Annotated in this window: 57 protein-coding genes (1 of these 57 running past the window's edge); 34 read left to right on the top strand and 23 right to left on the bottom strand. The window is 46.9% G+C overall.

The annotated features are described in order from the left end of the window. Nucleotides 1–1,243, top strand: the 3' portion of a protein-coding gene (locus tag ACN4EG_RS12135) for a bifunctional 3'-5' exonuclease/DNA polymerase (RefSeq protein ID WP_431629755.1). It extends 536 nt beyond the left edge of the window; the window shows 1,243 of its 1,779 coding nt (coding positions 537–1,779); the start codon falls outside the window, past its left edge; its stop codon occupies nt 1,241–1,243. Nucleotides 1,244–1,247: 4 nt separating this feature from the next. On the opposite strand, the gene ACN4EG_RS12130 is transcribed toward ACN4EG_RS12135, so the two are convergent. After that, complete coding sequence (locus ACN4EG_RS12130; RefSeq protein ID WP_431629754.1) at nt 1,248–1,865, bottom strand: type I restriction endonuclease subunit R; 618 nt, start codon at nt 1,863–1,865, stop codon at nt 1,248–1,250. 219 nt (nt 1,866–2,084) lie between these two features. Between ACN4EG_RS12130 and ACN4EG_RS12125 the strand changes: the two genes are divergently transcribed. Together ACN4EG_RS12125 and ACN4EG_RS12120 are read left to right on the top strand one after the other, a co-directional pair. After that, a complete protein-coding gene (locus ACN4EG_RS12125; protein WP_431629753.1) occupies nt 2,085–2,396 on the top strand; it encodes a hypothetical protein in 312 nt (103 codons plus the stop codon). A gap of 147 nt (nt 2,397–2,543) precedes the next feature. After that, nucleotides 2,544–3,155: a Uma2 family endonuclease gene (locus ACN4EG_RS12120; RefSeq protein WP_431629752.1), complete on the top strand. Its 612-nt coding sequence runs from the start codon at nt 2,544–2,546 to the stop codon at nt 3,153–3,155. A gap of 672 nt (nt 3,156–3,827) precedes the next feature. On the opposite strand, the gene ACN4EG_RS12115 is transcribed toward ACN4EG_RS12120, so the two are convergent. The 5 genes from ACN4EG_RS12115 to ACN4EG_RS12095 form a co-directional block, all read right to left on the bottom strand. Next, complete coding sequence (locus ACN4EG_RS12115; protein WP_431629750.1) at nt 3,828–4,496, bottom strand: cadmium resistance transporter; 669 nt, start codon at nt 4,494–4,496, stop codon at nt 3,828–3,830. 429 nt (nt 4,497–4,925) lie between these two features. Next, complete coding sequence (locus tag ACN4EG_RS12110) at nt 4,926–5,597, bottom strand: O-methyltransferase (RefSeq protein WP_431629748.1); 672 nt, start codon at nt 5,595–5,597, stop codon at nt 4,926–4,928. After that, nucleotides 5,569–6,147, bottom strand: coding sequence for an MgtC/SapB family protein (locus ACN4EG_RS12105; RefSeq protein WP_431629747.1), 579 nt, complete (start codon nt 6,145–6,147; stop codon nt 5,569–5,571). Before ACN4EG_RS12105 ends, ACN4EG_RS12110 begins: the two co-directional genes overlap by 29 nt. A 13-nt stretch (nt 6,148–6,160) precedes the next feature. Further along, nucleotides 6,161–7,393, bottom strand: a complete 1,233-nt coding sequence (locus ACN4EG_RS12100; RefSeq protein ID WP_431629745.1) for a YeeE/YedE family protein — start codon at nt 7,391–7,393, stop codon at nt 6,161–6,163. Between the two features lie 323 nt (nt 7,394–7,716). Then, the gene (locus tag ACN4EG_RS12095) at nt 7,717–8,715 is read right to left on the bottom strand and encodes a sulfurtransferase (RefSeq protein WP_431629744.1); all 999 of its coding nucleotides are present in this window, start codon (nt 8,713–8,715) and stop codon (nt 7,717–7,719) included. A 643-nt stretch (nt 8,716–9,358) separates the two neighbouring features. Between ACN4EG_RS12095 and ACN4EG_RS12090 the strand changes: the two genes are divergently transcribed. Continuing rightward, nucleotides 9,359–9,694 carry a four-helix bundle copper-binding protein gene (locus ACN4EG_RS12090; protein WP_431629743.1) on the top strand — a complete coding sequence of 112 codons (336 nt, stop codon included), beginning with the start codon at nt 9,359–9,361 and terminating at the stop codon, nt 9,692–9,694. Nucleotides 9,695–9,841: 147 nt separating this feature from the next. Here the strand turns inward: ACN4EG_RS12090 and ACN4EG_RS12085 are convergent, their stop codons facing one another. Next, nucleotides 9,842–10,384: a hypothetical protein gene (locus tag ACN4EG_RS12085; protein ID WP_431629742.1), complete on the bottom strand. Its 543-nt coding sequence runs from the start codon at nt 10,382–10,384 to the stop codon at nt 9,842–9,844. A gap of 147 nt (nt 10,385–10,531) precedes the next feature. Further along, nucleotides 10,532–11,500: a cysteine synthase A gene (gene cysK, locus ACN4EG_RS12080; RefSeq protein WP_431629740.1), complete on the bottom strand. Its 969-nt coding sequence runs from the start codon at nt 11,498–11,500 to the stop codon at nt 10,532–10,534. 456 nt (nt 11,501–11,956) lie between these two features. Between cysK and ACN4EG_RS12075 the strand changes: the two genes are divergently transcribed. Continuing rightward, nucleotides 11,957–12,775, top strand: a complete 819-nt coding sequence (locus ACN4EG_RS12075; RefSeq protein WP_431629738.1) for a class II glutamine amidotransferase — start codon at nt 11,957–11,959, stop codon at nt 12,773–12,775. Here ACN4EG_RS12075 and ACN4EG_RS12070 read toward each other — a convergent pair. The 5 genes from ACN4EG_RS12070 to ACN4EG_RS12050 all read right to left on the bottom strand — a co-directional run bounded on the left by ACN4EG_RS12070 (nt 12,739) and on the right by ACN4EG_RS12050 (nt 17,242). Beyond that, the gene (locus tag ACN4EG_RS12070; RefSeq protein WP_431629737.1) at nt 12,739–13,605 is read right to left on the bottom strand and encodes a hypothetical protein; all 867 of its coding nucleotides are present in this window, start codon (nt 13,603–13,605) and stop codon (nt 12,739–12,741) included. The two genes, ACN4EG_RS12075 and ACN4EG_RS12070, sit on opposite strands and share 37 nt — an antisense overlap. A gap of 1 nt (nt 13,606) precedes the next feature. Further along, on the bottom strand, nt 13,607–14,032 hold the full coding sequence (locus ACN4EG_RS12065; RefSeq protein WP_431629735.1) for an ExbD/TolR family protein: 426 nt from the start codon (nt 14,030–14,032) through the stop codon (nt 13,607–13,609). 2 nt (nt 14,033–14,034) lie between these two features. Beyond that, nucleotides 14,035–14,763, bottom strand: a complete 729-nt coding sequence (locus ACN4EG_RS12060) for a MotA/TolQ/ExbB proton channel family protein (RefSeq protein ID WP_431629733.1) — start codon at nt 14,761–14,763, stop codon at nt 14,035–14,037. A gap of 66 nt (nt 14,764–14,829) precedes the next feature. Then, the gene (locus ACN4EG_RS12055; RefSeq protein ID WP_431629731.1) at nt 14,830–15,954 is read right to left on the bottom strand and encodes a hypothetical protein; all 1,125 of its coding nucleotides are present in this window, start codon (nt 15,952–15,954) and stop codon (nt 14,830–14,832) included. Between the two features lie 232 nt (nt 15,955–16,186). Next, nucleotides 16,187–17,242, bottom strand: a complete 1,056-nt coding sequence (locus ACN4EG_RS12050) for a sulfate ABC transporter substrate-binding protein (protein WP_431629730.1) — start codon at nt 17,240–17,242, stop codon at nt 16,187–16,189. Between the two features lie 1,112 nt (nt 17,243–18,354). Between ACN4EG_RS12050 and ACN4EG_RS12045 the strand changes: the two genes are divergently transcribed. From ACN4EG_RS12045 to ACN4EG_RS12000, 10 genes are all read left to right on the top strand, one after another. After that, nucleotides 18,355–18,873, top strand: a complete 519-nt coding sequence (locus tag ACN4EG_RS12045) for a phycocyanin subunit beta (protein WP_431629762.1) — start codon at nt 18,355–18,357, stop codon at nt 18,871–18,873. Nucleotides 18,874–18,988: 115 nt separating this feature from the next. Next, complete coding sequence (gene cpcA, locus ACN4EG_RS12040; protein WP_431629729.1) at nt 18,989–19,480, top strand: phycocyanin subunit alpha; 492 nt, start codon at nt 18,989–18,991, stop codon at nt 19,478–19,480. A 148-nt stretch (nt 19,481–19,628) separates the two neighbouring features. Then, nucleotides 19,629–20,495, top strand: coding sequence for a phycobilisome rod-core linker polypeptide (locus ACN4EG_RS12035; protein ID WP_431629728.1), 867 nt, complete (start codon nt 19,629–19,631; stop codon nt 20,493–20,495). A gap of 925 nt (nt 20,496–21,420) precedes the next feature. Then, nucleotides 21,421–22,548: a sulfate ABC transporter substrate-binding protein gene (locus ACN4EG_RS12030; RefSeq protein ID WP_431629727.1), complete on the top strand. Its 1,128-nt coding sequence runs from the start codon at nt 21,421–21,423 to the stop codon at nt 22,546–22,548. Nucleotides 22,549–22,623: 75 nt separating this feature from the next. Next, the gene (locus ACN4EG_RS12025) at nt 22,624–23,937 is read left to right on the top strand and encodes an O-acetylhomoserine aminocarboxypropyltransferase/cysteine synthase family protein (RefSeq protein ID WP_431629726.1); all 1,314 of its coding nucleotides are present in this window, start codon (nt 22,624–22,626) and stop codon (nt 23,935–23,937) included. Between the two features lie 72 nt (nt 23,938–24,009). Next, nucleotides 24,010–25,134 carry a homoserine O-acetyltransferase MetX gene (gene metX, locus ACN4EG_RS12020; protein ID WP_431629724.1) on the top strand — a complete coding sequence of 375 codons (1,125 nt, stop codon included), beginning with the start codon at nt 24,010–24,012 and terminating at the stop codon, nt 25,132–25,134. Nucleotides 25,135–25,172: 38 nt separating this feature from the next. Further along, complete coding sequence (gene cysT / locus ACN4EG_RS12015) at nt 25,173–26,033, top strand: sulfate ABC transporter permease subunit CysT (protein WP_431629723.1); 861 nt, start codon at nt 25,173–25,175, stop codon at nt 26,031–26,033. Further along, complete coding sequence (gene cysW / locus ACN4EG_RS12010; protein ID WP_431629722.1) at nt 26,026–26,895, top strand: sulfate ABC transporter permease subunit CysW; 870 nt, start codon at nt 26,026–26,028, stop codon at nt 26,893–26,895. Before cysT ends, cysW begins: the two co-directional genes overlap by 8 nt. A gap of 41 nt (nt 26,896–26,936) precedes the next feature. Continuing rightward, nucleotides 26,937–27,203 carry an NIL domain-containing protein gene (locus tag ACN4EG_RS12005; RefSeq protein ID WP_431629720.1) on the top strand — a complete coding sequence of 89 codons (267 nt, stop codon included), beginning with the start codon at nt 26,937–26,939 and terminating at the stop codon, nt 27,201–27,203. Between the two features lie 517 nt (nt 27,204–27,720). Beyond that, nucleotides 27,721–27,981 (top strand): NIL domain-containing protein, encoded by a 261-nt coding sequence (locus ACN4EG_RS12000; RefSeq protein ID WP_431629719.1) that lies wholly within the window; start codon nt 27,721–27,723, stop codon nt 27,979–27,981. A 142-nt stretch (nt 27,982–28,123) separates the two neighbouring features. Here ACN4EG_RS12000 and ACN4EG_RS11995 read toward each other — a convergent pair whose 3' ends face one another. Continuing rightward, the gene (locus ACN4EG_RS11995) at nt 28,124–28,810 is read right to left on the bottom strand and encodes a Crp/Fnr family transcriptional regulator (protein ID WP_431629718.1); all 687 of its coding nucleotides are present in this window, start codon (nt 28,808–28,810) and stop codon (nt 28,124–28,126) included. 110 nt (nt 28,811–28,920) lie between these two features. Here ACN4EG_RS11995 and ACN4EG_RS11990 point away from each other — a divergent pair, with 110 nt between their 5' ends. From ACN4EG_RS11990 to ACN4EG_RS11975, 4 genes are all read left to right on the top strand, one after another. Beyond that, complete coding sequence (locus ACN4EG_RS11990) at nt 28,921–29,949, top strand: sulfate/molybdate ABC transporter ATP-binding protein (RefSeq protein ID WP_431629717.1); 1,029 nt, start codon at nt 28,921–28,923, stop codon at nt 29,947–29,949. 741 nt (nt 29,950–30,690) lie between these two features. Next, nucleotides 30,691–31,191 (top strand): hypothetical protein, encoded by a 501-nt coding sequence (locus ACN4EG_RS11985; RefSeq protein WP_431629715.1) that lies wholly within the window; start codon nt 30,691–30,693, stop codon nt 31,189–31,191. A 28-nt stretch (nt 31,192–31,219) separates the two neighbouring features. Continuing rightward, entirely contained in the window at nt 31,220–32,017 is a 798-nt protein-coding gene (locus tag ACN4EG_RS11980; RefSeq protein ID WP_431629714.1) for a sulfite exporter TauE/SafE family protein, read from the top strand. Beyond that, complete coding sequence (locus ACN4EG_RS11975; protein ID WP_431629712.1) at nt 32,007–32,801, top strand: phosphatase PAP2 family protein; 795 nt, start codon at nt 32,007–32,009, stop codon at nt 32,799–32,801. Before ACN4EG_RS11980 ends, ACN4EG_RS11975 begins: the two co-directional genes overlap by 11 nt. Here ACN4EG_RS11975 and ACN4EG_RS11970 read toward each other — a convergent pair. The 7 genes from ACN4EG_RS11970 to ACN4EG_RS11940 all read right to left on the bottom strand — a co-directional run bounded on the left by ACN4EG_RS11970 (nt 32,726) and on the right by ACN4EG_RS11940 (nt 39,167). Then, the gene (locus tag ACN4EG_RS11970; protein ID WP_431629710.1) at nt 32,726–33,955 is read right to left on the bottom strand and encodes an AbrB family transcriptional regulator; all 1,230 of its coding nucleotides are present in this window, start codon (nt 33,953–33,955) and stop codon (nt 32,726–32,728) included. The genes ACN4EG_RS11975 and ACN4EG_RS11970 overlap by 76 nt on opposite strands. Before the next feature lie 63 nt (nt 33,956–34,018). Next, complete coding sequence (locus tag ACN4EG_RS11965) at nt 34,019–34,780, bottom strand: TerC family protein (protein ID WP_431629708.1); 762 nt, start codon at nt 34,778–34,780, stop codon at nt 34,019–34,021. A 13-nt stretch (nt 34,781–34,793) separates the two neighbouring features. Beyond that, nucleotides 34,794–35,231, bottom strand: a complete 438-nt coding sequence (locus ACN4EG_RS11960) for a YidH family protein (RefSeq protein ID WP_190577201.1) — start codon at nt 35,229–35,231, stop codon at nt 34,794–34,796. A 264-nt stretch (nt 35,232–35,495) separates the two neighbouring features. Continuing rightward, entirely contained in the window at nt 35,496–36,176 is a 681-nt protein-coding gene (locus ACN4EG_RS11955) for a hypothetical protein (protein WP_431629706.1), read from the bottom strand. Between the two features lie 113 nt (nt 36,177–36,289). Beyond that, nucleotides 36,290–36,940, bottom strand: a complete 651-nt coding sequence (locus tag ACN4EG_RS11950) for a cadmium resistance transporter (RefSeq protein ID WP_431629705.1) — start codon at nt 36,938–36,940, stop codon at nt 36,290–36,292. Between the two features lie 13 nt (nt 36,941–36,953). Next, the gene (locus tag ACN4EG_RS11945) at nt 36,954–37,679 is read right to left on the bottom strand and encodes a cadmium resistance transporter (protein ID WP_431629703.1); all 726 of its coding nucleotides are present in this window, start codon (nt 37,677–37,679) and stop codon (nt 36,954–36,956) included. A 33-nt stretch (nt 37,680–37,712) separates the two neighbouring features. Beyond that, entirely contained in the window at nt 37,713–39,167 is a 1,455-nt protein-coding gene (locus tag ACN4EG_RS11940) for an APC family permease (protein WP_431629702.1), read from the bottom strand. Nucleotides 39,168–39,535: 368 nt separating this feature from the next. Between ACN4EG_RS11940 and ACN4EG_RS11935 the strand changes: the two genes are divergently transcribed. After that, nucleotides 39,536–40,399, top strand: coding sequence for a prohibitin family protein (locus ACN4EG_RS11935; RefSeq protein WP_431629700.1), 864 nt, complete (start codon nt 39,536–39,538; stop codon nt 40,397–40,399). A 465-nt stretch (nt 40,400–40,864) separates the two neighbouring features. On the opposite strand, the gene ACN4EG_RS11930 is transcribed toward ACN4EG_RS11935, so the two are convergent. Next, nucleotides 40,865–41,782 carry a LysR substrate-binding domain-containing protein gene (locus ACN4EG_RS11930; protein WP_431629699.1) on the bottom strand — a complete coding sequence of 306 codons (918 nt, stop codon included), beginning with the start codon at nt 41,780–41,782 and terminating at the stop codon, nt 40,865–40,867. A gap of 160 nt (nt 41,783–41,942) precedes the next feature. On the opposite strand from ACN4EG_RS11930, the gene ACN4EG_RS11925 reads away from it, so the two are divergent. From ACN4EG_RS11925 to ACN4EG_RS11865, 13 genes are all read left to right on the top strand, one after another. Then, the gene (locus tag ACN4EG_RS11925; RefSeq protein WP_431629698.1) at nt 41,943–42,425 is read left to right on the top strand and encodes an RrF2 family transcriptional regulator; all 483 of its coding nucleotides are present in this window, start codon (nt 41,943–41,945) and stop codon (nt 42,423–42,425) included. A 528-nt stretch (nt 42,426–42,953) separates the two neighbouring features. Further along, nucleotides 42,954–44,342 carry an LLM class flavin-dependent oxidoreductase gene (locus ACN4EG_RS11920; RefSeq protein WP_431629696.1) on the top strand — a complete coding sequence of 463 codons (1,389 nt, stop codon included), beginning with the start codon at nt 42,954–42,956 and terminating at the stop codon, nt 44,340–44,342. A 14-nt stretch (nt 44,343–44,356) separates the two neighbouring features. Further along, nucleotides 44,357–45,106: an SDR family NAD(P)-dependent oxidoreductase gene (locus ACN4EG_RS11915; RefSeq protein ID WP_431629694.1), complete on the top strand. Its 750-nt coding sequence runs from the start codon at nt 44,357–44,359 to the stop codon at nt 45,104–45,106. A gap of 45 nt (nt 45,107–45,151) precedes the next feature. Next, nucleotides 45,152–46,498, top strand: coding sequence for an LLM class flavin-dependent oxidoreductase (locus ACN4EG_RS11910; RefSeq protein ID WP_431629693.1), 1,347 nt, complete (start codon nt 45,152–45,154; stop codon nt 46,496–46,498). A 41-nt stretch (nt 46,499–46,539) separates the two neighbouring features. Continuing rightward, nucleotides 46,540–46,926 (top strand): cupin domain-containing protein, encoded by a 387-nt coding sequence (locus tag ACN4EG_RS11905; protein WP_431629692.1) that lies wholly within the window; start codon nt 46,540–46,542, stop codon nt 46,924–46,926. Between the two features lie 6 nt (nt 46,927–46,932). Further along, on the top strand, nt 46,933–47,775 hold the full coding sequence (locus tag ACN4EG_RS11900; RefSeq protein ID WP_431629691.1) for an HAD hydrolase family protein: 843 nt from the start codon (nt 46,933–46,935) through the stop codon (nt 47,773–47,775). Between the two features lie 107 nt (nt 47,776–47,882). Beyond that, complete coding sequence (locus ACN4EG_RS11895; protein ID WP_431629690.1) at nt 47,883–49,256, top strand: aryl-sulfate sulfotransferase; 1,374 nt, start codon at nt 47,883–47,885, stop codon at nt 49,254–49,256. Between the two features lie 37 nt (nt 49,257–49,293). Then, complete coding sequence (locus ACN4EG_RS11890) at nt 49,294–49,689, top strand: DOPA 4,5-dioxygenase family protein (protein ID WP_431629689.1); 396 nt, start codon at nt 49,294–49,296, stop codon at nt 49,687–49,689. Between the two features lie 129 nt (nt 49,690–49,818). Then, a complete protein-coding gene (locus ACN4EG_RS11885) occupies nt 49,819–50,622 on the top strand; it encodes a sulfite exporter TauE/SafE family protein (protein WP_431629687.1) in 804 nt (267 codons plus the stop codon). Nucleotides 50,623–50,665: 43 nt separating this feature from the next. After that, complete coding sequence (locus ACN4EG_RS11880; RefSeq protein WP_431629686.1) at nt 50,666–52,306, top strand: FAD-dependent oxidoreductase; 1,641 nt, start codon at nt 50,666–50,668, stop codon at nt 52,304–52,306. After that, on the top strand, nt 52,303–52,632 hold the full coding sequence (locus ACN4EG_RS11875; RefSeq protein WP_431629685.1) for a 4Fe-4S binding protein: 330 nt from the start codon (nt 52,303–52,305) through the stop codon (nt 52,630–52,632). The genes ACN4EG_RS11880 and ACN4EG_RS11875 overlap by 4 nt, the downstream gene beginning before the upstream one ends. 174 nt (nt 52,633–52,806) lie before the next feature. Continuing rightward, complete coding sequence (locus ACN4EG_RS11870) at nt 52,807–54,105, top strand: MFS transporter (RefSeq protein WP_431629684.1); 1,299 nt, start codon at nt 52,807–52,809, stop codon at nt 54,103–54,105. 525 nt (nt 54,106–54,630) lie between these two features. Further along, complete coding sequence (locus tag ACN4EG_RS11865) at nt 54,631–55,605, top strand: TauD/TfdA dioxygenase family protein (protein ID WP_431629683.1); 975 nt, start codon at nt 54,631–54,633, stop codon at nt 55,603–55,605. 58 nt (nt 55,606–55,663) lie between these two features. On the opposite strand, the gene ACN4EG_RS11860 is transcribed toward ACN4EG_RS11865, so the two are convergent. Further along, nucleotides 55,664–55,882, bottom strand: a complete 219-nt coding sequence (locus ACN4EG_RS11860) for a hypothetical protein (protein WP_431629681.1) — start codon at nt 55,880–55,882, stop codon at nt 55,664–55,666. Between the two features lie 155 nt (nt 55,883–56,037). On the opposite strand from ACN4EG_RS11860, the gene ACN4EG_RS11855 reads away from it, so the two are divergent. Continuing rightward, entirely contained in the window at nt 56,038–56,721 is a 684-nt protein-coding gene (locus tag ACN4EG_RS11855) for an HAD family hydrolase (protein WP_431629680.1), read from the top strand. The last annotated feature ends 164 nt before the right edge of the window (nt 56,722–56,885 follow it).

Here is a 56,885-nt window from a genome sequence, read left to right as displayed (position 1 = left end):
GATTTTGGTCAAGAAGCTGGAGAGATCGCACCTCCTCAAAATTGCCCACCTTGAGTTTCACTGTATGCCTGCGGTGGCTCAGATGGAATTGAATGGCATGTTGCTTGACCTCTCTCGCTGGAAAACGTTAGGGGCAAAGCTGGAGAACGATCGAGATGTGGCACTTCATCAGGTCAGGCAACTCCGGATCGCGGGTAATGCCCAAATGTCCTTACTGCCGGAGATGACAGATGCAATCAACCCTAATTCTTCGCAGCAGGTACTGGCAGCACTGCAAGCGGCTGGGATTCCTGTGAATTCAACGAACCAGAAAGAGTTGGTGCCTCTGGCGAAACGGTACCCTGTGATTCAAGCGTTGTTAGACTATCGCCACCTCTCCAAAATCACGGCTACGTTTGCCGATCGCTTGCCCAAGCACGTCCATCCAGTGACAGGGAGGATTCACCCGACGTACTATCAGCTTGGAGCTAGGTCGGGTCGATTTTCTTGTCGTAATCCTCCTTTGCAAACCATTCCTCGCGATGCCGCAGCTCGAACCTGCTTTGTTGCTGCACCAGGCTGCCGGATCGTGCGAGCGGACTATTCGCAAATTGAGCTGCGAATTGTGGCTCGATTGAGTGGCGATACCCGGATGCAACGAGCCTACCGTAAGGGTGAGGATCTTCATCGGTTGACCGCAGCACTGGTGACTGGGAAAGCGATCGCGGATGTAAGCGAGGAAGATCGACGGCTGGCCAAAGCAATTAATTTTGGGTTGATCTACGGCATGGGTGCCGCCAAACTTCAGAGCTATGCGGAGATGAAGTATGGGGTTACACTGTCTCTGGAGCAGGCAAAGGCATTCCGAAAGCGCTTCTTTGAAGCCTACGCCGGGGTGGCAGAGTGGCATGAGACGATCAAGCGCAGTTACATTCGGGGAACAAAGGAGAGCCGTACCCTGGCAGGACGGCGGCGCAGGTGGGCCGATAAACCTAGGCTGGCGGAACTTCTAAATCATCCAGTCCAGGGATTGAATGCTGACATCACGAAGTTGGCGTTAGTGAAACTCAACAAAGTGCTGGCAGAGACAGGAGCCAAGCTGATTTGTACGATTCATGATGAGATTTTGTTGGAGTGTCCTGCTACTGAAGCGAAGCACAGCAGTGATCTCTTACACCGCTGTATGGTTGTGGCAGCTCGGAAGTTTCTGCATCCGATTCCGGTGGTTGTGGATATCAAAGTTTCAGCGAGTTGGGGGGAATAGTCTGCTACCCACTAACCAGACGTTTCAAGATTTGTGCGACTGTATACAGTTCGTTGCCTTCGGCAGTGCTGAGGGTAAATTTGTCTGACAGTGCATAGTGGGAAGAGTCACGATCGCATTTAACGAACAGGTAATCTTCTCCGGTCGTAATCAGGGCAAATACAGGAAAAATCGGTGCACCGACCATGTAGGCTAAGGTTTGGGCGATCGCTTGTCGCACACTAAACCCATAGCGTTTACTTTCAATCACAATCAACCAAAGGCGATCGTGAATCACCAAGGCATCAATTAACCCATCCAGCAAGGTATCACCATCTTCAATGGCAAACCGAACATATTTTTCACTCCGAACTTGGTAGGGGGGATCGATGAATCCCAGCGTTTCTAGGAGAGGAAAGAGCAGAATTAAATTGACTGTGCCTTCAGTGATGGCTCCGCGATCGGCATAGTAGAAATAGCGCTGTTTAAGTTGATCGAGCTTTGCCTTTTCGGTATCACTGAGCGAAGGCAATGATTCTCGCCATTCGGTAAAAAAGGTTGCATCTGTACTAGGTACAATGCCCAATTTTGCGTGAGCTTCGGTGAGATTCGTGATCGCTTTAGTAATACCGAGAGTGATCATCGGAGTTTTGTCAGTGAGGAATCGTTTCTACGCTAGCACGGTTTGATAGAGGTAGGGATAAAGCGCAGTGCCGAAGTTTAGGGAATAAAATCAGGTAAAACGGCTCTTAACTATTCCCTAAGTAAAAGCAGTACAGGTGAATCTGGACTTAGGGAATAAAAACAGGTTAAAAATCCCTAAGTATTCCCTAAGCGATTTTTGCGGGATCAGGGGTAGGAGATGCCAAAGCGGAGCAAAGCAGCGCGGTTGATTCAGGAACTCCAGGATTGGGGTGAGGATGAGTTGGGGGATCTGGCTGAGATGATTCAGGGGCTACTGGAGGCGCGGCGGGAGGCGGTAGAGGAGGAGAACCCGGAGACTCGTGAGGATGGCACACCGCTGGGGAAGCATGGGGGCCGAGGGCATATTGAGCTGAAGATGATTCCGGATTCTAAGACGGGGAAGACCTATGGCCCTTACCGCTATCTGCGTTACTGGGGGGTGACGAAGAAGGGGACAATGGGGCTGAAAAGTGTGTATTTAGGGAAATAGGTTGGGGAAGGGGAAAATGAATTATGAGAGACTAGAGCTACGTTCTCAAGCGTGGATCTGGGGGTGTAGTGTCCTACACTGATGCCTCAATGGTTAAGCCATCCTTTTAGAAAAGTAGATAGGTTAACTAAATAGGAGGTAGTTGATATGGTACAAGCAATTCCTAATCTCATGAGCTTTGATGATTTTATGGGTTGGTATCCAGAAGATGGACGCTATGAGTTAATCAATGGAAGGGTGTGTGAAGTGAAACCCACGGGATCCCACGAACAGGTGGTCGCATACTTGAATCGGAGACTGTTGGTGGAAATTGACCGATTGCAACTGCCCTATTTCCTCCCTAAAAGCTGTACTGTTAAGCCTTTCAGTGAATTGTCAGGTTATCTACCCGATGTGGTCATCGTGGATCAGTCGAAATTAGCAGATGAACCTCGCTGGCAACGAGAATCTACTTTGATTCATGGTGCATCCATGTCTTTAGTGGTTGAGGTCGTCAGTACTAACTGGCGTGATGATTACCAGCGTAAAGCTGCTGATTACGAAGAAATGGGCATTCCTGAATTTTGGATTGTAGATTACCTCGGTTTGGGTGGACGACGATACATTGGTACGCCTAAACAGCCTGCGTTTTTGGTCTATCAGTTGGTCGATGGAGAATATCAAGTCAGTCTGTTTCGTGGAGCAGAACGGATTATTTCACCTACCTTTCCTGAACTGAATCTGACCCTGGATCAGGTATTGGCTGCGATCGGTAGTTGATCAGCAGAAAGCAACTCCATGAGTTGTAAATAACGAGTGAATGAAACACTTCAGAAAGCGGTGCACCCGGTTGGGGGGCTCTTGCTACCTTAGCCAAGTAGTCATCCACTGGACACCACATAAGTTGGTTTGGGCTTCCTCTGAGCGCGTTTCCCTGAAAATGCTACAGTTATGTAATTTAGCCTGTTAAGTAGGAGATCTGACTTCAGTTAATCTAGCCAGATTGAGGTTAATGCTTGCCAATTAAAGCCCTGTACGAAGTGAGTAGCTTTTTGGGGAAGAATCTGTATCTCAGCCCATAATTGTTCGGGTTCAATGCCGAAGCCATATTGTAGCCCTACAATAACTGCAACAATGACCAAAAGTAGTCCAATACTTACCTTGATGACTCGCCATAGTAGAATGAAGAGTAGAATTGAGATTAGGATCGTTGCGATTACTAGCATCATATGAGAGTCTCTTTTTAGTGAAAAATTGATAATTTTTCTATTCTAAAATTCTAGTTGCTCAGCAACTAATGATTAAGTTTCACACTGACTTCTTTAAACATCGACTAAAATGCTAGTAGACTCGCTGAGAATTTGGGTTGCAATCAATGGTTGCGATCGATGGTTACAGTTACAGTTTCAGTTCTCTGGGGTACTGGTACTATTGGCGAGAGGATAAAGTTTGTTAGTTCATTGCGAAGAGAAGTCGATAGGACTCATTGTCAATCAAAATACGCATTCCTAGCCACATCAAAATGAAAGGGAAAATTTTCCTAGCATACCGAGCAGCTGCAAAGGCGATTTTAGGTTGCCGCGTCAAGTGATAGGAAAGGAAGCACCATAGACCCACTGTGGCATAGCACACACTCAAAATGATGCCCAGATGCGGGAGTGTACTACCTGCAAATAAAGGTACATAGATACCAATATTGTTACCACCATTGGCAATTGTTACTGCTGAAACTTGATAGGTTTGCCGATCGCGCAGTGTTTTCCAGAGGGGGGCAGGGGATCTGTGCGATTTCTCTGAGCGAAGTTGGGGCTGACTACTGACCGTCTGAATGGTCTGTTGATCCTGCTGACTTAAGGTAGCCAGTTGACTAATCCCAATCATTACAGGGAGTAAGCCAAGTAAGCCAATCCAAATTTCTGGAATCACTAGCCGTCCCAAAAAGCCGACCAAACTCACACCCACCAACACCGTAAATCCAACATATTCACCGATAACCACATGGCGTGGCTGAAAGCTTCGATCCACTTTGCTGAAGAACAGGGTCAAATAAATATTATCGTCAAAGGTTGTTGCGAAAGCTGCGGCAACACCCGTCATTAATGCGCCTTCTAGCCAGTTCATTATCCTCTCCTTATTGTGATTGTAATGGCAGCTTTTTAGTGGGATTCGGTGTTATTCCTGGGTATTCTCAAAAACTATCAAGGTCGTGATATATCGCTCGGGGAGCTTTAATTTCGCCATGATATAAGACTATGCTCTTCAATTGATAAGAGCAAATAGTCTTGATTGTGATATTGATAAATAGAAGTGATTAATCTTCTACATTTATTCTTTTGGAGTCAGTTCTCGTGACATTAAAAAATCTCCTCAAAAGTACTAGCTTCGAAGAGATTTAGTCTTGATAAATTTGCTGTAGTTAATGTTGCAACAATAATAATGATGTGCCGATGATGCTATGGAATGAGATTATGCAACATTAAAATTGTCGAAATTAAAGTTGTCGAATTCTTGTTCGATGAGATAGGTTTAGAAGATTGACTTGTTTGGCATCTAATCTTCATCTGCAATTACTAGCACGATCGCGAATCCATCGTAGCCCTTGCTTCCAACGGTCTGAATTGCAGTGGCCTTTACGCGAGGTTCTGCTGAGAGCAACTCATTAAATTTGCGTACGCCTTGAATATTTTCATCACGACTCTCTGCATCAATGATGCCCCCCTTACGCACCACATTATCCACAATAATGACACTGCCCTGCCGCGTTAGTCGGAGTGCCCAAGTAAAATAGTGGGGAATATTGACTTTGTCGGCATCAATGAAGACAAAATCAAAGGGAGCCTCATGGGTTAACTGTGGCAACGTTTCGAGAGCCTGACCTACTCGGATTTCCACCCGATCGGACAGTCCAGCCTGCTCAAGATTCTTGCGAGCAACGTCTGCATGGTGTGGGTTGGCCTCTAGAGTGATCAATTTGCCATCCGCTGGTAAAGCCCTTGCTAGCCAAATGGTGCTGTAGCCTGCTAAAGTGCCCAATTCTAAAATTTTGCTGGCACCCCGAATTTGCGCCAGGATATGTAGCAGTTTTCCTTGGTTAGGGGCAACGTTGATTTGGGGTAGATTGGCCTCGATGGTGGATTGGAGTGCGGCTTCTAGGGCTGCATCCGGTAGAACCAACAAATCCGTCAGATAGTCGTCAACTGCCGTCCATTGTGCTTGTGTCATTGGATTTCTTGCTCACACTGAATGATTGGGTATTCCGATGGAGATGAATTTTTAGGCAATCCGGAACATGCCTATTTAAAAGTCCTTTTTTCATTGAGCGGTTCACCCGCTTCACACCACTGAGTGTAATCAATATGAGAAATGATGCAATTAAGGCCATTTGCCATAGCCCACACCCGATCGTGGCTCCTAACCCCGCCGCCGCCCAGATTGAAGCAGCAGTTGTTAACCCCCGAACTTTAATGATGCCTCCTCGGTGAGGGGGGTCTTGCAAAATTAAACCAGCACCTAGGAAGCCAACCCCAGTGGCAACCCCCTGTAAAGTACGGCTGAGAGCATTAGCAGTGGCAAATGAACTATCATCTTCAACCTGTAGGGGAATCATGACGAGAAGGGCTGCTCCCATACTAACTAACATGAATGTTCTCATCCCTGCCGATCGTCCCCCTCGTTGACGATTGAGGCCAATGATTCCACCCAGTAACAACGCCATGGCTAGTCTCAACAAAATGGTCTGCCAATCATTACTGTTGATTAAAAGATGTTTCATGCTTGCAACGCGCTCAATTGACCTCGAAACCTAGTTTTCTACGTAGCCAGAGACCGATTGCCGTTCCCACTAGGGCTGCAATAATCCAAATCCAGCCATGCAAACTGGTTGAAGCAATGCCCCCAAAAAATGCACTGATATTGCATCCAAAGGCCAAGAATGCGCCGTAGCCCATTGCAAAGCCTCCCCCTAAAGCCGATGCAATAGCTGGTAAGTTCCACGCGGTCTTAATCAAAAATTGTCCAGCCGCAGATGCAGCGATTAATGCCCCTAAAATCACTCCTAGGTTAATCACAATGCTGGCATCAGTGAAGAGGGGTTGTCCCAGAGCTTGCTGTCCGCTCCCAGTTCCCCAAACAGGGTAACCATTGGGATTCCAGCCTAGAAAGAGGGCTACCTTAGCAGCACCCAATGCAAAGCCCCAAGTCACGCGCCAAGGCTGTCCCGAGATAATTAATGTGAACCAATTAAGAATGGCTAATAAAACGGCTCCCACGAATAATGACCAGCGATCGGATAACCACGATCGCCTTGTCCCTGGAAACTGAAAAAATGACTTGATCTCTAATGAACGCCATCCCGAAAAAATCCCCTTGTATTGGCTCCAGCGCAAGAAAATGGCTATGAGCGTGATCACCGCTAGTTGTAGTACGACTGCTCCAAGCCACCCAAAATTCATTCCTAGGGAAATCGGGGGGATCGATGGCAAACCAGCCCAGAAAGAGCGAGTTAGACTGGCCACAAATGCACCCACTGAAAAGGCTAGGAATGTCACGCCCATAGACAAACTGCCGCTGCCCAGAGTGTAAAGTGTGCCGCAACCACAAGCCCCACCAAACTGCATCCCCACACCAAACAGTACTGCACCGATTATGCCTTGCAACCCGATTGGAGCCACAGCTCCTTTTACGACTTGCCCTCCGATCGAGCCTGCGGCTAATACGGGTGCAAACAAAATCGTTGCTACACCCAACATGACTAACTGGGCGTAAATTCCCGTTACTTCACGTTGTATAAACAACTTTCGATAAGCGGAGGCAAACCCAAACCCCGATCGATACAATGTAACGCCAAACAGTCCACCAATCAAAAATAATGCACTCTGTTGCCAGCTATAACGACTCAACCCAACCATTCCCATCACAAACACCCCTAATGCGATCATTGCGAAATGGCGCTGGGGGGTCTGGTTGGAGGGGCGATCGAAACCACTGTCAGATGAATCAAGAGGAGTGATGCTACTCATAATTGCAGTCTAGATGCCTATGGACTACTACAAGTTTCTTCAAGTAAAAGTCTCCTCAAGAAACCGTGATCCTGAAGAGACTCAAAGCGTTAATTACTCAAATCTAGCTGTTCTTGCCCCCGGTAGAATTTTTAGGGGGCGGATCGGAAGTTGTACAACTTATCAAATCAGCGGAATTGGATTGTTGTGCCATCAAAGTTGGAACTAGCGCTAAGCTAGTACAGCTGACTAGGGCTATTGCCCACGCAATATTTAATGTTTTCATTGCTGTTAATGCCTGCGTTGCGGTCAACATTCTTTCAAGGTCTGATCTTCTGGTGAAGTTATGCCTTGATGGGCTTTTCTGGCCCAGTTTCAACCGGAAGATCCGTAGTACTGTATTCTGTCCAAGAGCCTTCGTAAATACGCACCTTGGGATAATTCAGAAGGTGCTTCAGGACAACGTATTGTAAGGTGGCTTCCCGTCCAGTACTACAAGAGACAATGATATCGTCGGTGGGTTTAATCCCTTTCTCTGCCAGTAACTTGCGGATATCGTCCAATGACTTCAGTTTGTGAGGATTTTTTAGGGCATCCTGAGCATTATCCGCTTCCGTAAAAGTGGGCCAAGGGATATTGCGTGCGCCAGGGATATGACCGTTACGAACCCAAATGTCCTTTTCACCTCGGAACAAATCGCCTGGACGGGGATCAATAAATACTACTCCCGGCTTGCCAATCAAGTTTTTGACATCGTTCAGTGTGACACGAATGGATGGGTTATCTCGGACAGTAAATCGCTGTTGTGAGTATCTAGGAAACTCCTTGGTAGCAGCTTGCCCAGAGCCTTTATAGCCAGCAAACCCACTATCTAAAACGGCAATGTTTTGAATACCCGATCGCTCCAACAAATAAGCAACCATGGTTGCGCCCAAGACATCCCGCCCGTCGGAATAGACTAAAACATGGCTTTGATTGTTCACGCCTACTTTACCTAAAGTATCGCCGAGTTTAGCAGTATCCCAATATTGCACGGGTAAGAAACCATCGGGCCCCCGGAAAACGGTGTCAGCAATATTGATGGCATTGGGGACATGACTCGTAATGTAATCTAATGGCGAGTTCCGTACATCTAGAATTCGTAAATTCTTGTCCTTAGCGTGGGCTTTTACCCAATCTGGAGCAACGAACTGGATCTGTGCTTTTGTGGCTGCTGTTCCTGGCGCGATCGTGGCCCAAGGTGTAATCACTAGTACGGCGACCAGCACTGCTAACAAAGATAGAAATTTAGGGGCAGACAGTTTTCTCAGTTGACCTCTCGCCCCCATCGAACCCAATTTCATAGGTTTTCTCCTGAAATGTTTGGACGATCGCAGCGTAATCTACGGCGATCGACTGTAGAATCTACGGCAACTTGATCGGATAACCGTAGTATACTCTGTTGAGTACATTTACACAGCTTTCTAAAAATTGCAAATCTAGAAATCGCAAGTTTTTACCATGGGTTCCGTGATGACTTCCCCATGGGATTTCTGGTCATATGTCATAAACTCATGACATATAAAGGACGTTTTTCCTGTTCCTTCAGTCCTATTAACGGGCTGCTTACAAGCTGCAAAGTGAAAAAGATTGTACAAAGGGGTTTGATTCCGAGAATCCAGAGTCGATTGTGGGAAATTAATCTGGCCTTCCAGAATCAGGTGTTGAGATCCTAGACGCCTCAAAATCCCACATTTACAGAGGGGATTTCAAAAGGTACTGGAAAATCTTGACCTGTAGAGGGGACTTTGAGGGGAATGTTCTAATGACTTCACTCGTTTGTATTGACGACCCAAGGCGTCATGATTACTGTTGAGATATGAATTCTTTCTGCTCACTGAGGTGGTCATCATGATGTCTATAACTGCAAGTTCTCAAGCATCCATGACTATGAGTGTAGAAATGCAAAACTGCATTAACATTTGTAATCGCTGTCACGAGATGACAATGACCACATTGAATGAATACCTCAATCAACAGGATCAACAGACAGACATTAATCTTCTCTGTTTGTTGCGGGATTGTTCTGAAATGTGTGTAATGACAGTTAACCTGATCACCGATGGCTCAGAGTTCATGGGAAGAACCTGCCAACTGTGTTCTGAAATGTGTGAAAAGTGCGCTGCTGTCTGTGAGTCCGTTCCTCAAAACCAACAGTTAGCGGATTGTGCGGCTCTATGCCGTCGTTGTGCAGAGGTTTGTAAGAGTATGGGATTGCAAGCCATGGCCTATTTCCGTCGGCCCAATTTGACGAATCTAGATTGCATGGCGAGTCTACGCTAAGGTTCTTCTTCTAGCGGGTCTCTGGCATTCTTCCTATTGGGCCTATGAGGAGGATCAATCAGTACCAAATTAACCAAAATCGGGCGATCGCTTAACGATCGCCCGATGTTTGAATTATCTAATTGTAAGTGTTCTACTAGTTCTCTACTAGCGGGAAAACGGTACGGGGGTTGAATAATGGGGGACCCAACCTTTTGCAGTGATAAAGTACCGAACTGCTTGGTAGGAGAGGGTTGCGCCAGGACTGGATGCGTGTTCTACAAAGGCTGGAATCTGTAAGTAATCACCAACTTCAAGTTGTAGTTGCATCTCGCTGCCATCTGGACAAATAAATCTAAACAGCATTTCCCCCGAAAGTAAATGCCAGATTTCGGGATCGGTATGATAGTGCAAACGATCGTACATCGTTATTAAGGATAGTAATTGGCTATTGCCGGGATGGACGATCGCAACTTCACACCATTGGCAGTTTGTCTGATATTGCAGGGCTTTAAAGTTCTGGCTATAGAGACAGAGAAGACTTTGTTTTTCTACAGCGGTTAACCCATCTTGCTGCACCAAAAGTTCTGAGGAATCGAGTTGCTCACCTAGACTCCAATGGTGTAGCTCAACCCCAATCTCGGCAAGATGAGCGGCAATTTCTTGTCCCTTAGATAGAATCGTTCCGCCAGCTAGCAAAAGATGTGCCATAGAACTTTAGGTGTAGATTGGTTAAGTTTAGTATACCCCAGTTTCTTGGTCGGAAAACCGGGGATTTAATCTTTCTCAGATAGTAATAGTTAGGATCAAGTCACGGAATCGGCACTAGGACGATGAGGCACATAAGACGTGTGATGCTTAACAGGGAGCCAAGCGGGGTTGATGATAGAGGTCGAGATCCTTAAATAGCGGGGTGCTGAGGTAGCGTTCTCCAAAACTGGGTTGAATGACGACAATGAGTTTATTGGCATTCTCAGCTCGTTTGCCGATTTGTACAGCCGCCCAGAGCGCAGCTCCTGAAGAAATTCCAGACAAAATGCCCTCTTCTCTGGCGAGTCTTTGGCCATAGCGAATGGCATGATCATCGGCCACTGTGATGACTTCATCGATCAGTTCTAGACGCAAAACCGGTGGAATAAATCCAGCCCCAATGCCTTGAATTTTGTGTTCTCCGGGCTTGCCGCCGGTTAGAACTGCACTGGTAACGGGTTCAACTCCGATCGTTTGTAGGCTGGGTTTCTTGGCTTTGAGGGCTTCAGAAACGCCAGTAATGGTGCCACCCGTGCCTATCCCAGCCACAACAATATCGACGTGACCATCAGTATCTGCCCAAATTTCTTCAGCCGTGGTTTCTCGATGAATTTTAGGATTGGCGGAATTCCGAAATTGCTGCAACATGAAGGCTTTGGGCGTGGTTGCAACGATTTCTTCTGCCCGCGAGATGGCATTGCGCATCCCCCCTAAACTGGGGGTTAATTCCAGTTCGGCCCCAAAGGCTTTTAGCATGAGTTGGCGTTCAATACTCATGGTTTCCGGCATGGTGAGGATGAGGCGATATCCCCGAGCAGCGGCAATCATGGCTAGAGCAATACCGGTATTGCCAGAGGTGGGTTCTACTAATATCGACTCACCGGGTTTAATCAGTCCTTCTTCTTCCGCCGATCGAATCATGCTGAGGGCGATGCGATCTTTGACGGATGCAGAGGGATTCAGTCCTTCTAGTTTGAGTGCAATCTTTGCAAGACAGCCTTCTGACTGGGGGATGCGATTGAGTTGCACCAAAGGGGTAGAACCAATCGCATCGGTAATGCTATCCAAAATTCCCATAGAACCCAATTTTTATCAACGTAACGGGATAGCTTTATAATATACGGTATTCCCATCGGATAACCGTAGATAAAAATGGTGAATCTCAACTTTACTCTGACAAGTTTCCGCTAGAATCGAGGACATGCGGGATTGAGACCATTGTGTTTTGATCGCTGCTCAGCGTTTTAATCGCGCCTCGAAGTTCGGGTCATACCCAATTGATTGATCAATGCTATAGATTCGATCCCCCTAAATCCCCCTTGTTAAAGGGGACTTTGAAACAAGTTGACTGAATTCCCCCCTTATTAAGGGGGGTTAGGGGGGATCGTTATGTGTTGCAATCACAAGTTGATTTGGTATTACTTGCGTTAAGCGTGATCTTTGCGTTAAACGTGATTCTTGCTCTAAGCAATGTTTTTCTGTAGGCGATTCTTGCTGTAAGCGACCCTCAAATTCAGTCGGTAGGTGTGATTTATGTGCCAATTACTCGGAATGAACTGCAATGTCCCTACCGATATCTGCTTTTCCTTTGAAGGCTTTTGTGCGAGGGGCGGAAAAACCGATGAGCATCGGGATGGCTGGGGCATTGCCTTTTTTGAAGGGTTGGGATGCCGGGTGTTTTTAGATGATCAACCGTCGATCAAGTCTCCGATTGCGCAATTAGTGAGGCAATATCCGATTAAATCTACGAATGTCATTGCCCATATTCGTAAGGCAACGATCGGGCCGGTGGGGTTAGAAAACTGTCATCCATTTAAGCGCGAGTTATGGGGACGCTATTGGGTGTTTGCCCACAATGGCGATCTCAAAGAGTTTCATTATCAAAATCGAGGCCACTACTGCCCGGTGGGGAGTACGGATAGTGAACAAGCGTTTTGCCAGATTTTAGAAACCTTGCGTCAACACTTTCCCCAGGGCAAACCGCCCTTGGAAGCCCTTTATCCAGTCTTGGAAGCGCTGACTCAAGAGATTGCACAGTATGGAGTGTTTAACTACTTGCTCTCGGATGGTGAGCATTTATTTGTGCATTGTTCTACGAAGCTAAGTTACATTATCCGGCAAGCCCCTTTTGCAGCGGCTCATTTGGTGGATGAAGATATAACGGTTGATTTTCAAGAACTGACAACGGCGAGCGATCGGGTGGCTATCATTGCAACGGTTCCATTGACTGACAATGAAGAGTGGATCACGTTGCAACCCGGAGAACTGCTCGTGTTCCAGGATGGTCAACCCTTAGCCCAATCCGTCATTCCATTTTATTCCCCTAATTCGCGCCATCCGGTTGCATCCTGAGGGGCTGCTTCGATCGCGCCATTGCTGGGTGTTGATGTGGTAGTGGCTGATGGCGTTGCTAAGCTCCCAGCAGTGGAGGTAACAGATGGTGTTGGACTGCCGATCTCAATAGCCTTAGTAGCCGACCCAGCTTCCTCGCGGATGGCTTGCCAGGTGATTTTTCCTTCGGGCTCAATCTTGACGCTAACAATGTCATTGCTAGTACTACGGAGGGTTGCCGATGGTGGGGATTTGTCAGGTGCAGTTGATGTTGAAGCATCCAGCAATTTGCACTCAAAACTATCTCCTGGTTTAACCGCACGATAGCCACCACCACAGTCAACTTTCAGCGTCTTTGGGAAAGGGACTAGTCCTGCCTCAGGGGTGGTGGCTGTTGAAGGTGCCGAGCCTGCTAGGGGTGGGGTTGCAGAGGCTATGGCTGATTGGGTGGGATTGGGGTTTACGGGGGTCTGTGTTTGGCCCAAAACCTCTCGAACCTCGGACTCGAATTTAGTGAGGTTGAGTAATCGCCAGGAATGGGGAATCTCCCATTTGACCTTGTCTTTTTCTGCTGTGGCCCTGACTTGAATAAAAAAGCCCCCCTCTGGGTTTAAGGCTCCCGTGCATTCAAATTCTTGGTCGGGTTGAGCTTGCAAATTCTTGGGGCAGGTAATGGCTTTGACGGGGATGCCATTCTGCTTTTCAATCTCTGCTTTGAGAATGGTTTCTATCTGATGGGTTGCGGAGGATTGATTGCACCCGGTTAGGCTGGTCAGGATGAGTGCACTCAGTGCACTGACTTCCATGCCTAAAGTGACACTACGTTTTGCCATGCTAATTCGTTTTGCCATGCTAATTTCCCTCAATGGCTAAGGAAACCCGTTCTCCACCCACTTTTTGTAAGGTACCTAAAACCTTGGCCAATTGTTCATAGGACACTTTGCGATCGGCTTTGAGGAGAACGGCGGCTTGGGGGCTGCTGGCCAAAAAAGTTTGTACTTGCTGTGACAAATCCGTTTCACTCACAACAACATCTTTCACGGCTAATTTGCCTTGGGCATCGATCGCGACAATCATGGGGTCAGGGCCTTTGTTGGCTGACGGGTTAGCAGGGGCATTAGCACTGGGCAGGGTGACGTTTAATGCATTTTGCTGTTTCGTCAAAGTCATTGAAACAATGATGAAAAACGTGAGAATGGTCATAACCACGTCCATCATGGGTACCAGGTTGACCTCTGGCATCTGATTACTAGGGTGATTGCGGCGTTTCAGTACCATGATTAACCGTCCACTGTGCTGCGATCGATCGGGATAAAGTCATTAATTCTGCCCACGTCAGGATTAGATGCGGATTTTTGGTATTGAAACTTCGGTTCGTACCAAATCTGTCGATAAATCAATTCCAGTTCACTGCCAACGATCGAAAAATAATCCAGTTGCTTGGCTTCCAGGGAAACTAACACTCGCAAAATACTCAAGGCAATAATTGCGACAATCATTCCTCCCGCCGTTGTGATCAAGGCTTCCCCGATTCCCTCCGCCGCTTTGCCCAAATCTCCTGCACTGCTTGCCCCACCGCCGCCACCGATGTTGAGATTACTAAACGTCATGATCAAACCGGTGACGGTTCCTAAAAGACCCAGTAATGGAGCAATTCCAACAACGCTTTCCAGTAGTTTGTGTCCTCGGCGAATTTCAATAAATTCTTTTTCGCTCGAAGTTTCTAAGGCTAAGTGAAACGTCTCGGGCGTGGGCTGGTGCAAGCGTAGTGGTGCCAGTAGATAGCGCCCGATGGGAAGATGACTGCCCCGCCGTGCAATATCTGCGGCCAATGCAAGATCGGTGTGGGCTGACTCTAAAACATCGTGGACAATTCGACCTTCTTGCTTGAGTAACTGTCGCCAGAATACGGTTCGTTCGATCGCGCAACCAATGGTTGCAACGGACAAACCGACCAGTGGGATCATCACTGGCCCCCCTTTGGCGATCGTTTCATAGAAGTTAGACATTGATATTCCTCGGCTTAAGCAATTGACAGGTTTATGATGAACGTTGCGATGAATTTTGTTAGGACTTTATTGGGGGGGCACATTCCAAATCGTCAAGACACTGCCCCCCTTGGTACTTGGGAGAATGAAAACGTAGAGCTTCTTCGAGGCATCCACGGTGTACAGGAAGCCACCGTTGTAAGCAGTGGGGCCATCAAAATTAATTTCTCGGGTGCCCAAGTTGCCCTGAATATAGGTTGGAAATACGTCTTCTGGAGCTTCGTCAAATAGTAGCGCTGCCGAAACTCCAGGCTTGAGTTTTGTGCCTGCAAAGGCGATCGTGGGCCGTGCCAAACTATCTGGGGTGGCATCTGGCGCTGAAGTAGAACCGAGAATTTCGGCGACATCCGGAGGGACAGGAACGGCTTTAGCGAGGTCTCCTAGGGCGATGACTTCCGGTGCCAGAACATAAATGGCGGTGCCCGTGGTATCCACTAAGATATTCAGAATTTGGCCCTGACCTTTCCGGGAAACTTGATAAGCCTTGTGATCCGATTTATTCAAGACGAGAGAAGCTTGATATTTTTTACCAGGGAGTTCCTTTTCAAAAAAGCTGGCGACAGATGCTAAGTCTTTTGTGGTCGTGAAGCAAGCAGATTGTCCGTAGCAACCGGCGACTGCCCCTGGATAGATGGGAAAATCATCCCAAGCAGAGGACGTATTCTCTTCCGAAGCGCTTTGCTTGGAATCGTCCTTAGTTTCTGTCTGCTTAGTTTCCGTGACCTTGGGAGGGGTGGCAGGTGGAATCGGGTTCGAGGGCTGGTTGGGTGGTGGGGCGACGGTGGGTTTGCTCAGGGCGGCTGTTTTCTGAGTCTTGACAGATTTAATTCCGGTCGATTTGGTAATCGTTGGAAGTTGCGTAATTCGCACCTTTTTTTCTTCTGGTTTCACAGGTGCGGCTTCTTGTTTGTCTCCTCCCGTGGGAATGACCAGCGATAGGCCATGGAGTCCTAAAGAAATTGCCATTCCTAATCCGAGTAGCTTTTTGGTGGTTTGGCCATGGGGAGCGGGGGCTGCATGCAACCATTCATCGATCGCTGTAGTAGTCACTGTCGTGTGATTTTCAGCAATCGATTGGGGTGCAGTAGACGAGTCAGGTAACAAATTCTGGCTGGCCTCGGACGTTGTTTTAGGAGGAAAAAACTTTAACACGGGTATTACGCTTGAGACTCACGATGAAGATGAATGAGAAGAAGAAAAACTACAGGCACTGGATGTAAATTACACTGCGCCTGTAGGCATTTGCCGATACCAAAATTGTGAGGAATAATCCATGGGAACCCTTGAAATAAGCCCCAAATCCTACAATGAGCCTTTAAGGACTTGAGTGGGAATTTCCCGACAAGGGGCTTATGGAAGGGTTCCTCAGAAAGATGCTAAGAATCTAGCGTTTATTGACCACTTGATCAAAGATTGCGCCGTCAGCAAAGAACTTCTTCTGAACTTCGTCCCACCCTCCAAAGTCCTTGACGGTGTACAATTTGCTGACCTTCGGGAATTTCTTCTCGAACTCTTTGGCAACTCCACTATCCACTGGACGGAAGCCAACCTTGGCGTATTCCCGTTGTGCTTCTGGGCTATACAGGAACTTCACTAAGGCTTCCGAGACTTCACGACTGCCACGTTTGTCAACGATTTTATCAACTACCGCGATCGGGTTATCGATCGAGATATTGACAGGCGGGATCACGTAGAAAGCGCGATCGCCATTTTGTTCAGCCAGAATCACTTCATGCTCATAATTCAGTAAAACGTCTCCTTGCCCTTTTTTGAGGAAAATGTCAGTGGATTCTCTTGCATCCTTGGGCCAGACAGGAACGTTTTTAGCAACTTTGCTAAAAAATTCCTTGGCTTGGGTGTCATTGCCCCCAGTCTGACTCACGGAACCCCAAAGTCCGAGAAAATTCCAAATTGCGCCTCCGGAGGTTTTAGGATTGGCCGTAATGACCTGTACACCATTGGCGAGATCACTCCAGGTTTTAACTTTCTTAGGATTGCCGGGACGAGTGACTAATGCAATAACCGACTTAGTGACGATTGCATCATTGGGAGCTTCATTTTCCCATCCGGGTTGAATCAACCCATCCTTTTCTAAACGCTTGGTATCCAGTGCCAGTGCCAGGGACACCACATCTGCTTCGAGGCCATCTAGAACAGCTCGTGTCTGGCTACCCGATCCGCCATAGCTACGATTGATGACCACTTCTTGGCCCTTTTCTCGCTTCCACTTTTCTTGGAATAAGGGAATGATGCGATCGTGGGCGGCTTTGGTGACGGCAAAGCTCACGAGCGTAATTTCTACTTTGTTGGGTTTTTGAGCAATCAGTTTTTGCTCTACAGGTGCAGCAAACGCTGAGGAAACTCCAATGGGCATCAGCGACAAGCTTAGCCCAAGACCCACTGCCGCAAATGATGGAATAGATGGTTTGAAGGTCGTCATAATAGCTTGCTCCTCTGGTGTTCTCTGTTCTCGAGATGTTCTTCTGATAAGCGGCGGTGCTCAATGGACAGACAACGACTCACTGATAACGATTCAATCAAGGTGACTCAATTAAGGCGATCGTCTATCTAGCCAACTCCCTGACCTATTTAATCTACGGTAAATCAATCGGAATACCGTATTTTTTGAACTGCATAAAAGAATGTCACAAAAATTACCCAAGATCAAGAGGCCAACAATTTTTTCTCTAAAAACGGTGAAATGGTGTCAACGTTTCCAAAGGATACTGATTCATTGATGCAATAAAGTCTGAAAATTGTAGAGTGATGTATTGAATGGTCTTGACCCAAGGCAATTTTTGTGTAATTTGAAAATGATTTTCTTCAGGCTGTTCAGAATTAGAGGTAGTCAAGCATGTACCGGCTGTCAAATTTGAATTGCCGGTAGAAATAACGGTGGAAATAACGGGATTGTGCATCGGTTCTAAATGAGCTTGGAAATTTCTTTCCCTATTTCTGCAAAACTTCCCTCTAGCCTACAAATTGAGCTGGCTACAACGCCCTCAATACTGGCAATAGCATGAGTTTCAGACTGCTCAACAAAAGATGTGATCTAAGATAAATTAACTAAGTTTTGTAAAAATACTCATAAAAAAGCGTATCAAAATAAACAAAAAATTAGTGACTGAAACTACAAGGAGAACTGCTTTAAGAAAGAGCTTTGGTCAAAATGCAAATTCAATTACTTTTTTAAAGTAATGAGATATACATTTTTAGGTTTTTAGTGCTCTCGCATTACGACAAGGTAGTAATGTTTCGTAATCAAAAAAGACTTTGTAAGTGTTGTATAAATGAACCCAAGAGAAATGCAGATGACGAAATAAGCGTACCTAAGCGTTGTGTTTATTTCTCATTAATGTTTCTCGCTATGTAATTTCAGTGTTGCTTGAGTAAATTCTTTAGGCTTCTTATCATGTCGTTCTAAATGATGGGCTCCTTAAGTTGACTAATTTCTGGAAAATCAAGTTCTAGACGATGGGTTGATTACTCAAAACACATTACTGAAAGTCTATTTAGTTTCAAAACAACAATTTTTAGGAGATTGCAACCATGGTGCAAGATGCCTTTTCTAAGGTGACAGCCCAAGCTGATGCACGGGGTGAATACGTCAGCGATGCCCAAATCGATGCTTTGATTAACTTCGTTAGAGAAGGCAACAAGCGAGTTGATGCAGTTAACCGGATTTCGAGTAACGCATCCACGATCGTCACCAATGCTGCACGGGCTTTGTTTGAAGAGCAGCCTCAACTGATTGCACCCGGTGGTAATGCTTATACAAACCGCCGTGCAGCCGCTTGCTTGCGCGATTTGGAAATCATCTTGCGCTACGTCACCTATGCAATTTATGCCGGGGATGCGAGTGTCCTTGAAGATCGCGCTCTGAACGGTCTGCGGGAAACTTACTTGGCATTGGGTACGCCAGGTGCTTCCGTGGCTGTGGGCATTCAAAAACTGAAAGATGCCGCGATCGCTTTGGTGAATGATCCTAATGGAGTCACCCGTGGTGATTGCAGTGCCTTGGTTTCGGAAATTGCAACTTACTTTGATCGGGCATCCGCAGCCGTTGGCTAAAGTTCTGGTTCCATGGAACTACTTTAGAACTACTTCCTAGGAATAGGTGCTATTTGCATCTTTCCTTCTTTTACAAAGACAAAAATTCTTAGAGCTATTAGGAGAAAATTCGTTCATGAGCAAGACTCCTTTAACTGAAGCAGTTGTGTCTGCGGATTCCCAAGGCCGTTTCCTCGGTAGCACTGAAATTCAAGTTGCCTTTGGTCGGTTCCGCCAAGCTGCTGTTTCTCTAGAAGCGGCAAAAGAGCTCTCTAGAAAGGCTGGTAGTCTCTCTGAAGCAGCAGCAAACGCTGTTTATCAAAAGTATCCCTACACCACCCAGCTCCAAGGGAAAAACTATGCTTCGGATACACGGGGCAAGGCGAAGTGTGTTCGGGACATTGGCTACTACCTGCGCATCGTGACCTACGCATTGGTCGTAGGGGGAACCGGCCCGATCGATGACTACCTTGTTGCTGGACTGGCGGAAATCAACAAGAGCTTCGAGTTATCTCCTAGCTGGTACATTGAAGCCCTCAAGCACATCAAGGGCAATCATGGTTTAACGGGTGATCCGGCGGTTGAAGTCAACTCTTATATTGATTACATCATCAATAACCTGAGCTAGAGTTGCTTCACAGGTTAAGGCTCATTGATAGGTTATCTAGTAATGCGATCGTCTAAACAAGATCTGATACCCAAGATCTGACGATCGCCCTACGGAACAGCTTATCAGTGAGCCGTTCATTTAGACAGGTGCAAAGTAGGTAATTGGAATGGTGATTACAAGTGCAGCTTCCCGTTTAGGGGTTTCTGCGTTTACAAATGCAGTGCCCGTTGAACTGCGATCGAAGGCAAATCAAGCGGATATCTACGCGGTGATTGCAGCCGTTTACCGCCAAGTTTTAGGTAATGATTATTTGCTTAAGTCAGAGCGGTTAATCGGTGCGGAATCTTTGTTATTGAATGGAACGATCACGGTCAAGGATTTTGTTCGACAAGTTGCCAGGTCCGATCTTTATAAAGCCAAATTTTTTTCGAGTAGTTTCCATACCCGTTTTACCGAGTTGAACTACAAGCACTTGCTAGGCCGTGCTCCCTATGACGAGTCAGAGATTCAGGCACATTTAGACTTATATCTAGAAAAGGGATATAACGCTGACATTGATTCCTACATTGATTCCCCAGAGTATACCCAAAACTTTGGGGATTGGGTGGTGCCCTACTATCGAGGCTTTGCAACGCAGACAGGCCAAAAAACTGTGGGCTTTACCCGACTGTTCAAACTCTATCGGGGGTATGCCAACAGCGATCGATCTCAAGTCCTTGGAAAAGCATCCCGACTCGTCGGGGAATTGGGGCGTAATGGTGCATCTCCGGTGGTTGCTCCATCAGGGAGTAATAATGGGTTTGCTTACCAAGCTCCGGCACGGGGGGTAACGCCACAAAGTACCTTTGGCGGTTCTTTAGCCTACGGTTCTGGTCGGCTGTATCGCGTGGAAGCTGCCCGACTGGCGAAGTTGGGTTACCCTAAAGTTCGCCAAGTGAATCAGGCGGTAATTATTCCCTACGAAGCATTATCGAGTTACCTCCAACGGATTCATAGCCAGGGGGGGAAGGTCGCTAGTATTACGCCACTTTAGCTTGCTGTTTATTTTTTCCTGTTGAAACGTGTCTACGCTTGCTGAATGAATCTTCCTATTTTTGATAGGGAGATTTTTATTTTTATTATTTTACCTCGCTACTTTTTAAGTTTTAGTTTTGACTTGATGATTTGATTTGATGATGTAATTTTTGGGATATGTAATCTCATTATTATGATTGATATTTTCCCACCTTGTGATATGTAAATTTGTGATATATGCGATGTGTAATTTATGCGGAGACTTTACCCCAAGGGACTAAAATCGGCTTGATTCCTCTTATCCTAGAGAGCGGAAGAAGGGTCGAGGGGATGAGGGCAAAAAGTTGTTGCCTCTTGTGGGATATGGAAAATTGTTAATTAAAGATCTCAGATTGGAGATTAGAAGAAAACTTAGAAAATATGGGCTGAGAAACATAACTTCAAATTATTTTGATGCTGTAAAAAATGGATAGAATTTGTATCTAATGTACTTTCTAGGATGAGTAAGAGAGTCCTATGATATATCTACTACGCTTTTGTAAAGCGTCTAGCAATTTAATCTCCTTATTAAATCTTCCTGACTTGCTGACAGGGAGATTTTTTTTTGAGAATTTACTAGATGATGATTGGATATCAGCTTGAATTGAGACTGAGTTTGAAACATTCTTATCCCCCTCGTCTGGCTAGTTTTCTCCTGCAATTCTTCCTTCGTCTTCTCACTTGGCTGAGTTGCAACCAACCCCCACTTCTAGGCTACGTCAATCTTCCATGCCCATTTCAGTAGAAGGGCTATGCCTAGGTAAGGACGTCGGGATTAAATCCTCGGTTCTCCGATCGGAATTAAGTTTTTTTCTTGCTTTTCTGGAAAAACCTTTGTAGGATAATCCTCTAGAGATTAAACGGTAATCCCATCGATTTACCGTAGATTAAAAAGGAGAGCAGCGATGACTGTGCAGCAAGCCGTATTTAGGATTTTTCGAGAGCGCCTGCCCCGCTTTCGTTTCAAGTCACTCAAAAGCTTGGTCGGGTTGTTCTTGGTTGGGGCGGCTCTCAGCGTTTCGCTAGCGGCTTGCTCGGGTGGGAATCAATCAAATGCCCCTGCTTCACCAGGCAACAGTGCAGAGGGTGGAAAGAAGGATATTGAACTGACGTTAGTGGGCTATGCGGTGCCGAAAGCGGCCCATGATGCCATCATTCCAAAATTCCAAGAGCAGTGGAAAAAGGATCACAGTGGCCAAAATGTCACCTTCAAACAGAGCTACGGGGGATCTGGTACCCAAACCCGCGCGATCCTCGATGGCTTGGAAGCAGATGTGGTGCATTTAGCGATCGGGGCCGATGTTAACAAGCTGGTAAAAGGTGGGTTTGTACAAGAGAATTGGACGCAGCGGGTTCCCAACAACGGAATTGTCGGTGAAACGGTAGCCGCAATCATTACCCGTGAAGGTAATCCCAAAAATATTAAAACCTTTGCAGATCTGGCCCGCGACGACGTGAAATGGGTGACTCCGAACCCTAAGACCTCCGGGGGGGCGCGTTGGAACTACTACGCGCTGTGGAATTATGCCAAGAAAACGGGAGGGGATGATGGCAAAGCGAAGGAATTTGTGACCAAAGCTTTCCAGAACGTTGTGGTGCTTGCTAAGGATGCGCGGGAGTCAACGGATGCCTTTGCAAAACAGGGGCAAGGGGATGCTTTGGTGAACTATGAGAACGAAGTCATCCTAGCTAAGCAGAAAGGTGAGAAAGTAGACTTTGTCGTCCCTGAAGTGAATATCTCCATTGATACACCAGTGACTGTGATCGACAAGAACGTAGACAAGCATGGTACGCGGGAAGCAGCAGAAGCCTTTGTGAAATTCCTGTTTACGCCTGATGCTCAGCGGGAGTTCGCCAAGGTTGGGTTCCGGCCTTTGGGCGATTTGAAACAAGAACCTGAAATTGCCAAGCAATTCCCGGCGGTGAAGGAGCTTGCCAAAATTGACGAGTATGGCGGTTGGAAGGAAGCCCAGAAAGCCTTTGATGATGGCGGCCCGTTTGATGCGATCGAAGCTTCCATCGGTAAGAAGTAGATAAAATCCTAGCGCGATTTTCTAGGATGCCGAGGGGATCGCGCTGTTAGTACTGTCCCGCTGAGGATTAAAGCCATGTCATCCCCATATCGTTTTGAAACCTTACAGGTTCACGCTGGACAAACCCCTGCCCCTGGAACCAATGCCCGCGCAGTTCCAATTTATCAAACCACTTCCTACACGTTTGATAGTGCAGATCATGGTGCGAATCTCTTTGCCTTAAAGGAATTTGGCAACATCTATACTCGCATTATGAATCCGACAACGGATGTGTTTGAAAAGCGAGTGGCGGCCCTGGAAGGTGGGGTGGCAGCCTTGGCAACCTCCAGCGGACAGGCTGCACAGTTTCTAGCAATCAGCACGATCGCAGAAGCGGGAGACAACATCGTTTCCACCAGTTTTCTGTACGGGGGGAGCTACAACCAATTCAAGGTTGCTCTACCCCGCTTGGGCATCCAGGTCAAGTTTGTGGAGGGCGATGACGCGGAGGGATTTCGTCAAGCGATCGATGAACGGACAAAAGCGTTGTACGTTGAAACGATCGGCAATCCTCAGTTTAATGTGCCAGACTTTGCCACCCTAGCCCACATTGCCCACGAGCATGGGATTCCCTTGATTGTAGACAATACCTTTGGGGCAGCGGGTTATCTGTGTCGTCCCATTGACCATGGGGCTGATATCGTAGTGCAGTCCGCCACAAAATGGATTGGTGGCCACGGTACTTCGATCGGCGGGGTCATTGTTGACTCAGGACGCTTTGATTGGGGAAATGGTAAATTTCCCAGCTTTACCTCTCCTTCACCGGGATATCATGGCCTGAATTTTGATGAAACCTTTGGCCCTGACAGTCCCTTTGGCAATATTGCTTTCATTATCCGCGCCAGGGTAGAAGGCTTACGGGATCTGGGGCCGAGCCTCAGTCCCTTTAATGCGTTTCTGCTACTCCAGGGTTTAGAAACGCTGTCCCTTCGGGTCGATCGCCATGGGCAAAATGCCTTGGAATTAGCCCAGTGGTTGCAAACCCATCCCCAAGTTGCCTGGGTTAGCTATCTAGGTTTACCGTATCACCCGTATCACGATCGGGCTCAGAAATATCTCCAGCATGGGTTTGGGGGCGTACTGAACTTTGGAATTAAAGGGGGATTAGAGTTTGGTCGAGCTTTCATCAACCATGTTAAGCTTGCCAGCCACTTAGCGAATGTGGGAGATGCCAAGACCCTGGTCATTCATCCCGCTTCCACGACCCATCAACAACTCAGTGAAACAGAACAACGCTCCGCTGGAGTGACGCCTGATTTAATTCGAGTATCCGTTGGGCTGGAACATCTTGACGATATCAAAGCGGATTTTGCCCAAGCTTTTGATCAAGCTAGCAGTAGCTGTCAATAACTAGCTATTAATCACTAGCTAGCCCTGCCCATCCCCCATCATTAGTCGCCAGTTTAAGGAGGTGACTTCGGCATGCATTATCAGCAGTGGATTTCATCGAAAACCCAGTTTTACCAATTACCTGAACCTTTGGGTTTAGAATCTGGTGGCAACTTACCTAATGTTCAAGTAGCCTATCGTACTTGGGGAACTTTAAATTCACAGGGTGATAATGCAATCTTAATTTGTCACGCCTTAACCGGATCTGCGGATGCCGATCGCTGGTGGAAGGATTTGTTTGGTTCGGGGAAGGTTTTTGATCCTGGTCAGGATTTCATCATTTGTAGCAATATTCTGGGAAGTTGCTATGGCACCACCGGGCCAACCAGTCTGAATCCGATCATGAATGAACCTTACGCCAGTACATTTCCCACAATTACGATTCGGGATATGGTGCGGGTACAAGCTAAGTTACTGGAACAGCTATCCGTGCAACGACTCAAATTAGTCATTGGCGGATCATTAGGGGGAATGCAAGTCTTGGAATGGGCGTTGCTGTATCCTGACTGGGTACAGGCGATCGTGCCGATTGCAACTTCGGGGCGTCATTCTGCCTGGTGTGTTGCTCTCAGTGAAGCCCAGCGGCAAGCTATTTATGCCGATCCCCATTGGGCTGCGGGCCGCTATTCCCCTGAGCAATCGCCGAATCACGGGTTAGCGATCGCTCGTATGATCGCCATGAGTACCTATCGTTCCTGGCAGAGTTTTGAGCAGCGGTTTGGACGGCAGATCGATCGGGCTTCTTTTCCCTATTCTGCCATTCCCAAACCCCCAGAAGGTGTGTCTTTTTCGGTTCAACAGTACTTATATCGCCATGGGCAAAAGCTGGTTGAACGATTTGATGCAAACACCTACATCACCCTGACCCAAGCCATGGATTACCACGACATTAGTCATCAACGGGGTGAATATGGTTCCGTTTTGCAAACCATTCATCAACCAACGCTTGTTGTTTCCATTGACACTGATGTTCTGTATCCTCCCTCAGAGCAACAATTTTTAGCTGAAGCAATGCCCAAAGCGCAATGGACTTCGATCACCTCCATTCATGGTCATGATGGCTTTTTAATCGATACACAGGTGCTCAATGACCGAGTGGTCGCCTTTGGTCATTCCCTTGGCTGGGGCAATGCTTTAACGTCCTCTTTTCTTGAGTAGGATTTCTGCTTCCATTCATCTTTGCTGATAAATTTTCTATGACTATTACGTCCCCTCCACCTGTTCATCGTTCACCCGCTTGGCAAGCCCCTTTTCGTCAGTTAAGTAAGATTTCTTGGCCCCTCAGAATTACCATTTTCTATCTGGCTTTTATGTTGTTATTGCCGATCGCGGCGATGATTACAAAGGCCAGCACGATCGGCCCCAGTGAATTTTGGCGCATTGCCACCAGTGAAGTTGCCTTAGCGACCTACGATGTTACGTTTACAACGGCGATTGTTGCCGCTTTGATTGATGGTGTCTTTGGTACCTTAATTGCTTGGGTGTTGGTGCGCTATGACTTTCCGTTGAAGCGACTCATTGATGCTTCTGTCGATCTCCCATTTGCATTACCTACAGCCGTTGCTGGCTTAACCCTGGCCACGGTCTACAGCGAGAATGGTTGGATTGGTTCCTTGCTTTTACCTTTCGGCCTCAAAGTATCTTTTACCCGTATAGGGGTTGGGATTGCCATGATTTTTATCTCCCTTCCCTTTGTTGTGCGAACTGTGCAGCCTGTTTTAACTGAACTGGATAAGGATGTGGAGGAGTCAGCTTGGTGTATGGGGGCATCGCCTTGGCAAACCTTCTGGCATGTGATCTTCCCCCCCTTAATGCCGCCGATTTTGACTGGGGTGGCCCTCGGATTTTCCCGTGCGGTAGGGGAGTATGGTTCGACAGTCATCATTTCATCCAATACACCATTCAAAGATTTGATCGCACCTGTATTGATCTTTCAACGCTTAGAACAATATGACTTTGCGGGAGCAACCGTTATTGGCACAACGTTGTTGATTATTTCTCTGGTGCTACTTCTGGGCATTAACCTATTACAAGCTTGGGGACGACGGTATGACTAGTACAAAGGATAGGGTTGAACTGACGACTGCTCCCACCAAGGTTCCAAAAGCTAAAAAGTCTTGGGTGCCAACCGTGTTAATTGCGATTGCAGTGAGTTTTCTGGTTTTAGTGCTGTACATTCCTGCACTGAATGTTTTTGTGGCCGCTTTTAGCAAGGGAGTAGGCCCATTTCTCCATAACTTAACCAGCCCTGAATCCCTGTTTGCAATCCAATTAACGGTGTTGTTAGCTGTGATTGCGGTTCCTCTCAATACGATTTTTGGCCTCTGTGCAGCTTGGGCGATCGCGCGGCATAAGTTTCCAGGGCGAGCCTTTGTTCTGAGTGTCATTGATTTGCCCTTTTCCATTTCTCCTGTGGTGGCTGGGCTCATGATTATGCTGCTCTATGGTCGTCAGGGCTGGTTTGGGGAATTTCTCACGAGCCATGACATCAAGATTGTTTTTGCTGTTCCTGGCATGGCGATCGCCACTGCCTTTGTGAGTATGCCTTTTGTGGCCCGTGAAGTGATTCCGGTCTTAGAAGAAGCGGGGGCTGACCAAGAAGAAGCCGCAAAGACCCTTGGTGCAAATGATTGGCAAACCTTTTGGCGGGTGACCTTGCCCAATATCCGTTGGGGGTTGCTCTATGGTTTAATCTTGACTAACGCGAGGGCGATGGGCGAATTTGGGGCCGTTTCTGTAGTATCCGGTAATATTGCCCAAAAAACTCAAAGTTTACCTCTGTTTGTGGAAGATGCCTACAAGCAGTACAACACTGAAGCAGCCTATTCAGCAGCCGTTTTGTTGGCATTTTTAGCAGTTGTGACCTTGGTTCTCAAGGAGATTGTCGAGCGCAAAACGGCTATTAAATCGATCCGATAGATTTAGAAGTCCTCACAGTCATTGAATTTCAGGAGTTAACGATGTCTCAATCCTCTTCCCGGGCCCAGAAACATCTACGAATTCAGATTCCGCCGAAACATCACCAAGTTCCAGTGATTTCTCAATTAGTTTCAGAGTACGGTCTCATTGTCAATATTAAGGCTGCAATTTTGGATCAGAAGGCAACCAGTAGTGGTTGGTTTGATATTAGCTTACAGGGGGATCAAGAGAATCTCCAGAAGGGTCTAAGTTATCTGCAAGAGTTAGATGTAGAAATCTGGACAAATAAGGATAATCATCTCAATTAAAGCTGAATGATGTATTGATTAAAGGTTCCTCGTTACTCTGCAACCAGGAGCCTTTAAGCTTGATTCAGTACTTAATTGTGATTCTGACTTTGTAGTCTACTTGCTTGAGTTTTGTGAAGAGCTATGAGATTCTAAATTTCATGATTCTGGATCTTATGATGCCGATAACAACACTTTGCTAATAAATCCCCTCCCACAACCTAAACTATGCGCTACTGCTGATACCGAATCAACCTATGATTGCAACCCATAGCGATCCCCCTAAATCCCCCTTAATAAGGGGGACTTTGAACGAATTGAACTGAATTCCCCCCCTTTTTAAGGAGGGATCGGAGGGATCGGATCTGCAGCATCAATCAATCGGTATGAATAGGGGGAATTTCTAGGAAATAGCTGGATGATTGTGATTTAGTTAGAGTCTTTATAAATCCTAAAATTTGGGATTGCAAGCTAATTGAAAAAGAGAATTACAATGGGATCAAGATTGAGTTATAGAAATTATCAAACAGAGCAAGGTTTGACCCGTATTCGTCTACAGTTACAAATTCCTAGACGATATATTGATGAGCCTATTCTTTCTAACTTAATTTCTTGTTATGGTCTAACGGTGAATATTAGCCGTGCTTTTTTGCCTCACAACACAAATTACATGGGTTCCTTTGATCTTGAAATTCAGGGGAATCTCCATCAGCTTTCCCAGGGGCTAGCCTACTTAGATTCACTGCAACTCAAAGTGATTAGTAAGCCGAACCTAGATGGTGATGGATGGGATTACTAAAAAATCCCCTGGTATTGATGGGGATTGAATTGATCACAATTGAGGAGATATCTATTTAGGTATCAGTATTTTACAGAGTCTAGACTGCCATGATTTTGCTGGCATCCATTTCTAGTATCCATCTCTAAGTGTAAAAGCACCCCTAAATTTCGTAATGCCAGAATCTTTCTTCTTCCCGGAAGATGAATTGACTAATAGATCGACGCTCAATGATCCCCTGGTCTTGAAACTGCTTCATTAACCGGGTAATTGTGACTCGTGTTGTTCCCAAACTGTCTGCAATATCTTGGTGGGTCAGGCGAAGATCAATTAATTGACCAGTTTCAACATGGCGGCCAAACTTCTTAGATAGCAATTCAAAAAAGTGATATAGCATCGCATCCACTCGGCGATGTCCCCGTACCACAGCCATCTCTTCGGACTGTTGTGTATAGAGAAATAAAAGATTAATTAACTGCTGGGGATCAGCATCTAGGGGGTACATTGTCGCTTCTAATCGCGTCAGGCACTCGATTTGGTACGGTGTAATGCGCGATAGGGCTTGTCCCACAATATCCCCCGGCCCCCAAATGCCCAAAGTGACGACGGTTCCATCTTCTAACCACGTCATAGTTCTGGCTGCTCCCGATTGGATCTGCCACAAATACCCTAATCCTAAGGGTAATAATGCACGGGCTGGAAATTCGCGCAATGGCTGGAACTGCTTATAGGGATTGGAAATAATAGCGGGGCTTGTGCTAGGTGGCAGCGAAGAGGGCTGCTCATTGTTGAACTGATTCACGGCAGGTTGCGGCAAGGCCGATGGTGTTGAAGACTGTAGGCTGAACAAAGCAGGATTAAAAGTTACAGAATGAAGTGCTAAGGATTTATTAAACCACGGTTTCCCGATTGGCTTGCCGTAGTATACTTCACTATATCGTAACTGTCTGCAAAAAACATATGGGTATCTCAATTCATAATGTTTCGAAGTCCTTTGGTTCTTTCCATGCGATCGATCAAGTATCCCTAGAATGCCAAACTGGGAAACTAGTGGCCCTCCTTGGCCCTTCGGGGTCTGGTAAATCTACGCTTTTGCGGATTATTGCTGGATTGGAGCAGCCAGACGAGGGCAGCGTCTATCTGATTGGACGAGATGCCACCTACCGTCCTGTGCAAGAACGCCAAATTGGGTTTGTGTTTCAGCACTATGCCTTGTTTAAACACCGTACGGTTCGACAAAACATTGCGTTTGCCTTGGAACTGCGCAAGGTCAATAAGCAGCGGATTGCCAATCGGGTGGAGGAACTGATTGATTTAGTTCAGCTTCAGGGCATGGGCGATCGCTATCCTTCCCAACTCTCAGGAGGCCAACGCCAACGGGTTGCCTTGGCCCGCGCCCTCGCGGTAGAACCCCAGGTGTTACTATTGGATGAGCCGTTTGGTGCATTGGACGCAAAGGTACGGAAAGATTTGCGGGCTTGGTTGCGTAACCTACACCATAATGTGAATGTAACCACTGTGTTCGTTACCCACGATCAGGAAGAAGCGATGGAAGTGGCGGATGAGATTGTGGTGATGAACCGAGGCCGAGTTGAACAAGTGGGAACCCCGAGTGAAATTTATGACAAACCGGCGACCCCCTTTGTTATGAGTTTTATTGGACCCGTGAACATCTTGCCGGTCAGTTCGGGGTTAATTGCTGGAGGCAATCGCATTCAATCTAGCGATCGGGTCTTCCTACGTCCTCACGATGTGGCAATCCACCATGAGCCTATTGAAGATGCTGTGCCTGCTATTATTCATCGTATTATTCATCTCGGTCGAGAAATTCAAGTGGAATTGTCTCTTGCTTCCGGTGAGCCGATGGATGTTTATTTAAGCCGACAGGATTTCGATCGCCTAAATCTCACCCCACAACAGCGGGTTTACATTCAACCAAAACAGGTGAAGGTCTTTAGTGAATATGATTTAGTAGGAGCCAGCACCTAAATTCCATGGGCAGATTGGTGAAGGTAGAGCACTTCCTGTATTCCAATAGGCTGATTTCTTGCTAACATCAATGATCGAGAAAACCACCAGCTATTGTAAGCATTACTCAGCGGGACTGACTGAGCTTGATTGGTGATGATGATTTCCAGAATACTAATCCAGTTAAATTCTGTGCATTTCAGGCCCATGTAGCTTCCCCGTGCATCTTCATTGTTGTTCTTAATCAGTAATTGTGATGTGAATGACTTGGATTGATGAATTGGATTGATGAATTTTTCTTCGATTAATGCGTTGTAATCTACGTGTTTCCCAAAGTCCTGTCATGAATCATGATTGAGTTTCCCTGAACCCCGTTTCAAACTGATCTAGATGATCTGGGAAACTTTTCCCTAGTAGAAGTTACTGTGAAAAGCCCCTAAACGACTTGTTTAGGGGCTTTTCAGTATTTGTCATGGAAGCTATTTTTTTGGAACAGGTCTTAGTTTTTGGCAGATCATTTTCTGGCACCTTTACCAGGATAAAGGACATTTTCTATTTTATTTTTCTATTCCCCAGTAAATCGGTCGGGATTGTGTACATGAGAGAAAATTATGCTAAAGTACGGTAAACCTATCGAGATACCGTACTTAGGTTTCTTTTTCTTAACAAGAAATTATGCTTGAATCGGATACCCTAACCCAATCTTCCCCGTCTCAATTGCCGGATACGTCAGCCTCTTCTCAATCCTCTCAATCACGTCCTATGCTGAACCTTTTGCGATCGCTAAACCCGTTTCGATCGTTGCCCGAAGATTTAGGAGCTTCTGCTTCCCGTGGTGGAACAATCTGGAAGCGACTTTTTGGCGGCGGTCTGGTTGTGATTGGCTATTTGCTGTCTCCCCTATGCTGGTGGAATGATTTAATTTTTAATTTGCCGGTTGCCTATGGAATTGGCTACTTGTGCAGTCTGGTCTCTCAGGATTGGCTGCTTCCAGGGGCGATCGTGGGTTACTGGCTCTCCAACGTGGTAGGCATTTTACTGATGCAAGCGGGCGTATTTGAAATTGCCCATAACGGTACGAAGGAACGCAACTTCAAAAAAGACTTGCTCAGTGGTTTATTGACCTCAACCCTTTACACAGCAGCAATCTTGGTGTTTCTGCAATTGGGAATTCTAGACTCTCCCCTGTCTAGTGAAACCTTGGCTGAACTGAGTGGACAAATGATGAAAAACTTGAATTTGTTTTTTCCAGTTGGTTCCTAGTACACCTTAAATTAGCTGTTGTAAGATAATGGATCCTGTATTACTTATTCCAATCAGTTTTTGTATTGGTATTATTGTGGGCCTGACAGGGATTGGAGGTGCTTCCCTGATTACTCCCATGTTGATTTTTCTATTTCAAGTCCCTCCCTCTGTTGCAGTGAGTTCTGATGTGGTAGCTGCTACTTTAATGAAAATTGTTGGAGGGATTAAGCATTGGCGACAGCAAACCTTGGATTTGCAGGTGGTCAAATGGTTGGCCTTGGGAAGTGTGCCGGGTTCCCTGGGGGGTGTTGCGTTTCTGCACCAGGTGAGGGAGATTGAAGGGATTGATACTGAAGCGGTTCTGCTACGGTTCATTGGGATGGCGATTTTGATGGTGACGATCGTATCTCTGATCCAGCTTATGTTGCTGACCTTTGCACCGGAATTTCAACTTCCTGATCTTCCTAAAATTGACTTATCAACGGTCTATGGTAAAGCATTTAGTGTTCTAATAGGTGCATTATTAGGTTGTATTGTGGGACTCACTAGCGTTTCATCGGGAGCGATGTTTGCCTTGGTTCTAGTGATGTTTTTCCAATTGGATGCTCGAAAGTTAGTAGGAACAGATCTGGCCCAAGCAGCGATTTTGTTGACGTTTACTTCTCTAGGACACTTGAGCTTAGGAACGGTTCAGTGGGGAATTGTAATTCCCATTTGGATTGGGTCGGTGCCTGGGGCTTTACTGGGGGCAAAACTCTGTCAATTAGCGCCTCAAAAACCCCTCCGATTTGCAGTTTACTTGCTCTTGGTTGCAGTTAGTTGGAAACTTGCCTATGCTGCTTAAAGCGTGGATGATACATCAATTACAGCGTTGGTGGTTGACTATCCTTCTATCTTCCCAAAAGCGAGTTTCTTGCCCTAATCTGCAATTGCCTCTAAAGTTGAGGCTTTGGCTCAGGTATGGGGTGTATTTACCGCTGCAATGTTTCATCCTACTGGCCATCGGGACTCAGTTCTATCCAGATAAATTTGCCTGGGAACAGGATTTTCTTTGGCAAGCCCATCGTATAGCAAATCCTGGGTTAGATTCCTGGGTTGGATTTTTGACAGATTTGGGGGTTTATACAGGCGTAGTTCCGGCTGCTTTGCTGGTGGGTGGGGTGTTGTTGGCTCGACGGCACTGGCGATCGCTGGGCTATTGGAGTTTAACCCTAGTCGGTAATATTGCCATTAATCGCACCGCCAAGTTTCTGTTTCATCGTGAGCGACCCCAGCTATGGCCAAACTCCCATTTTCACTACGATTTCTCTTTCCCTAGCGGACATGCCATGTCCAGTATAACGTTTATTCTAGCGTTAATCATTCTGTTGTTAGGAAGTCGCTGGGCTGTCTGGGTGATGCTATCGGGTGCAGTCTTTGTCCTGATGATTGCATGGACACGGATTTATTTAGGCGTGCACTATCCAAGTGATATTTTTGCAGGTTGGATGTTATCGACTGCATGGACGATCGGAACCAGTTTGCTGATAATCCCCCATAAACTCTTGGGGGATTACTCTGGGGTGGTAATGGCTTCCGATTCCACAGGTTCTGATCCGGCAGGTTCTAACTTGACGTGTCCTGATTGATCCCATGACACCAAGGTTTGCTGGCTCCAATGGGTTGCCATGGCGACGATCCAAGGTAAAGATAGGTTAATCGTGAGTAAACGGACTAAGTGGCTAGCGGTTACCACTTCCACATCATGGTGCATGGATAGTGCAATCCAAATCATTTCGGGGGATCCTCCCGGCGCAGCCACTAGTAAGCAGGTCAACCAGTCCCATGGGGTGAGGAGTTTTGCCAAGAGGGCTGTGAGGAATCCTGCGACGAAAATTAGCCCGACGGGAATGAACGATCGCATCACGCGACTGCGCTCAAATTGTGGACTCAGGCCCCAATACTCACCCATCGTTATGCCTAAGAGAATCTGTCCAAAAATATTGATGATTCCAGGCATTTGGAAATGAAGAGATAATCCCTGGGTAAGCAGAGACCAAGCAATTCCGACGCCTATTGAGGCCAGAAAGGCTGCGACGGGTAGCTGGATTTGAGTACAAAACTGTACGGTGATGACTGCCAAAAGGATGACGATCGCAGCCAAGCCCCAGTCCTGAAGTGCTCCATGGGTCAGATCGGTCAGCGTTGTGTGGAAAATGGAAAAGCCATTGGAATCAGTATGGAGATAGCCATTCGCGATCGCAGGAACAATGGTAATAATTGCGGTAAAGCGTAGCAATTGTACTAATGAGACCAGGGCGGCATGCTGGCTATAGTCGCCTGCAATACTAGCCATGACTCCAATATTGCCAGGGGTCGTAGAGAGAACACCCGTTAGGAGATCGGTTTTCTCAAGGGAGGCATAGAGCGCACCCACCAATCCACTACACAGGAGTAAACATAAAGCTAAACCGAGAAATAACACCAATTGAGGCGCTAAATGGGCAAGGTAAGTATTTTGGAGAGAGAGACCGATCGAAAGTCCAATCAAGATTTGGCCCAATTTGCGTGCATTGCGATTGGGCTTGAGGTTCGTTGCTCCAGTATTCAGCCAGATCCAATAGACTATAGCTCCGGCGGCAATACCCCCTAAAATCCAAGCTCCGCTGCCGAGTCCGATCGCTAATAGACCTACACCGCACAGCACCGCAATCAGTAATTCTGCAGCAACAGCCCCCCAACGAGTCAATCCGATTCGACCTTCTGATAATGGGGAGAAAATCCACCCAACTGATTCTTGCATAGTCCTCCTTGTGAAAGGGGAGCGCCCTGTTGTGCAATGACAAATTGATTCGGTATTACAGGGCTAAGGTAACAGATCCTCATCCACTATGGAGCATTCTACCGGAACGCGCTTGGAAAATCCCCAACTGAATAAAATTGCGATCACAGGCAAGACAACCCACTCCGGCGGTACATAGGCTGGCAGGATGGCCTTACACAGCAGCTTGATGCCGACCCCCACGATCGTTAGATAGGCTGCATCCTGGAGATAGGTAAATTCTGATAGCCATCGCACAAATAATCCAGCCAAAAACCGGAGCGCAATAATCCCGATCGCGCCACCCGCTAGAATAATCCAAGTTTGATCGGCGATCGCAACGGCTGTGGTGACACTGTCTAGACTAAAGGCTAAGTCGGTCAAGGCAATGAGGGGAATGACTTGCCAGAGGGAATTGGGCGGACGGTGGGAATTGGCTTCTGATTGGGGGAATGCATCGATTTCCCAACGTTCCCAGAAGTATTTCCCAGCCAACCACAACAGATACAACGCGCCGATCAACTCAATTTGCCAAAACCGAATGACCCAAGTGGCCGCAATAATTAACCCGATCCGTAGGCCAAAGGCTCCCGCTAAACCCCAATTGAGGGCCTGTCTTTGATGGTCTTCATCCTCCATGTGCTGAACCAGTGCTGCCAGTGCTACGGCGTTGTCTGCCGAGAGGATGGTTTCTAAAAGGGTCAGGATGAGGATAAGACCGATGGCGGGGAGTACCCCTTGGTTGAGGATGTCTTGGTTGAGTATGCTTTGGTGACTTAATTCCTGTAGTCCCTGCTCTAGTCCCATGGTGATGTCTCTTCTATTCGATAACGAGGGCACTGAACGTTGTGGGAACGGTAAAGACGTAATAAATCACACCCGTTCCTAACAAAAGAATTGCGATGCTGGATAAAATGACCCAGCGATCGGGGGGTTCATAGGTATCTTCTTCAATGTCATCACGGACTGCAAAATAGTGCTGTGTCGATAGCAGAACGGTTAGTAGGCCGACAATGGCAAACGCAAGACCCAACTTCCATCCACCACCAGGCGCTTGGGGGGCCATGGGCGGGCGTAACATCCGCATTCTTACAATCAGAACCCCAAATCCCATCAGCGCGATCGCGCTGCGCATCCAAGACAGATAGGTTCTTTCATTGGCCAGATGATCTCGAATCCGGTTGAGATTCCGCTTCTTGGCAATTTCTGCATCTCCACTCATTGACTGCGCTACTTTAGATTTGAATAGAGAAACCATGGGAACATTCCTTTGCAACGCTGATTCAATTAAAGCCTGTCTGTAACCGAGGAACACGATCGACCAGCAAAAATACGATCGACTAAGAAAATTGACTTAGATCACTAGCAGTAACAATTGACTAGAACAACTGATGGGGGAATGACTGGAGCAATTGACTGGGGGAACGTGTTATACCAAATTGATTTATCGATGCTATGGCTTCGATCCCCCCTAGCCCCCCTTAAAAAAGGGGGAATTCAGTCAAAATTCCCCTGATAGTCACTAGTCAACAGGAGCATTGGGAATTTGGGCGTCAATCTCGGCTTGAGATAGATTAGAACCTTCAAAGCCTGCCTCGCTGGCATTCACAACAGAAAGAGTTGGTACATTCAGTTCGACGGCATTGGTTGTAGGGTTCACGCTGGCAATCAATTGAGTTCCGGGTAAGACTTTCAAGACGATCGCTTCGGTTAAATCTTGGATCTCGTTGGGCGCGAGTGCGAGTTTGGTTCCACCGGGTAAGAGGACACTGGTACAAGCCCAATCGTCATCTAGCGCCTGACCATCGGCTAGAAAATACAGCGTGCTAGGGGCGATCGCTGGTGCTTTCTTGGATTTTGCATAAATCGCTAGCGTTTTGCCCGTTTGGTTGCGGCATTGGGCGCGGTTATCAGACGTCTCTAACAGGTACTTCTGCCAGCGGAGATTCGTAATCTTCTGTTGCAGTTGAACAGCGTCTAATCCAGACTGATCGGGATTTTGAAGTAAGGTTTCTAAGGTCTGGGTGATGTCTTGATATTCCGGAGTTCGAGTGAACTTGCCAAGGTCTGCAAAGGCTGGTTGGGCAAACACCAAACTAATCATCAAGACATGGGCGATCCCAACCATCACTCTCGTCACCATCTTTTTCAGGGCGATCGGGTTGAGCGTGATTTGGTTCAATGCCATTTTCCACAATTTCATGGGGTAACTCCTATTGCAAATAATTGATTCAGGTGGGTTGATTCCAGCGTAACTCTCGTGAAAAGCGAGGTTGGCTTGCACCAAGGTCTTTATTTCACGATTCATTTCACGATTTATTTCACGAAGAGCGTGTAGGTCTTGCTTTCCACGAGGATGAACAAGCCTAGGCTGATCAGGACAAAAGGGACAATACGATGGCCGTAACGAGCGAGGGTATTCACAATCAGCCGATGCTGGGTAAGGTAGTAGGATAGGGCACACCAAACCCCAATGAGGGCAAAAAAGCTGATGAGAATAATGCTTAAACTGGGTAAATCACTATTGGCAAAAAGGGGAACGTAAATTCCAATGTTGTCTCCACCATTGGCGATCGTGATAGCAGCCACTTGATAGGTATAGGGACTGAGGAATGCGGTGAAATAGTTCCGATGGTTGGCCGAGCGGGAGGGGGCAAGATTCACCTGCTGTATGGAGGGTTCTGCTCCGTTGCTCTGGAGGAGATGGCTGATCCCAATGGCGATCGGTAGAAAGCCAAGTAAACCAATCCAAGGACGAGGCAGGAACACACCGCCAAAAAAGCCCGGTAAACTTGCCAAAATCAGAACCAAAAATCCTAAAAACTGTCCTAGAACAATGTGGCGGATCCGAAATTTGCCATCGACCTGGGAAAAGAAAAGGGTCAAAATTACCAGGTCATCGAAGTTGGTTGCAACAAATGCAGTGATTCCCGTGGTAATTGCTTGAGTAATCCAGATCGAGGACATAAATCTTAAACCTTTACCCTTCTTGACTGTCGGGGAGAATGCTCGGAAGTTTACCACTGTTGTGGAGTAGCATTAGCATGATTAATCCACCCAGTGTTAAGGCTAAGGTTGCTAATCCTCGATTTTCGAGGGTATGGCTATCCACTAGGATCAGCCCCCCCAATCCCATTAGAACAAAGGGTACCAACTGGTTGCCATAGCGGGTTAAGACCTCTGCAATCACCGGAATACAGGTCAATCGCCAAGCGGTGTAGCACCAAACGCCCACTAATGAAAAGAAGACTCCTAAAATTCCAATGAGTTCTTCTGCACTACTGTGGGCAAATAAAGGAATGTAGATACCAATGTTATCCCCTCCATTGGCAAACGTGACGGCTGCCACACTGTAGGTTTGAGGCGATAGAAGTCCAGCGAACCAAGGGGGATTCTCGCTGAAATCTAGGGACACTTCTTCGCTGTTGTCTGTATCTGCATTAAGCAACCGACTGATCCCGATCGCGATGGGGACCAGGCCCAACAGGCCAATCCAATCGCGGGGTAGCAGCACACTCCCAAAGAATCCGGGTAAGCTTGCCAGCACTAATACTGCAAATCCTAGGTATTGTCCCGTCACAATGTGCTGTCGCCGGAAAAATTGGTTGATCTGGGAAAAAAACAAGAGCAGGATAATGATGTCATCTAAATTGGTGGCCATAAAAGCCATCAACCCTGTGGGAATTGCGGTGATCAATCCATTCATTTCACTCCTCCTAAAATTTAACGAAGATGATGGTTAACGAAGATGATGGGTATCTTGGATGATGGCCATGCCTCGTTCCATGGTTCTCAGAATGTGAGGGGAGCGTATCCGTTGCCAAACAAACCAGCCGCAGGTTGCACTTAGGTACAGTAAAAATAGGTAGGGAAAGAGGCTATAGGGCGCTTCTGGTACGGGGAACCAGGTACTTCCTGGAATGCCAATACTGCCAATAACAGGAATCATCATGAAGCCGATCGCTAATAGTGAAACGACTAAGTGGTGGGGCTGCAATTGATGAATTTTTTTCAAATAGACAGGTGCGGCAATGGAAATAAGAATGTAAACGGTGAGAAATCCGTAGCTACAGATGGCACCGAGGTAACCCATACTTTCAAAGAGCTTGATGTTAAATAACATCATGATGGCAGGCACTAGGAACATCAAAAACGAGCAGATACTAACCGCGACGTGGGGAGTCCGGTTGGCACTGTGGGCTCGTCCGATCGAGGCGTGAAATAAGCCATGCCGTGCCATCGTGAAAAAGATGCGGGCAGCGGGGTTAATGCTCCCTAAAACACAGGCGAAGAAACTACATAAAGCACCTAGTGCTACCAGATCTCCCAGGAAGCCAACGCCTGCCTGTTGAGATAAAAGGGTCAAAGGTTCTTCTGCTTTGGTAATATCAATGCCAGCGCTATGAAATCCGAGGATCTCGATGTAGCTGGTAAAGATGAAGAAGAGTCCCGCCATGAGCGCACTACCCAGTACAGCTTTCGGAATGGTACGCAGTGGGTTTTTGGCTTCATCCCCTAACGAGGTTGCACTCTCAAAGCCTGAAAAGCCAAACATGACTAGCACAAGCCCCATCGCAATACTGCCGGGAGTCACGCCCTGTAGGGTTAATTGATGGAGATCCACTGCAAAGCCGTTGTGCGCCCAGATGATGATCCCCAGAATCAAGATCAGGAGTATCGATAATCCTTCCAGCCACAGCATCGCCATCGCAGAAAGTTGAATATCGCGATAAGCTGCATACCAGGCAATGGCAGCCCCGATTGCAAGTAAGGTAATGCTGGAAGGATAAAGACCGAGATGGGCAAAGATAGCGCTACTGAAATTGGCAAATCCACACAAAACGGACATGCCCGTAAAGAGGTACGCCAAGACAAGGCTCCACCCACAAATCACCCCAGCCGTTGGCCCTAAACCTTTGACAATGTAGGTGTACAAAGATCCTGGGGAGGCCGATCTACTAGCGAACTGATTAATATTGAAGCTGACTAACATCAAGCCAATTAAGCCCAGTAAAAAGCTAAGCCAGGTGCCGTTCCCAGCTAAGGCAACAATTAACCCTAAGTTAGAGGCTGGGATTGTGGTGGGTGCAATAACCGCAAACGATTGCGCTAGCACTTCGCTAAAGGAGAGACAATTTGGCTTCAAACCGTGGGTGCTGTGTCCCCCTTGAGAGAGCCTGATTTCACTGGTCATAGTGATGTTTCAACGACCTCGTATAGAAAGAACTGAGAACAGAACACCGAAGGATTTCAAAAATTAATCACGATCGTGAGAATGGGGTGAGTCTGCTAGGGAAATCCATAGCAATGGATTCCTACTGAAAACTGTATTGCTAGGCTACTTATAGAAGCAAATATTCTTATTTGTCATAACGATAGATTTAATTTATCAAAGTAGCTAAAAGATAGGATTAGTCCGGGTTTCTTGGGTGATCCTACGGGGAGTTTTCCTGGGTTACGTTGCGCTGTTATCAAGAAATGTAGAATTTTACGGACTTCATTACTAACTTTTGTAAAATAGTTAACGTATAGCTATAACTCTCCAATCGGTTGAATCGCGCAATGGGCAAGCACCTTGAGGATCCCCAGAAAACTTTGATTCGCCGCAGTCCTCAGGATTGGCTGGTGGCAAGCAAGGTTTTTTTCCTGCTTTTCCTGCTGGCGGCCTTCGCTTGCTTCTGTGTCATTATTAACGCCGGTGAACGGGGTGTGGTGATGAGATTTGGTGCGGTACAGCCAGAAATTTTTGATGAAGGAATCCATTTCATTGTTCCCCTCATCTATTCTGTTAAAAAAATTACAGTTCGTATCCAAAGTCAAGAAATTTCAGCGGAAGCATCTTCCAAGGATTTGCAGGATGTTTATACCGACGTTGCACTGAACTGGCATATTTTTCCAGAAAGAATTAATTTACTTTTTCAGCAGATTGGGGATGAACAATCGGTCATTAACAACATCATCAATCCTGCCGTGGAAGAAGTGTTAAAAGCAGTGATGGCAATGTATACCGCTGAAGAAATTATTACAAAACGGGGAGAGGTCAAACAGAATGTCGATCGTAGTTTAACGGAACGACTTTCTCCGTACTATGTGGCTGTCGATGATATTTCCCTGGTACATGTGCACTTCACACAACGGTTCAGTGATGCAGTGGAGGCCAAGCAGGTGGCTGAACAAGAGGCGAAGCGGGCAGAATTTGTCGCATTAAAAGCGTCAAAGGAAGCGGAAGCAAAGGTGAATTTAGCCCGTGGTGAAGCAGAAGCCCAAAGGTTACTTCGCGAAAATCTGACTCCAGAGTTACTGGAACGCCAAGCGATCGAGAAATGGAATGGGGAGCTCCCCTTTATTGTAGGTGGCGATGGAACAAAGTTATTAGATGTTCAGAAATTACTAGCAACTCGCAAAAACTCATCCAAATCTCCTTAATGTCTATGAGAAGTTCCTAGATGGGTTTCTGAAAAAGTAGATAAATGTGTTGTTAGCTGTATTGACTAATGTAGTTAATACTATAATTATTAAAAATAAATAAACCAATAATAAACATATTGCTAGTGATTAAGTGTACTGCTAGTGACAGATAAACTACACCGTTGATTTTACTGTTCTAAACTGAGTGATTAAATCTTCTAGTCATAGTCAATGAGCTTAATCCAGTGATATTAAATTGATTCATTGATGCGATAGATTCGATCCCCCTAGCCCCCCTTGAAAAAGGGGATTCGGCCAAATTCTTTCAAAGTCCCCCTGATTTCTAGCGCAGCGGCGCGTCAGCGCGGAGATGTAGGGGGGGCGGAAGTCTGGCAAGCAAAAATATGATTGTCCTAACAATCTTAGCTACAGCTATATTTCCAAGGAATTTAGCGATTCAAAATAAAGTATTATTCAAAAATATCATTCAATTAGTATTTTTTCAAATGCTGTTACAATCTGTGTCTGATAGCGTTGACGATGTTTGATTTTAATGATTTTTTGGATGATGGAGAGTGGTTGGGAAAGGGTACTTTGATCTGAGACAACTTTAATGGCTCTCAATGTTCCAATTTTGAGTTCTTTACGAATCATGAGTTCTGGCATTGCTGAAGCTAAAGTTCCACTTTCTACAACGGCTTTGACCATTTCACTACTGTTGAGAACCAGTGCGACATTCAATTGATCGATAGCTATATTCCAACGAACTAAAGCTTGTTCAAATAATTGCTGTCCGCCGGAACCAGGCTCTCTCATGATCCAATGGGTTTGCAAAAGGTCATCAACCGTCACTTGACCGATCATAAACCAAGGATGATTTTGACCAACAACAATTTGCATTCGATCGAGTCCTACGGTTTCCTGCTGTAATTTCTCTTGGAGCGATGGTTTTAGATCGCCCGTCACCAAACCTAAATCAAATCGTCCTGCGGCTGTTCCTTCGCAAATTTCTTCGGCATTCGCTAGAACGCAGTGAACAGCAATGCCGGGATGGCGCTGATTAAATAGACAAATCTTGTCCGGAAGCCAATAGTTACCGATCGTCAAACTAGCCCCAAGATACAACTCTCCCCGCTGGAGGTTATTGAGTTCCCGCAGATTGCGCTCTAGCAACCTCACCTGTTCAAAGATATTTTGAGCTTCACTTTGTAGGAGTCGCCCTGCATCGGTAATTTCAATGCGTCTTCCCAAACGATGGAAGAGTTTAACTCGATACTCTCCTTCTAAACACTGAATAGCGGCGCTGACAGCGGGCTGTGTGATGTACAGAGCTTCTGCCGCTCGTGTGAAATGCAAATGCTCAGCCACTGCCAAGAAAATTCGTAACTGCTCTAGTGTCATGGATCCAATAGCACAATATCGGCTTTACATCGCTGTAGGATATAATCTCCGGTTTCCCGATCAAGATACAGTAGATTTTTGTCGCTTTGGATAGTACCATGGTGAGCAAGGTGCTTGTCAAACTGACGCCCCTAAAATTGACTAGTAGGAGACCGATGCTGTGGATGAGCGCAAGCAAAGTGCTTTTGTTAATCGAAAAGAGTCTTCCCTACTCGTGCTATCAACTAAGGCTGAATATTCTCTGCTAGCTCTGATTGAACTGGCCGATCGATATTTGGTGGCTGAGCCGATTACGATGAATGAAATTGCAAAGAAGCAGCCGATTCCAGAGCGTTATCTGGAACAAATTTGTACGATTTTACGCCGAGGTGGATTGATTCAAAGTTTCCGAGGGGCTAAGGGTGGATACCTATTAGCTCGAGATCCCTGGCAAATTACCGTTCTAGAGGTTGTGGAACTGGTTGAAGGAGAGCGTCTTCAGCGAGATTCGGTAGAAGACTCGACGATCGAACGAGATTTAATCTATGAAGTTTGGAGAGAAGCGAAGCTCGTCGTTGAGGACATTCTGCGAAATGTCACACTTCAAGAATTATGGCAACGTCGCGATCAATATCGACAAGACTCTCCTATGTACTATATTTAGTGATATTTCGTTCTAGGGAGATGTCATCATTCTTGCCAGGACTGGAGAACCCGTTATAAGCAGGTTAGAGAATACGGGTTTCATCTCACTCAAATTAGTAATAGAATTTTTCCCTAAACTAGATAGAATCCTAGAATCCTCTTCTCAGCCAGCGGTTTTACATTTTTTGTGAAACCGCTGGCTGGATAAAGGCGATTGCTGCTGCTATTTCAGTTGTCAAGGTCGGGAGTATAGCAAAATTTTTGTATCTATTGAACTTTGCAAACCCATGTTTTTGATGTAGATCGTTATTAAAGAAACCCCACATACATTTATTTTTTTGTAAATTGTATATCGTTTTGCATTTTTATTGTTGTTGCTGAGACAGCATCCGTTACTCAAAATCAGCTATTTAACATTCTAATTAATCAGCTTTTTAGGGCTTAGATTGACTGTTGTAGTCCTGATGCTGGATAATGCAACTCATCAGTTAGACTATCTAATAGTTCGTTATTCATTAAATAGTTGGACTAGGGGTTTTATCTTTGTATGAGTAACCAGCCAAAACAACTCAAGCTCGGTGCTTTTCTCATGAGTTCTGGGCATCACTTAGCCGCTTGGCGGTACCCAGATGCGCGAGCTGATGGGGGGTTGAACTTTGACCATTTTCGCCAGATTGCCCAAACCGCAGAACGGGGCAAATTTGACATGATCTTTTTTGCGGATGGGGTCGCGGTTCGCGATCGGGATCGAGGTCCCGAGGTTTTAAGCCGTAGTGGTCATGTTGTTCATTTTGAGCCTTTAACGTTGCTCTCAGCATTGGCCGTTGTGACCGATCGCATTGGTCTAGCAGCGACGGTTTCAACGACCTATAATGAGCCCTTTCACCTTGCCCGCAAGTTTGCCTCTTTAGACTATCTCAGCGGTGGACGGGCCGCTTGGAACTTAGTGACTTCAGCGACAACGGCTGAAGCCCGCAACTTCAGTCGAGAAAAACATATGGATCATGCTCCCCGGTATGAGCGTGCCCGTGAGTTTGTTGAAGTCGTGACGAAGCTTTGGGATAGCTGGGAAGATGATGCGTTTCTTCGGGATAAAGAGACGGGTCGGTATTTTGATCCAGAGAAGTTACATGTTCCTAACCACAAAGGAGAGCACTTTTCGGTCAAAGGACCCTTAAATGTGGGACGGCCCATTCAAGGGTATCCGGTCATTATTCAAGCAGGCTCCTCGGAGGATGGCAAAAATTTAGCCGCTCAGACAGCGGAGGTCATTTTTACCGCGCAGCAAACCCTTGCGGATGCTCAAGCTTTCTATGCGGATGTCAAAGGCCGCTTGGCGAAGTATGGTCGTCATCCCGATCAACTCAAAATTATGCCGGGAATTTTTCCGGTCATCGGGGCGACGGAGCAGGAAGCGCAGGAAAAATTTGCTGCCATTCAAGCATTAATTCATCCCCAAGTGGGTTTAAGCCTATTGGCTGGAATGCTAGGAGAGGTAGATTTGTCCCAATATCCGTTGGATGGGCCTCTTCCAGAAATTCCCCCTACGGAACTTCAACAAAGTCGTCAGCGGTTACTAGTAGAACTGGCACAGCGGGAGAATTTAACGATTCGGCAATTGTATGAAGCGATCGCTGGCGCACGGGGCCATTGGCAAGTGGTGGGAACCCCGGAACAAATTGCTGACAAGTTAGAAGAATGGTTCCGTAACGATGCAGCGGATGGATTTAATATCATGCCGCCCTATCTTCCTGGGGGATTAGAAGAATTTGTCGATCACGTGATTCCCATCCTGCAACAACGGGGATTATTCCGCGCAGAATACGAAGGTCAGACCCTGCGGGAAAATCTGGGTCTAGAACGTCCGACCAACCAGTTTATACCAGCCCAGCCCACCCAGCGGGAACCAGAATTGGTAGGGACATCTGCCCACTGAAAGGGAGGAACGAGATGACTGGAAAATTAGTAGGTAAAGTTGCGATCGTCACAGGAGCTTCTGCTGGGATTGGCAAAGCAACGGCGATCGCCCTAGCGGCAGAAGGCGCTAAGGTTGTGATCGTGGCCCGTCGGGGCGATCGCTTAGAAGCCTTAGCACAAGAGATTACGGCGGCCGGGGGGGATGCCTTAGTGATTGTGGCGGACATCACCGACGACACAAAAATCCCAACCATTATCGAGAAAACGAAAACGGTCTGGGGGCAGATTGATATTCTGGTCAATAATGCTGGCATTGCCCTGACCGGGGAGATTGCAAATGCTGACCCTGCTGACTGGCGACGCATGATTGAGCTGAATTTACTGGCATTGATGAATCTCACCCATGGGGTATTACCGATTCTCCAAGCTCAGGGATCAGGTCATATTGTAAACGTTTCCTCCGTGGCAGGGCGCACCGTTCGAGTGGGGATTGGTGGCTACAACGTTAGTAAATGGGGCGTCAATGCATTTTCTGAAGCACTGCGGCTAGAAGTCTCGAAACACAATATCCGTGTGACGGTGATTGAGCCGGGTATGGTCAATACAGAAATTGATCAACATATTAGTGATGCTAACGCGAAGCAACGAAGTCAAGAGCTGCGTAATTCGATTACACCGCTAGAAAGTGACGATATTGCTGCTGGGATCGTCTACGCTGTGACCCAACCCCCCCGCGTTAACGTCAACGAAATTCTGATTCGTCCCACTACCCAAACTTGGTAATGTTCCACGGCTAATGTCCTTGGAGCGATCGACGAGGAAGCCTGTATGACTCAAACAAAACAGTTAAAGTTGGGGGCATTTATGCGGCCCATCAGTATCCACACTGGCGCATGGCGATATCCAGGGGCTTTGCCGGATGCGAACTTTAACTTTCCCGCCATTCAACAACTCATCCAAAAATTGGAGCAGGGCAAGTTTGACGCATTTTTCATGGCGGATCATTTGGCATTGCTGAACATACCGATCGATGCCCTCAAACGCAGTCATACGGTGACTTCCTTTGAACCTTTTACCCTGCTTTCAGCCCTTTCCACGGTGACTCACCATATTGGGCTGATTGCGACGGCCTCCACCACCTACGACGAACCGTTCCATATTGCCCGTCGGTTTGCCTCCCTAGATCACATCAGTCGTGGGCGAGCAGGCTGGAACATTGTCACCACCGCAAATCCCGATGCTGCTCTCAACTTTGGTTTAGAAGAAGACCTAGAGCACGACGAACGCTATGCACGGGCACGGGAATTCTATGATGTGGTTACGGGGCTGTGGGATTCCTTTGCCGATGATGCCTTCATCCGTGATGTGGAGTCGGGAATTTATTTCGATCCAGCTAAACTTCATGTTCTCGGTCATCAAGGTAAATATCTGTCTGTGCGGGGGCCGTTAAATATTGCTAGACCTGTACAGGGCCATCCTGTGATTGTGCAAGCGGGGGCTTCCAATGCAGGCCGACAACTTGCTGCCGAAACTGCTGAAGTTGTGTTTGCGCCTGCGAGTCATCTGGAAGCCGGAAAAGCATTGTTTGCTGATATCAAGGGCCGTGCTAAGGCGATCGGGCGAGATCCCGATAGTATTAAAATTCTGCCCGGTGCTTTGGTCATCGTAGGGGACACGGTAGAAGCCGCGATCGCCAAACGGGCGCAGCTAGATAGCTTGGTTCATTACGATAGTGGCATTGCCAGTCTGAATAGTGCCCTGGGCTACGACGTTTCCGGTTTCGATCCCGATGGCCCTTTGCCCGAAATTCCTGAAACGAATGCTGGAAAAAGTTCTCGGGAACGAGTGATCACCCTGGCTCAACGGGAAAATCTCACCATTCGCCAACTGGCCCAACGGGTTGGTAGCTACGGCGGATTAGCCTTTGTCGGTACGCCCCAAACGATCGCCGATGAGATGGAACAATGGTTAACCGAAGAAGGATCTGATGGCTTCAACATCATGTTTCCTTTCATCCCGGAAGGACTGAATGACTTTGTGGATCAAGTGGTGCCAGAACTCCAGCGACGAGGGATTTTCCGCAAGGAATACGAAGGCAAAACCCTGCGCGAGAATCTGGGACTAGCCCGTCCTAGCAACCGCTTCTTCGAGGCGACAATTCCATCTTTAAGCTAGATTTCACTGATGTTCGGAACAATCAAACCCTAGAGAAACCGATGAGTATTGAGACAGTCCCAGTTTTACCTGAGTTCGTTCAACAATTCAGCCAAGGTAGTCTGAAAACCTTGGAACAAGTTGCTCAGTTTAACCCTGATGGCTATGTGAAGCGATCGATTTTCAATACAGATTCTTTGCAGTTTGGTCTGTACTGTCTAGAACCGGGACAGATTAACGCTCGGCACAATCATCCGCAGAATGATGAAATTTGCTATGTCGTCCAGGGTGTGGGAGAGGTTGTGATTGGAGATGAAATAGCAGCCGTACAGCCTGGAGTTTTCATTCATGCCCCGAAAGCCATTGAACATGAAATCAGAAACACTGGGACAGAACCGATGTTGATCATTGTCGTTCAATCTCCTCTACCACTCAAAACTGAGCGTTGATTCGAGATGGTAAAAACACTCTATGTTTCCGATTTAGATGGAACCCTAATCACCAATCTTGCGGTCCTCTCTGACTTCAGTCAACAGACCCTCCAGCAATTATTACGGGAAGGGTTATTGTTCACGGTTGCCAGTGCCCGGAGCGTTGTTTCTATGCAACCTATACTAGATGGATTGAGCTTGCCCTTACCGATTGTTGAATTTAACGGTGCGTTTATTACAGACTTGGCAACGGGTCACCATGAGATCATCAACTCCATTGAACCGAGTATTGTCAAAGATCTCTACCCGCTGATTCGGCAGTTTAATTGTGTGCCGTTTGTCTCTACCTTTAATGGTATTGAAGACTGCCTGTATTACAAAGACATTATCAATGGGGGGATGAGTTGGTACATTGAAAATCGGAAATCGAGTCAAGATCGACGATTGCGCTCGATCACCCATCTAACGGATTCCTTTCGGGATCAGGTTGTTTGTCTAACCATTATTGATCAAGCCGCAGTATTGACTGAATTAGAACTAGCCATCAAAGCCACCTACGGCGATCGCGTCGAAACCCATTTGTATGAAAATCAGTATTCGCCGGGATGGCATTGGCTAACGGTGCATGACCAAAGAGCGACGAAAGCTCAAGCCGTGCAAACGTTGCGGAAATACTATGGGCTGAATGATCATGAATTGGTTGTTTTTGGGGATCACAACAATGACATCAAACTGTTTCAGATTGCAAATCGCGCGATCGCCGTTCAAAATGCCACTCCCGAACTCAAAGGCTATGCCACTCATCTGATTGATTCTAATGAGGAAGATAGTGTTGTGAAATACATTCATCAGGATAGCCAACATTGATGCATGAACACCGTACATCCAAAATAACGAGCGATTCTAATATAGTGAACTCAATATTGACATCTCTAAAAAGCTTGATCTGGCGGTCATTTGTACTGTTGCTGCTTGTGCTTGTCCTGGTTGGTAGTACGGCAGGAGAGGCGATCGCGCTACCCAGTGTTTTTCCTACCGGCACGACGATCTACGATCCGGCCCGTGCCTACAATAGCTATGTGTTGTTCAGCGCCCCAGATGGTAACACCCACCTGATTGACATGGACGGGAACGAAGTCCATCGCTGGGAAAAATTTGGCTTCCCGCCGCAGATCCTCGATCCCGCCCAGACCGGAGGAGAAAAAGGGCATCTCTTGGTGCAACTGCAAAATGGCACCTCTCCCTTTGGCAATATTTTTGCCAATCAAGAAGTCGGTGAACTGGATTGGGACGGGAACGTTGTTTGGCGTTGGGGTAATCAGGCAACGAATGGCAAAGCTCGTCAAAATCATGACATCCGTCGTCTGCCCAATGGCAATACCCTAATTGTCGTGACGATCGAGCATCCGGTGACGGGCGTGAGCGATCAAGCGATTTCCGATCAAAGCATTATTGAAGTAACGAAGGAGGGGCAAGTCGTTTGGAACTGGAACGTTGGGGATCACATTGATGAATTTGGCATATCACCGGAGGGGCATGACCTCCTCCGCCAAATCTATCGCAAGGGCGATCGTGGATCGGGCTTTTTAACCATTAATGACATGAAACCGATCGGGCCTAATAAATGGTTCGATGCAGGAGACTCGCGGTTTGCGCCAGATAATATTGTGATTGACTCGCGCGAAGCCAGTTTCATTGCCATTATTGATAAACAAACGGGCAAAATTGTTTGGCGACTTGGCCCCGATTATCCGATCGGCGATGACAAAACTGGGGGACTCGTGACCATTACCAATAACGCGCTGCGACCCACGCTTAGCCTGACGACCCCCCGCCCTGTGGATCAAACCAGCGGCCAACACGATGCCCATATTATTCCTGAAGGCTTGCCCGGTGCGGGAAATCTACTGGTGTTTGACAATGAAGGGCCTTCGGGATTTCCGCCCACTCGCCTCAGTGCCCAATTGGGCTCACGAATTTTGGAAATTAATCCCCAAACGAATACGATCGTTTGGCAATATACCGGCATCGATTCGGATCAGCCAATTTGGGGCTTTTATAGTTCGTTTATTTCCAGTGCCCGACGCTTACCTAATGGCAATACCCTCATCGACGAAGGGATGAATGGGCGTTTATTTCAGGTTACGCCCTCCGGTGAGATTGTTTGGGAATATATCAATCCCTACTACAACCTCCAGCGACTAGGCATCGATCGCACGGTCTCTACCAATTGGGTTTACCGGGCACAGCCGATTCCCTACAACTGGGTGCCTGATGGTACCCCCCATGGCGAAGTTGCTATTCAACCGCCCAAAAATTCAGAATTTCGTGTGGCGCAACGAACTTGATACGATCGTGCCATCGTTTCTCCTGAGAAGTTGATCCATGAGTACTGTGAACGGATATGAAGATGCCAACGATGAAGTTCGAGTGCTTGATGACGAAATTACAGGGTTTCATGCCCACGTCTACTATGACACAGCAACTCGTGAGGCGGCGGAACGGGTACGACAGGGCCTGAGCGATCGCTTTGTAGTGCAATTGGGGCGCTGGCATAACAAGTTGGTCGGCCCTCACACGCAATGGATGTATCAGGTTGCCTTCCAGCCCGATCAATTCGGTGCCATTGTGCCTTGGCTGATGCTGCACCACGAGGGTTTAGATATTCTCATTCATCCCAACACGAGTGATCCCGTCGCCGATCACACTGACCATGCCCTATGGTTGGGTAACAAGTTGGCCGTCAATGTGGAACCCCTACGGTCAATGCGTCTCCCGTAACGGAGATCGCTTCTTGTAACCAACTCAGTGCATCTTTACCCTAGTCTCCATCACCCTCCAATCAGTAAACATAGCAAGTAGAAAATATACTAGGAACCTCACCTTTGAGCATGGGGGAACAATGTAGCGATGTCCTTACTTCAGATCCTGATCCTAACTGCGATTTTCTTGGCCGCTAGTATTATTAGTGTGATTGCTGGTAGCACCTCTTTGATTACGGTTCCAGTGATGTTGGCATTTGGGATTGAGCCCCATGTTGCTATTGCTACTAATATGTTGGGACTGACGGTGATGAGTTTTGGTGCTACATTACCTTTTATCGGTAAAGGAATTATTGATGCAAAACGATTGCCATTGCTGATAACATTAACTTTAATCAGCTCAGTCTTGGGGGCATTGCTTGTCCTAATTGTTCCATCCCGATCTGTGCCGCTGATTATTTCGATCGTAATGGCGGCGGTCGCAATATTTTCATTCGTGAATAAAGATGCTGGACTAGTTCCAGCGGAAGGCAAGCCTCCAAGAATGGCAGAGCTTTTAGGTTATGTGGCTACCTTTATCCTAGGTGTTTATGGAGGTTTTTTTAGCGGCGGCTATATCACCTTACTGACAGCAGCTTATGTCTTGCTCTTTCGGATGACATTGATTCAAGCGATCGCGACGACTAAACTGATCAATATTTTTTCCTCGTTGATTGCCACCGCGATTTTTGCCCATCAGGGAATCATTGATTATAGCTTGGGCCTAGTTTTAAGTCTTGCGATGTTTGTTGGGGGGCTGATTGGTGGGCAACTGTCCCTTAAGTTAAGTAACCTATGGTTACAACGAATTTATCTAACAGTGATTACGATTTTGACGGTCATTACATTCCGTAACGCCCAACAACGGAATCAGTCAATGCAGACTCCACACTGGATAACACCGTGGGTGTGACAGCCAACAGATCTTCAATATTAGTTGTTAAGGAGACATTCCTATGACTACTCAATTCATCGATCCTAGCAGTCCTCAAAATGACGTGCTCACTCTAAAAACGGATGTCCTTGTGATTGGCGGTGGATTATCAGGGACTTGGGTGGCCTGGGGGGCGGCATCTCAAGGTGCGAAAGTTATCTTGGTGGATAAGGGCTACTGTGGCACGAGTGGATCTTCTGCACCTGCGGGCAATGGGGTCTGGTATGTTCAACCCGATTCAGAGTTGCGAGAGCAAGCGATGGCCAGTAGAGAAGCCTTGGGCGGGTTTCTTGCGAATCGACAGTGGATGGAACGGGTTCTCGATCAAACCTTTGAGAACATTAACCTAGTCGCAGAGTGGGGCTATCCTTTCCCGATCGATGAGAATGGTGTGTCCCAGCGCCAGTCGATCCAGGGGCCAGAATATATGCGCCTAATGCGGAAAAAAATCCGCCGAGCCGGAGTAGAAATTTTGGATCACAGTCCAGCATTGGAACTGCTTGTCGATGCAGAAGGCAGAGTGGCAGGAGCCTCGGGAATTCAACGCCAAACGGGAGAACAGTGGATTGTCAAAGCGGGAGCTGTGGTGATTGCAACGGGGGGATGCGCTTTTCTCAGCAAAGCCCTCGGTTGTAATGTGCTAACGGGCGATGGCTACTTGATGGCGGCAGAAGCGGGAGCCGAATTCTCGGGGATGGAGTTCTCGAATGCCTATGGACTGTCACCTGCGTTTTCCTCCGTAACCAAGGGACGGTTCTACTCATGGGCAAACTTCTACTATGAAGATGGAACGCCGATCGAAGGAGCGGGATCGCATCGCGGTCGCGGCATCATTGCTAAAACATTGATGAGCCAACCTGTCTACGCTCGATTGGATCAAGAGGGTATTACAGAAGAGGTCAAAGCTTGGATGCGAAGAGCGCAGCCGAATTTCTTTTTACCGTTTAATCGGATGGGGATCGATCCGTTTACACAACTGTTTCCAGTTACGTTGCGCTTAGAAGGAACGGTGCGGGGAACTGGAGGGTTGCGGATTGTGGATTCGACCTGCGCAACTTCCGTTCCGGGGCTGTATGCGTCTGGTGATGCCGCGACCCGAGAACTGATTTGTGGTGGATTTACCGGAGGGGGGAGCCACAATGCGGCTTGGGCGATTTCTTCGGGACGTTGGGCAGGAGAAGCGGCGGCGGATTATGCACAAAGCTTAGGGGATAGGGCACATCAGCGATCGCTACAAGGATTAGGTCAGGCGGGACTGCGGGGAGAAAGTAAACAGAGCGTTTCACCGGATGAAGTGGTTGCAGCAACGCAAGCGGAGGTGTTCCCCTACGATCGTAACTTCTTTCGCACGGCATCAGTTTTGTCAGATTCATTGGGTCGTTTGGATACGCTGTGGAAAGAAATCCGCAATAGTGCACCAGCGACCTCGAATCTTCTACGATCGCGGGAAGCTGCTTCCATGGTCGCCACCGCACGGTGGATGTACAACAGTGGATTACACCGGACTGAATCTCGGGGAATGCACAAGCGATCGGACTATCCCGAACAAGATCCCAAGCAACATCACTACGTGATTAGTGGTGGATTGGATCACGTGTGGGTGAAGTCTGCTGCGATCGAACAACCTGCTGCGAATGTTGAGAAGGAGCTAGTTCTGCAATGATTGAACTTGTAAGCAATGCTCGCTGCGTTAATTGCAATTTGTGTGTGAGTGCTTGTCCGACCAATGTGTTTGATGCGGTGCCGGATGCCCCTCCTAAAATTGCACGGCAAAGTGATTGCCAAACTTGCTTTATGTGCGAGTTGTACTGTCCGGTTGATGCGCTCTATGTTTCGCCGGAAGTGGAACCTTTGCCCTTTGTGGATGAAGCGCAACTGATCGCTTCTGGATTGCTCGGGAGCTACCGTCGCGATATCGGTTGGTCTAAAGGACAAACTCCCCAGGCTCAGGAGGATATGTCGTTTCAGTTTAGTAAGATGAAACGTTAGTCTGAATATCTATGACAATCTGATGCCAAATAAATAGGTTGACACAAGATCTTGCGATTGTTTGTATGTAACTACGATCGCAAGATTTTTTAGGCTTTCTTATGCTTCCGTTGACTAGCATATTCTGAATTATTATTAGATAATCAAATAGTTAGTTAAACGAAGTAAATTTTCATGCAGTACTACGAGCAACTAGGAGATCGAGTCAGCAAAACGCTTTACCAGCGCTTACCCGCCCTCAAATGGCGTAACTTTCGGTTGTTGTTTGGCGGGCAACTGCTGTCGATGTCGGGTACCTTTATGACCCAGCAGTTAACGATTCCCTGGTTGATGTATGACCTGACTAAATCTTCGTGGTTACTTGGTTTAGCGGGATTTTTACAATTTTTGCCCACCCTGTTGTTGATTCCATTTTCAGGGGTGTTGGCCGATCGGTGGAGTCGGCGAGATCTCCTAATGCTGGTTCAGGTGTTGGGAATTAGCGTATCGATGACGCTGACCGTTTTGACGTTTCTAGATATGATTCGCTTTGAGTCATTGTTGATTCTGAGTATTCTCAATGGCCTATTGAAGGGGTTGGATATGCCGGTGCGGCATACGATCGTGACGGAGACGGTAGATGAACGATCGGACTGGAGTAACGCAATTGCGCTTAATTCAGTCATGTTAAGTTCCTCACTGGTCTTAGGGCCTGCGATCGGTGGCATTCTCATTGCTAGCGTTGGGGTCAAGTTTTGCTTTCTTTACGACACATTGACCTATCTAGCTGCGATCGTGACCCTCAAAGCGATGGATATGCCAGCGCAGGTAGAACCCCAGCAAACGAATCTCCAAGAAACCTGGCAGAAGCTCCGGGAAGGGTTGGAATATGTCCACTCAATACGGCCAATTCGTGCCATCTTGTTACTGCTTGCTTTGAAAAGCATGATGGGCATGTCCCATATTGCCCTCATGCCGGTGGTGGCGGCTGAGGTCTTACAGGGGAATGCGAGTACGATGGCTGCCCTAGGTACCGCTGCCCCCGTTGGATCTTTACTGGCTTGTATTTATCTCAGTATGCGACGGGGAATTTTGGGACTTGAGAGATTAGTTATGGTTGGCCAAGCAGCGATCGGTCTCAGCTTGATTGCCTTTGCCCTTTCCCGAGAGTTGAGTTTATCTTTGGTGCTATTGACGTTGGTGGGTGGGTTCAGCATCCTGCAAATCACGAGTAGCAATACGATTATTCAAACCTTAGTTGCTGATGATAAACGAGGGCGTGTCATGAGTTTTTATGCCTTGGCAATGGTAGGAATGATGCCCTTTGGAAATTTGATCGCAGGGGGTATGGCGCAAGCGATGAATGCACCGATGGCACTCATGATATGTGGTGCTGTCTGTATCTTGGGCGCGATTTGGTTTTCTTCACAGATCTCCCAGATCACGGTGTGGATTAAGACCGAACTCAAGTCCTCTGTGGTAAATGCCAAATAAAACTATATACAAGAAAAATACATTCCAGTCCGTCTTCAAAATCTAGATTCCCAATGCCATCTGCCAAGTGATCAATGTGATTAACTAAATCCATTGCTTTCTGGAAAATGTGATAGTAGCTACCTGCTTTTCTAATGGGACTGCGCTAGACTTGCCTCAACGAGTCCACACAAGCTTTTTACGTACTATTTTCGCAATTGCCATCCTAGTAGAAATGGTTTCTGATTGCATAGAGTTTTGATTGCAAGAAACATTGACTAAGGGATTGGCTAATATTTCTCGGTAAACACTCTAAATCAATTGTTTGATTTAGTTCTGAGTAGCTAGAATTAAATTGTTTCAACAGTATAGGAATGAATCTGGAGAGCAATTTTCTAGAGAGTAATCTTCTTGGGATTACATCACATCAATCAAGGGTGAATGCTTGGGAATGAGTTGTCAAGATGAAGTAGTCGAGATGAAGTAACGGTGGACTCACTGCCATTACTCTAGCCACCATACAGTTGAGAATTGGGAGAATTGGGTATGAGCTACAACCATATTAAAGTGAAGCCTACCTCTGGTTTTACAGGCGCAGAAATTGAGGGAATTGATCTATCTGCGCAATTGAGTGATGAAGTCATTGGAGAAATCCGACAGGCTTTATTGCAATGGAAAGTGGTATTTTTCCGAAACCAAAATCTTGATCATGCGGGACAAATTGCCTTTACCTCTCGGTTTGGTGAAGTGACCTATGCTCACCCCCACGAAGATGAGCCGCCCGAAGGATTTGAGCAAATTCTACCGATCGATCGTAGCCGTTTTGAACAGCGCTATGGATTGCGGCGCACCAGCTACGAAAACCAGTGGCATACGGATGTGACCGCAGCAGTTAATCCACCGGCGGGTTCAATTTTACGCGCTGTCAATGTGCCAGAATCTGGGGGGGATACCACCTGGACGAACTTGGTTGCGGCCTATGAAGGATTATCGGCACCCCTACGGGAATTAGCAGATAACTTAAAAGCAGAGCATCGGTTTGGTGCTCGCTACAATATTCCGCCGAACAGTCAATTTGCCGAACGGATTGGCAAAAATCCCCTTGTCTCCATTCATCCCGTTGTCCGGGTGCATCCAGAAACCGGTGAACGAGCTTTATTCGTCAATCCTGGCTTTACAGCGCGGATTCTTGATGTCTCGCGCCAAGAAAGTGAGCTCTTGCTGGAGCTGTTCTTCAATCAAATCACCAAACCAGCCTACACCACCCGCTTCCGCTGGAACAATGGTGACATTGCCTTTTGGGATAACCGTGCCACAGCGCACTTAGCTCCCCAAGATCTCGACCATATCGACGTTGAGCGTGTGCTTTACCGCACGACCATCACGGGTGATATTCCCGTTGGGCCTAATGGTTTCAAGTCGGAAGTTGTGGAAGGTTCGGTATTCAATAGTAGCTTACCTAAAGCACTCCAGCAATCCGCTGAAAACTCAGCGGATCAGGCGGAGGCAGCACTCGTCTAGATAGCTTATTTTTCTAGATAGCCGATGCATCAAGCACCATCTTTTGACTAAGCCCAACTTAGGCGAATGGTGGTGCTACTTGGTTAAATTTCCATTTGAGGTAGAAATCAACGGTCGGAAAATACTGAATAATCCCATCCAGTCCTTCTGGCCGGCCTTTGAGATACCCTTCAAGATAGCTAGAATGTTCACTTTGGGGCAATAGCCCAGCATCTCGATCGTGCTGACCTTGTTGATATTGCTGCTTGTTTAAAGTGTTGAATATAGAGTCAAACATGATTTGCACCGAGTTAAGATTTTCAGATATATCCTGACTACTTTTACGATAAGCACTTGATTCAATAAAGGCAAATAGTCTTTCTGTTCAAGCTAATAAATTAAAATAATCAAAGACGCCGACGATCGGTGCAACCTCATTCAGCGGGCTAATCCATGCCTAGTGCGATTTTATTTGATCTAGACGGGACATTGACAGATGCCAAACCAGGTATCGTCCGGTCTATTCAATATGCTCTATCGGAGATGGGATATGCAGTTCCTGATCCTGAAGCCCTACGTTGGTGCGTCGGGCCACCATTACACCGGAGCTTTGCCCGATTACTTAAGAGATACGAGCCTGTAGAGGGTCATCATTGTTTTGAAGACAGCCTCATTCAGCAAGCGCTGACTTTATATCGTCAACGATATTCCACCTTAGGAATGTTTGAAAGTACTTTGTATCCTCAGATTCCAGAAATCCTCAAAGCTTTTCGAGTCGCAGGCTATCGTACATTTGTTGCAACCTCAAAACCGCAGGTTTATGCAAATCAGATCATTAGCTATTTTTCGATATCATCGCTCTTCGATCGGGTTTATGGCAGTGAGTTCGATGGTACCCGTAGCGAAAAGGGGGATTTGATTCGGTATATTCTCCAGACAGAAAATCTGTCAGCCACTACAACTGTCATGATCGGCGATCGAGAACATGACATTATTGGCGCGAAACTCAATCAGGTGGCGACGATTGGTGTCACCTATGGTTACGGTTCCCTCCAGGAATTGCAAGCCCAAGGCGCGGACTGGATTGTAACCACTCCAACAGAGATTCCACAATTGTTCGGTTTAAATTTGGGTTGAATCGCTGCTATTTGAATAGCTTCTCAAATAGCATTGTCTCGATCTTTGTAACTACTCAGGCTGTGGTTTAAGCGACACAGGATTGCCCGAGAACAATCCAACGAGAGCGTCTAAAAGATTGATATTCTGCTTGCGCAAGGTGGATAAATAGCCCCGAATGCGAC

Origin of the sequence: Alkalinema pantanalense CENA528 (genome assembly GCF_050753345.1) — a bacterium.
In the GTDB taxonomy this organism is placed as follows: domain Bacteria; phylum Cyanobacteriota; class Cyanobacteriia; order Leptolyngbyales; family Leptolyngbyaceae; genus Alkalinema; species Alkalinema pantanalense.
This window is presented reverse-complemented; position numbering and strand designations above follow the sequence as displayed.

What these genes read in the sequence shown, in the direction of transcription:
- ACN4EG_RS12130 (WP_431629754.1), bottom strand. Translation starts at nt 1,865, where the DNA reads ATGATCACTCTCGGTATTACTAAAGCGATCACGAATCTCACCGAAGCT.
- ACN4EG_RS12125 (WP_431629753.1), top strand. Translation starts at nt 2,085, where the DNA reads ATGCCAAAGCGGAGCAAAGCAGCGCGGTTGATTCAGGAACTCCAGGAT.
- ACN4EG_RS12120 (WP_431629752.1), top strand. Translation starts at nt 2,544, where the DNA reads ATGGTACAAGCAATTCCTAATCTCATGAGCTTTGATGATTTTATGGGT.
- ACN4EG_RS12115 (WP_431629750.1), bottom strand. Translation starts at nt 4,496, where the DNA reads ATGAACTGGCTAGAAGGCGCATTAATGACGGGTGTTGCCGCAGCTTTC.
- ACN4EG_RS12110 (WP_431629748.1), bottom strand. Translation starts at nt 5,597, where the DNA reads ATGACACAAGCACAATGGACGGCAGTTGACGACTATCTGACGGATTTG.
- ACN4EG_RS12105 (WP_431629747.1), bottom strand. Translation starts at nt 6,147, where the DNA reads ATGAAACATCTTTTAATCAACAGTAATGATTGGCAGACCATTTTGTTG.
- ACN4EG_RS12100 (WP_431629745.1), bottom strand. Translation starts at nt 7,393, where the DNA reads ATGAGTAGCATCACTCCTCTTGATTCATCTGACAGTGGTTTCGATCGC.
- ACN4EG_RS12095 (WP_431629744.1), bottom strand. Translation starts at nt 8,715, where the DNA reads ATGAAATTGGGTTCGATGGGGGCGAGAGGTCAACTGAGAAAACTGTCT.
- ACN4EG_RS12090 (WP_431629743.1), top strand. Translation starts at nt 9,359, where the DNA reads ATGACCACATTGAATGAATACCTCAATCAACAGGATCAACAGACAGAC.
- ACN4EG_RS12085 (WP_431629742.1), bottom strand. Translation starts at nt 10,384, where the DNA reads ATGGCACATCTTTTGCTAGCTGGCGGAACGATTCTATCTAAGGGACAA.
- cysK (WP_431629740.1), bottom strand. Translation starts at nt 11,500, where the DNA reads ATGGGAATTTTGGATAGCATTACCGATGCGATTGGTTCTACCCCTTTG.
- ACN4EG_RS12075 (WP_431629738.1), top strand. Translation starts at nt 11,957, where the DNA reads ATGTGCCAATTACTCGGAATGAACTGCAATGTCCCTACCGATATCTGC.
- ACN4EG_RS12070 (WP_431629737.1), bottom strand. Translation starts at nt 13,605, where the DNA reads ATGGCAAAACGAATTAGCATGGCAAAACGTAGTGTCACTTTAGGCATG.
- ACN4EG_RS12065 (WP_431629735.1), bottom strand. Translation starts at nt 14,032, where the DNA reads ATGGTACTGAAACGCCGCAATCACCCTAGTAATCAGATGCCAGAGGTC.
- ACN4EG_RS12060 (WP_431629733.1), bottom strand. Translation starts at nt 14,763, where the DNA reads ATGTCTAACTTCTATGAAACGATCGCCAAAGGGGGGCCAGTGATGATC.
- ACN4EG_RS12050 (WP_431629730.1), bottom strand. Translation starts at nt 17,242, where the DNA reads ATGACGACCTTCAAACCATCTATTCCATCATTTGCGGCAGTGGGTCTT.
- cpcA (WP_431629729.1), top strand. Translation starts at nt 18,989, where the DNA reads ATGAGCAAGACTCCTTTAACTGAAGCAGTTGTGTCTGCGGATTCCCAA.
- ACN4EG_RS12035 (WP_431629728.1), top strand. Translation starts at nt 19,629, where the DNA reads ATGGTGATTACAAGTGCAGCTTCCCGTTTAGGGGTTTCTGCGTTTACA.
- ACN4EG_RS12030 (WP_431629727.1), top strand. Translation starts at nt 21,421, where the DNA reads ATGACTGTGCAGCAAGCCGTATTTAGGATTTTTCGAGAGCGCCTGCCC.
- ACN4EG_RS12025 (WP_431629726.1), top strand. Translation starts at nt 22,624, where the DNA reads ATGTCATCCCCATATCGTTTTGAAACCTTACAGGTTCACGCTGGACAA.
- metX (WP_431629724.1), top strand. Translation starts at nt 24,010, where the DNA reads ATGCATTATCAGCAGTGGATTTCATCGAAAACCCAGTTTTACCAATTA.
- cysT (WP_431629723.1), top strand. Translation starts at nt 25,173, where the DNA reads ATGACTATTACGTCCCCTCCACCTGTTCATCGTTCACCCGCTTGGCAA.
- cysW (WP_431629722.1), top strand. Translation starts at nt 26,026, where the DNA reads ATGACTAGTACAAAGGATAGGGTTGAACTGACGACTGCTCCCACCAAG.
- ACN4EG_RS12005 (WP_431629720.1), top strand. Translation starts at nt 26,937, where the DNA reads ATGTCTCAATCCTCTTCCCGGGCCCAGAAACATCTACGAATTCAGATT.
- ACN4EG_RS11990 (WP_431629717.1), top strand. Translation starts at nt 28,921, where the DNA reads ATGGGTATCTCAATTCATAATGTTTCGAAGTCCTTTGGTTCTTTCCAT.
- ACN4EG_RS11985 (WP_431629715.1), top strand. Translation starts at nt 30,691, where the DNA reads ATGCTGAACCTTTTGCGATCGCTAAACCCGTTTCGATCGTTGCCCGAA.
- ACN4EG_RS11980 (WP_431629714.1), top strand. Translation starts at nt 31,220, where the DNA reads ATGGATCCTGTATTACTTATTCCAATCAGTTTTTGTATTGGTATTATT.
- ACN4EG_RS11975 (WP_431629712.1), top strand. Translation starts at nt 32,007, where the DNA reads ATGCTGCTTAAAGCGTGGATGATACATCAATTACAGCGTTGGTGGTTG.
- ACN4EG_RS11970 (WP_431629710.1), bottom strand. Translation starts at nt 33,955, where the DNA reads ATGCAAGAATCAGTTGGGTGGATTTTCTCCCCATTATCAGAAGGTCGA.
- ACN4EG_RS11965 (WP_431629708.1), bottom strand. Translation starts at nt 34,780, where the DNA reads ATGGGACTAGAGCAGGGACTACAGGAATTAAGTCACCAAAGCATACTC.
- ACN4EG_RS11960 (WP_190577201.1), bottom strand. Translation starts at nt 35,231, where the DNA reads ATGGTTTCTCTATTCAAATCTAAAGTAGCGCAGTCAATGAGTGGAGAT.
- ACN4EG_RS11955 (WP_431629706.1), bottom strand. Translation starts at nt 36,176, where the DNA reads ATGAAATTGTGGAAAATGGCATTGAACCAAATCACGCTCAACCCGATC.
- ACN4EG_RS11950 (WP_431629705.1), bottom strand. Translation starts at nt 36,940, where the DNA reads ATGTCCTCGATCTGGATTACTCAAGCAATTACCACGGGAATCACTGCA.
- ACN4EG_RS11945 (WP_431629703.1), bottom strand. Translation starts at nt 37,679, where the DNA reads ATGAATGGATTGATCACCGCAATTCCCACAGGGTTGATGGCTTTTATG.
- ACN4EG_RS11940 (WP_431629702.1), bottom strand. Translation starts at nt 39,167, where the DNA reads ATGACCAGTGAAATCAGGCTCTCTCAAGGGGGACACAGCACCCACGGT.
- ACN4EG_RS11935 (WP_431629700.1), top strand. Translation starts at nt 39,536, where the DNA reads ATGGGCAAGCACCTTGAGGATCCCCAGAAAACTTTGATTCGCCGCAGT.
- ACN4EG_RS11930 (WP_431629699.1), bottom strand. Translation starts at nt 41,782, where the DNA reads ATGACACTAGAGCAGTTACGAATTTTCTTGGCAGTGGCTGAGCATTTG.
- ACN4EG_RS11920 (WP_431629696.1), top strand. Translation starts at nt 42,954, where the DNA reads ATGAGTAACCAGCCAAAACAACTCAAGCTCGGTGCTTTTCTCATGAGT.
- ACN4EG_RS11915 (WP_431629694.1), top strand. Translation starts at nt 44,357, where the DNA reads ATGACTGGAAAATTAGTAGGTAAAGTTGCGATCGTCACAGGAGCTTCT.
- ACN4EG_RS11910 (WP_431629693.1), top strand. Translation starts at nt 45,152, where the DNA reads ATGACTCAAACAAAACAGTTAAAGTTGGGGGCATTTATGCGGCCCATC.
- ACN4EG_RS11905 (WP_431629692.1), top strand. Translation starts at nt 46,540, where the DNA reads ATGAGTATTGAGACAGTCCCAGTTTTACCTGAGTTCGTTCAACAATTC.
- ACN4EG_RS11900 (WP_431629691.1), top strand. Translation starts at nt 46,933, where the DNA reads ATGGTAAAAACACTCTATGTTTCCGATTTAGATGGAACCCTAATCACC.
- ACN4EG_RS11890 (WP_431629689.1), top strand. Translation starts at nt 49,294, where the DNA reads ATGAGTACTGTGAACGGATATGAAGATGCCAACGATGAAGTTCGAGTG.
- ACN4EG_RS11885 (WP_431629687.1), top strand. Translation starts at nt 49,819, where the DNA reads ATGTCCTTACTTCAGATCCTGATCCTAACTGCGATTTTCTTGGCCGCT.
- ACN4EG_RS11880 (WP_431629686.1), top strand. Translation starts at nt 50,666, where the DNA reads ATGACTACTCAATTCATCGATCCTAGCAGTCCTCAAAATGACGTGCTC.
- ACN4EG_RS11875 (WP_431629685.1), top strand. Translation starts at nt 52,303, where the DNA reads ATGATTGAACTTGTAAGCAATGCTCGCTGCGTTAATTGCAATTTGTGT.
- ACN4EG_RS11870 (WP_431629684.1), top strand. Translation starts at nt 52,807, where the DNA reads ATGCAGTACTACGAGCAACTAGGAGATCGAGTCAGCAAAACGCTTTAC.
- ACN4EG_RS11865 (WP_431629683.1), top strand. Translation starts at nt 54,631, where the DNA reads ATGAGCTACAACCATATTAAAGTGAAGCCTACCTCTGGTTTTACAGGC.
- ACN4EG_RS11860 (WP_431629681.1), bottom strand. Translation starts at nt 55,882, where the DNA reads ATGTTTGACTCTATATTCAACACTTTAAACAAGCAGCAATATCAACAA.
- ACN4EG_RS11855 (WP_431629680.1), top strand. Translation starts at nt 56,038, where the DNA reads ATGCCTAGTGCGATTTTATTTGATCTAGACGGGACATTGACAGATGCC.